The organism is Pseudarcicella hirudinis (assembly GCF_900115665.1).
GTDB classification, from domain to species: domain Bacteria; phylum Bacteroidota; class Bacteroidia; order Cytophagales; family Spirosomataceae; genus Pseudarcicella; species Pseudarcicella hirudinis.
In genome coordinates this window covers 1-57,671 of sequence record NZ_FOXH01000021.1, presented here as the reverse complement: position 1 = coordinate 57,671, position 57,671 = coordinate 1, and the positions used below count along the sequence as shown (strand labels likewise).

The window sequence follows — 57,671 nt, the reverse complement described above, 5'->3', positions numbered from 1 at the left end:
TGATACTGACGATCATGAACCTGATTTATTTGTAGCCAATATTAATGGGCAGTCATTTAAATTTATGTTTGACAATAATAAAAATATACAGGTTATTCCGAAAACCGATGTTAAGATTTTACCATATGTTGTATCTAGTAGAGCAGACAGCAGAATGAATCGCTTTGCGGGATTTAAGATTATTACTGCAGATGGGAGTTGTTACTTTTTCGGCTCAGAGGATGGATTGACGAACAAAAGTAATGTTTATGAATATTCTATAACCCAACCTGTTAATAATGGCACATTGAATAGGGATAATTTAAGCCAGGATGATAAAAATAAAACTTTGGTTAATGCCTGGTATTTAATAAAAATTGCAACGTCTAATGGCCAAAAAGTTACATTTAATTATAAGTATAATTATTATGCATTTGGATATATGAGTAGCTACGAAGAAAATAGTGATAGAAGTCTTATTAATAATTTATCTCCTTTTACTACCAATTTTCTTGCTACTCCTGTGCTCTATTCAATAGAGGGGAATAATACAAAAATTGAATTTTTTAAACAAAATTATTACTCGTGCAATTATCTTGACTATGAAACGGGTGAGACTGTCATAGCTATGTGCCCTGGAGATGATGCCAATTCTTATACAGAAAGAAAGGATTTAAGAAATTGGGATAACTATCAGAATAGCAAAGGAAAGATTCTTAAAGACATAATTGTGTCAAGTATGGAGGCTGGTAACTGGCAAAATAAGCTTTTCTATACATTTAATTATGATTATTTTACAGCGGATAATCCATGGGCAAATATAAATCTTGATAATACTACAGAAGGGTATTTCAGATATAGATTAAAACTTAACGGAATTGTTTTTCCGGATGGTTCAACTACCAGCTTCGAATATTATGCTCCAACCGACGGGCGATCCTATCCACCAGCGTATGCAAATACTGAAGATCATTGGGGTTTTTATAAAGGTGGGAATGATCTAAGAAGTTTGGTGGGTACTCAAGCGATTTGTCAGACAAATTTGACGCCTGAATATAATAAAGCATCTGACAAAACTACTGATGCTTTATTGTCTAAGACATTTAGCCTTCAGAAGATTACGAACTCTGTGGGGACTGAGACCAATTTTGAATATGAGGTTCATGATGCATGGAATTATAATTACCCGATTGGAGGGAACAGGATATCAAAAATCATTACTAAAGACCTGATTTCCAATGTGAATATTGTTAAAACATATAATTATAGGCAGTTTGCAAACGCCTCTGTTTCTTCCGGTTTTTTAATTATGGAACCAGTTTATCGTTTTAGTTATCCTTCAGGAGTTCCATCTGAATATGGCTATAATTCAGGTCTTTATCAGCAAGCCTTATTTTCATTAGGCAGACCTATTGTGAGTTATAAAAATGTGGAAGAAGTGGTTTATTCTATAAGGGGCGATGCCTCATCCGCAGTAAATGATACTTATAAATTGGGATCCACGAAATATACTTTTAACCAAAATGAAACAGCAGTAGTAGTGTGTAATGGTTCGGAAGGATATAGTTATAAACCCTGGACTTTTAAGCCATCAAATGATTATACATCCGGTAGTATGGATAAAGTGGAAGCATTTGCAAAAAATGGTTCAAGAATTTCAACTACTCAGATAGAATATTTTACGAATTTCGAAAGTGTAATTTCAGGCTATTATATTCCAAGATATAATGGACAGAGAAAAAAAGATGCTTCAACGTATTCTATGAATATCGCTCATTTTGGTGTTAGGAAAAAAACAGAAATAGGTTATGATTATTCAGGATTAAATGCTGTTCAAAATACCACAGAATATTATTATAAGAATGATGCAATAATACCACAATCGTACAGAACAACTTATCCAGGTAAGCATTATCAGGTAGTAAAAATAATTTCCAAAGATTCGAGGGACAGGCAAGTTGAGCAATGGAATAAATATGCTGCGGATTATGATTTCGGAACACATCAGACTACTGAGTATGATTGCAGATATATTTATGATTCAGATGCCAGAGATTGGGTGGCCATTTGTGATATACCTGTTACAAGGGATGTTCAGAACGTTCCGACAAATGCTGATGCCAGAGCAGTATATGATTTGAAGCAGAAAAATATTATTGTGGCACCTATCGAAAGCTTTTTAAGAAAAAATAATAAAATAATCAATGCCAATTACAATACCTATTATACAGGTACGGGTTTTTTAAAAGATTCATATTCTTTAAGGTACTTTCCCCTTAACTCATTTACGGAGGCTGCCTGGTCTGGGAATGGCTCTAATTTGGGAGCATCAATGACTACGGATGGAAATTACATTCTATCAAATTCTATTACAAGCTATAATCAGTATGGACTTCCTAAAACATCTAAAACCAATTTTGGAGTGAAAAGTGAAATCTCTTTTCAGATGAACGAGTTGTTCCCTTATCAATCAACAATAGGAAAAGATACTCCGGAAAGTCAAACCTCAACCACCGAATATGCTAATTCTGTTTTCGGTGTATCAAAAGAGACGAAGGCCAATGGATTTAGTAATTCTGTTACTTATGATGGTATTGGCAGACCCATAAGGGTAACCGATCAAAATAATAATGTTTTAAAACAAGTGGAATATAAGTTAAAGGGGCAATAAGTAATTCATTCAAATAGATTCTATCATTAAGATATAAAAAGACATTCTACCAAAGATGAAACATATTTTTCTATTGATATTCAGTTTGTTGGTTTTTGGGAAAAATGTAATAGCCCAAAGTATAAGTACCAACAACGGATTTAACAGGGTTATTACCAGAATACCAAGGGTCTCAACCTCTAATCCTTATCAGGAAGAAACGGCCGTATCAACCAGTATACAATATTCTGATGGATCCGGGCGAGTGCTACAAACCGTAAATTATAAAAATAGTCCGAATCATAATGACGTGATTTCGGGAATAATATTTGATGTTTTAGGACGTCAGGAAAGGACTTTTTTGCCATATCCTGCAAATGCAGCCAACGGTTCTTTTCAATCGAATCCTGAAGCAGATGTGAAATTTGCATATGGAGATCAGGCTCCCTTTACAAAGATCGAATTTGATGCTGCCGGTCGACAATCAGCATTATATGGATCCGGGAATGTCTGGCAGAGTAATGGGAAGAAGGTATCTGAAAATATAGAAGTAATAGGTTCGTTAGACTTTTATTATACCGATGAAGAAACAAATGCCAATGTGATTTCCAAGTCAACCTATGGTGGTGGTATCATTACCAAGAAAACCACTACAAATGAAGACGGAAAACAAGTAATTGAGTATATCAACAAAGAAGGCCTGTCAATTCGTAAAGAAACGATGGGACTGGTAACGCATTTTGTTTATGATCCTTTAGACAGACTTGTTTGTATAATTCCGCCTAAAATGAATCCGGGGAATGGATTCAATATTGATGCTCAGACAGAATTGGTTTTTGCCTCCCGGTATGATAATCAGGGGAGAGTAGTAGCCTCTCTGACCCCAGGAGGTGGTTGGACGGAAATGGTTTATAACAGGCTGGGGCATTTGGTAATGAGCAGAAACCCCCGGCATGCTGCCAATACACAATGGTTAGTCATTAAAAAGGATGTATTAGGCAGAGATGTCTTAAAAGCTGTACTCGGTAATAATGAAACCAGACAAACCTGGCAGGATCGATTGGATAATGAATCAGGAGAAATTTATGAGACCAGAGGAGGTAGTCTGGAAGGTTTTACGAATCGGACCTTACCTCTGCTGAACAGCAGCGATTTAATGCTAATTAATTATTATGATGATTACAATTGGGGTGTTCCTGCTGGTTATGATTGTTCAATAGGGGGGCAATATCTGAACGATTACGGTCAGAAGAAACTTATAGGAATGCTTACGGGGTCTAAGACTAGGCTTCTGGATGGTGGTACGAAGCCCTGGCTTGAGGCTGCTCTTTATTATAATAACCTAGGACAACTTATCCAAACTAATAGTAAAAATCGCTTTGGTCAGATGAATACTACTAACAATGAGTATTTATTCTCCGGAGAAATTACTAAGGAAACTACGACTTATAGAAAGTCTGGTCAGTCAGACTTGACGGTTATTAATAGCTATGAATACGATCATGCCGGACGTAAAACCAAATATAAGCAACAGGTAACGGGAAATCAGGAAATTACTCTTGCGGAATACGTCTATGATAACCTAAATAGGCTAGTTACAAAGAAAATTCAACCAGGAATTTATAATGGAGGATCTTCTACTAATTATCCGGCTAATTTAACCCGTACCAGCTCCTTTCAGAATCAGACAGACATTGCTACCACAGAGGTTTTATTGCAGGCTAATTTTGATGGATTTGCAAATTATGATGCTTATATAGGAACTAATCAAAACGGTGGAGGACAAACCAATGCGCTTCAGACAGTTGACTATACCTATGATATCAGGGGTAATGTCAGAACTATTAATGGAGGAGCCAGTTCATTAGACGCCTCTCAGAATGACCTATTTGGTATGCAGTATACCCGTCACGAAGATGGGGTATATTATGCTGGAAATCTTCGTAAGCAAGAATGGATTTCGAAAAGCCGTAATAATAACAGAAGTTTTACTTATAATTATGATGGGCAGAATCGTCTGTCAAATGCTTCTTATTCAGGTGTTTTCCCTGAAAATTATACACTTGAAAATGTCAGCTATGACTTAAATGGGAATATTACTGCTCTAAAACGTTATGGAATGAACAGTGGTACCCCGACTGCACCCGGAGGTTTTGGAGTCATTGACAATCTTAATTATCAGTATAATAATGGAGGGAATAAACTTCAGTATGTATCAGATGCAGAAGCTAATAATAAACCTGTAGAAGTCCAGGATTTTAAGGATAGAAATACAGGAGCCAATGATTATGATTATAATGCAGATGGTAGTATTAGTGCAGATCGTAACAGAGAGATTACTTCTATTACTTATAACTACCTTGGTTTGGCTGAGCGGTTGGTTCTCACGGGTGGCAGAGAGATTCAAAATGTATATGATGCATCGGGAGTAAGACTATATAAAATTGTTAAAAATAATGGCGTCGAAAAACGATTTGATTATGTAGGAGATGTAATTTACGTGAATCAATCGCCTTATAGTATAGCGACTGATGAAGGTAGATTATTAAAGGATCAAAGCGGTCAATTTGGTGTTTATGAATATCAATATCATGATTTACAAGGAAATTTACGGATAGCTTATCGTCAACAGGGACAGACCATAAGCAGTTTCAGTAGTTTTGAGCCAAAAGAACAGGCTGATCAGACAAGCCTTAAAGTTGAAAACGCAGAACCTTATCTATCAACACAGACTGCTTATTCAGGACAATATTCAGCTAAAGTATGGGGAGGAGACGGCCCTTCTAAAACAGTAGCTTTGCAGGCAGGTGAAACAATTAATATAAAAGTTTTTGCCCGTTATGAACTGGAAAAACAAAAAAAGAAACGTAAATTGTGGTTACCTGTATTGTGGTTTGGGAAGGAGAAAATAAATGATAAAGGAAAGGAGCTGAACCAGGCCGGAAATGGAGGAGAAGAGCAATGGATGGTTAAAGGTGGTTTGGCAGTACCAGTTAATCTTGGAACAAAGACTGTCGAAAAAGGAGAAAGGCCGGCAGGATATTTGCGTTTGCAGATACTGGATAGTGCCGGAAGAGTGACTGAAACAAGGAATGTGCCAGTAACAGCAGAAGCAAAAGATGACTGGCAGGAATTGAACCTGAATTTTAAGGCTGCAAGTAATGTTAATGTTAAAATACTATTGGGTAATGGAAATGATGTTCCGGTTCATTTTGATAACCTGACCATTACTCAGGAACCTGCAATCATAGTACAGGAAAACCATTATGATCCCTGGGGGATAGAGTTGGTGGGCATTGAAACAGTAAATGCCAGTAATTCTGCTGATAACTTTCTGTTCCAGGGCAAAGAGCGTGAGTATAATTTTGGATTATATTCAGATTCTTTTGGTTGGCGTGATTATGATCCTTCCCTTGGTATTTGGCATACTCAGGATCCTGCGGGGCAGTTTAGTTCGCCCTATGTTGGAATGGGGAATATGCCAAATATGGGAACAGATCCAGACGGACGTATTTTTGGAATAGATGATGTGCTTGTCAGCAGTATTATTATCGGTGCACTAATCAGTGCAGCAACTTATACAGCTAGCGTAGCTTTAAGTAACGGAGGCTTTAATAATTGGAATTGGGGGAGTTTCTTATTGAGTACTACTGCCGGAGCATTAGGTGGCGCAACAAGTTTTGGTATAGGTGAAGCTTTTAATGGACTAACAGGCTTGGGTAATGGTTTGTTGCAGACAGGTGCTCACGCACTTACAGGTGGAGTACAAAGTGGTATTTTGGGTGGTAATGTTTGGGATGGAGCTATTGGTGGTGCTTTTGGGTCAAGTGCTGGTTTTGGTATGAAGACATTGGGACTAAATGGTTCATTAGGTGGAGGATTATTTATAGGAGGTCTCACAGGTGGAGTTGGGGCTTCACTATCTGGAGGAGATTTTTGGCAAGGAGCTGCTTATGGAGCCTTTGCAGCTGGATTGAATCATGGATTACATACTTTACAGGATAGACCTTCATTTGCGAAGCTAATGAAGAATTGGCCCCAAAATGGGAATGGAGGAGAAATGTCAGCTCATGACGTGTTTGAAATGATAGGAGGGGATGTGTTAGAGGCGACAGGTGGTGAAGGTAATGCTTGTGCTACTAGATTTAGTTATGCCATGAATAAATCGGGATATAAAATACCAAAATTAACACCTAGCAAAGATGATCCAGATTATTATAGAACCTTAAAAGGAAAAAATGGAGACAATTACATAGTTAATGCAGAATTTGCAGATGTCTATGTGCGCAGAATTTGGAATGCTCCAGATAAAACCCCTAACCATTTAGGAGAATTAGTTGATGATACAGGATTGTATATAATGAGACCTGTAAATACAAAAGATTTTGGCGCAAGCGGTCATGTTACTCTTTTAAATAATGGAATCCCTTTCGGAGGAATAAGCCATAGCTATTCTAGATATGCAGCCTTTATACATTTTTGGAAATTAAAATAGTAATTAATAATGAAAAAGAAAATAATGTGGATAGTACTCTTGACTTTACCGATGTCATCATTGATTGCTCAAAGCGGTGAAATTAGTAAAATGAAAGAAGATTCTATTGTTAATTTTAAAGAAGAAAGTAATCTATTATTAAAGGATTATTTTTTATATCATTGCCTTAATTATGGGCTTAAAAATAATGGAGATCATATTTTAGATAAAGACCAATCTATTAAATTTTATCAGTCTTGGTTAAAAATAATAGTTTTTGAAAATGATTTTCCAGACCTTAAAGAATATGCTTTAAAAACAGGAGGAGATGTTAAATTTTCTCTTAAATCATCTAAATATCATGTAAAAACAAGCCTTTTAGGACATTGTTTGAATGCCTACCGAGGGGAAACACTAGATTCAGCTGTTATTAAAATTACAGATCGACTTTTCAAGAAGGCTTATAAACAGTCTTATGAGAATGATAGAAAGAAGAAAAAATAACTAACTATCCCCCCTCTGTCCGTAGTCTTTTTGACTACGGATGATTTATGGTGCGGAGTGTCTTTGACACGGTAAAAATAAGAGATGTCTTAAACTCAAACTATAGTTAAGTGTTATTAAGTTTATTAATAGAATATTATCTGCATTATTAGTTGTAGATAATAATCTTTATTTTTTGTTTGGAGATGAAAAGTTTTTAATAACAGAATATCATCGAGTATTACTTGAGGAGCAAAGTAATCTTGAAAGCAAGTTTAGTCTTATCAATAGAGATGATGTGCAGGTGAAATTTTTATGTTCAAAACTAAGCACTAAATTGAATGTTTCACCATTTGAATACATTGATGAAGATGATTTTAAATGGGATGATTTTATCTCAAAAACTGTACATTATGAAGTACGAAAAAGAAATTTTGTAAGTAACGTAATGGAATGTCGCTAAGTCTGATAGCGCACAATATTAGACAAAAAGTATTATTTGTGGATCGGAAAAGCCTGAAATTATAGAGTTTAAAAAGACAAGTCATCAATAAACCGGAAATGGGGACATTAGGAATTTCTCTGACTGGTGTTCTCTACTGCTGATTTATATGAATAAATCAATGATCTGTTTAACTTTTCAGCATAAAATGCCTTTAACGACCTCTAAAGAGATAATCTGATTTATCTATAGTATGGTTATTTTTTAATAATAACGACCATTTATTCACATGAAAAAACATTTCTATTTACTATTATTTGTCCTATTCATCATTTCTTGTAAGAAATCGGAAGAACCAGCCCCCTCAAATATCTTGACTCCTCCGGATTGGGTTCAGGGAAGTTGGACCTATCATGGTAATCAAACTCAACAAGAACTAAAAACAGTACTTACTTCGGACAATATTGTTGCAACTTTGTTTGGAGATACGGAAAATCTGAAGACTTTTCCGGGTAAAATATTAGATGGTTATGGTTACACCTTATCCGAGCCTACTAAAACTGCAACAATGTACGAAGCAAGGGTAACTTTTCTGGGACAAAAAGATCAGGATTTGCTTTTTTATAGATGGACAAAACTTGATGCTACACACGTATTGTTTTACAGAAAAGCAGGCAGGAGCTTTTTTGAAGTTACCTTAGATAAGGATTAATTCCATATTTGTCTCAATTATACCTTGAGAGAATACATGTCGGATTGTTTGTGAAAAATATTTCGCACTCATAATGTTGTAGCTAAACGGGTGATATTAAGATGGATTGATAATTCTGTATAATCTTATTGAAAACAATAATTATAATAAACAAATGAGAAAGCTATATTTTGTACTTGGGTTAGTATTAGTTCTATTTTCTTTAAAGACTAACGCACAAATTTGTACAACTGCGCCTAGCACATCAACCTCTGGAAATGACACAGAGGGCTATACCTACAGTTTTAATATTACACAGGCAGGTTCATATACTTTTAAGATTACCTATGCTTCCGGAGAATCAAATCCTACAGGTAAGATTATAGTAGATTCTGATGCCGCCATACAATTTACATTAAGCAATACTGCATCCTGGACTCCCTCAGTAGAGGCTACAATTAGTGGCGTTACCAAGACATTGAGTGTAGGAACTCACTCAGTTAGAATAACAGGAGCTACTGGGGTAAGTGCTTCTGCCTTTTCTCATAATAAATTATGTGCGGTTTCATCAGGTACCAGCTCGAGCCTCAGTGTAAGTCCGGGTACTATAAGCCCTCCGGCTAGCGGAGCGGGGAGTTATACGATTACTGTTAGCTCTAATGTCACCTGGACTGTAAGTACAAATAGTAACACATGGTTTTCTGTAAGTACCACAAGTGGGAGTAATAATGGAAGTTTTAATATTACCGTTCAGGATAATACATCTGCAACTTCCAGATCCGGTACTGTTACAGTTACTGGTGGGTCAGGAGCTGGTTCTCAGAATATTACTGTTTCTCAGGCCGGAGCTTCTGGTGGTGGCGGAACAGGAACTGTGAATGGGGCTAATTTAGGAGAATATGTTGGTGTTAACGCCAGTAATACGGGCCAATCACTGGCAGGTATTTCAAGTTTCAATTTAGCAGTTAATGGTAAAGTGTTGGCTAATGAAGTCAGGGTGAGAACAGGATGGGCAGATTTTGTTTTTGATAAGAATTATACCCTTAAGAATCTTTCTCAGGTTGAACAATATATTAAAGTTCATAAACATTTACCTGAAATACCGTCTGCGTCAGAAGTTGATGAAAAAGGGATTTCAGTAGGAGAAATGAATGCTAAACTTTTGCAGAAAATTGAAGAATTAACACTTTATATTATTCAACAGGAAAAGGATATAAAAGCTTTGGAGAAGAAATATCGAAATAGTAAGCAGAAATAAAAGATAAAAGCAAGATTTTAGATAAAGGATTGTCCATTTAGAAATTGTAAAGGGGTTATCTATAATAGCTCAATTATTAAGTAAAGCTAAAGAAAATGAAGAAACTACTATACCTGCTTATTTTTACTGTTTTCTATGATGTACAGGGGTTTTCTCAGGTAAATAATATAGATTATAGTCTTAGTTTAAAAGAGGCGTTGAAAAACCCTGAAGAAATCACACGCCTGAAATTAAAGCCGGATGATATTAAACTTTTCCTGAAAAAGAAGGAGCAATTTAAAAATCTGAAATCCTTAGATCTGAGCAATTGTAATCTGAACAGTATTCCAGAGGGGATAACAAATCTTCCTGTACTCAAAGAGCTGAATCTGGCTAATAACCAGATTACTGATATTACGACTCTGAATATAGGAATGTTAGATTCATTATCTTCATTAAACTTATCAAACAATAAGCTTACAACTATTCCTGGTAATTTACTGAATGCGTTTAGAGAAAAAGATTTGTATTTAAAGGATAATCAAATACCGAATCTCTCTTTCGGAGAAAAAGAATTAAGTCAGTTACCCGTTTATACGGATCTGAAAGAAGCATATAAAAATCCCGGGAAGGTATATCGGTTGGCATTGTCTAACCTTACTGAAATGCCTAAGGATTTAGATAAATTTAAGAACCTTCAGGACCTTTCTTTAAGTAATGGCTATCTGAAAGAATTACCAGCACAAATAGGCGAACTAAAATCATTACAAAAACTGAGTTTAGCTAATAATCAACTTACAGCTTTACCCGCTTCTATTGGAAAACTTTCACAATTAAAAGAACTTAATAGTAGTTTAAATCCTTTGAAACAATTGCCTTCAGAAATAGGGGATTTAAAACAGCTAAAAGTGTTGGAGTTGCATGCCTGCAATTTAAAAGAAATACCTGCAAGTATCGGGCAACTCGAAGCACTTAAGAGTCTCCGGTTAAGTGAAAATCTTATTGGGGATTTACCTGAAAGCTTCGGGAACTTATTGAATTTGAAAAGCCTTACTCTGGCAAGAAACCAACTTTCAACCTTACCTGAAAGTATTGGAGGATTAAAAAAATTAGAAAATTTTACTCTTGGTAATAATCAGCTAAAAGAGCTTGGTAAAGGATTTGGTGATTTAAAAAATTTAAGAGGCTTAGATTTATCTTCAAATCAGCTTAGTAAATTGCCGGTAGAGTTTGGAAATCTAACTGAATTAAAGAATCTGGAATTACCGGACAACAAGCTTCAAAAATTACCAGAATCCCTAGGGAATTTAAAGAATCTTCAAAACCTTAATCTTCAGGCCAATAGTTTAACAAAATTACCTGAGAGTTTAGGAAGGATGGAGTCCTTGAAGGATTTAAAACTTTGGAATAATAAACTAGATGTTTTACCCGAGAGTATTGGAAAGTTGAAAAATCTTCACTCTTTAGAATTGCTTGAAAATCCAATCAAAGGCTTACCTGACAGTTTTTCCAATTTACAAAACCTTCGAAGTTTTCAGTTCGACACTAAGTTTCTGGATAAAATAGGAATAGCGAAATTGCAGGATAATTTAAAAGGAACACTATTGCCTTCAGGCCAGACAAGAGCACTTATTAAATCATTTGGATTGTAACAGATCATGAGGTTGTATTCTTATAACTTTATATTATTTTTTTTATTATTCTTTTCTCAGGTGTGTAATGCTAAACACATTATGGGGGGAGATATTACAATGAAGCATTTAGGAGCGAAAGGAACCTATGAGTTTACGCTAACTGCATTTATTGATAATACTGAAGCACAGAACAGTGAATTTGAATCTCTCATTTATTTAAGAGTTTATCGAAAATCTGACGGGACTTTTTTATTGAGTGTGCCTCTTGATTTAAAGGTTATTAAAGGATTGACTTATGCTAATGAAGCTTGTCAGCGAATGTATAATTTTAATGCTTCCGAATTCAGATATATTGGTCAGGGTGTAATGCCAGACAGTTTTAATGAAGATGGAGGTTATGTGTTTATGTGGGAGCGTTGTTGCAGAAATAATGCAACCAATAACATAAAGATTACAAGTAGTTTATTCGTGGGAATGTTGTTCTATTTAGAAACTAAACCTTTTTTTGATAAAGATGGTAATGAATTTATAAATAGTACACCTGACTTTAAAACACCCAACGGAGATTTTATCTGTATCGGAGATTCTTTTAAAATGAATATGGGTGCCATTGATCCTGATGGAGATGAATTACGTTATTCTCTGGTAACACCGTATCGTGGATTTTCATCCGAACAAATGCCATATGGAAGTATTTATACTTTGATCGACTTTGATAATATTCCTCTTATTGACTGGCAACCAGGATTCTCTGCTTCCACTGCAATTCCAGGTCCGCAACCTTTAAACATAAATATCAGTACAGGAGAAATAAAAGTAACTACTAATCAAAGAGGCTTTTTTGTATTCTCTGTTTTGGTAGAAGAATATCGGAAAGGAGAAAAAATCAGTTCAGCCCGACGGGACTTTCAACTGGCTGTAATAGATTGCCTGAATGAGAAACCTCAAAACCCTGAAATTACCTATCTTAATCAACCTTTACACGATTTGGCCGGATGCCCGGGTACAACTTATGATTTAGGAATTACTCCTCCTGATCCAACACTTAATTATCAGTGGCGTTTAAATGGTGATAATATTTCCGGAGCTAATACTTCGAGTTTCAGAGCAGAAAATACTGGGATCTATACAGTTGTAGCCACATTTAAAAATAAATGTGCCAAAAGGGCATTGTCCGCAGAAAGTAAAATATCAGATGCTATTTTACCTGTTATCAAAATATCTCCCAAACCTCTTGCCTTTTGTGAGGGGAAAAATATTCAGATTTCAGTAAAAGATAGTATAGGAAATACTTATGAATGGCTACATAACAATCAATTGCTTGTTAACCAAACAAGTTCAAATCTTGTAGTAAGTACTCCGGGAGATTATGAAGTCCATGTACATGATGCAAGATATAATTGTTTGAGAAAGGATGTTTCGCAGGTAATAATGTATGAGAATCCCCGGCTTTCTATTACCTCATCTTCGCTGGAAGTCTGTAAAGAAGATGAGGTAATTCTCGGATCTGCCTTATTGAGTCCACCGACGAAATCCGATACTTATCAGTGGTATCTTAATAATCAGGTACTTGCCAATGAAAGAAGTGAGAAAATTACATATCAAAAGAAGGGGCGATTTGGAGTAGAAGTAACAGATGTCAATGGGTGTAAATCTACCCGACAGGAGATAGATATTGCTGAAAGGCCAAGTCCAACTGTTGACTTTGATCAGCCTGAGGTTATTTGTGGTATAAATGCTGATCGGGTTAAATTAAATGGAAATCCTCAGGGTGGAACTTTTATAGGAGCTGGTGTTTTCAACGATTATTTTGTTCCATCAATAGCTGGCGCAGGTAGTCATCCTGTAACTTATAAAGTAAAAGGTAATAATGGGTGTTTTGGTACAAAGGATAGAGAAATTGTTGTAGATAAGGAGATCGTGCTTGATTTACCAAAAAGATTTTTAGCCACTAAGGATAGGCCTTTTAAATTAAGTAACAAAGCGAATAGGGGTGATTTATCTTTTTATTGGTATCCAGGTACAGGTCTTGATAATGATAAAATACAGATTCCGGAAGCTACCCTAAGTATCGGACAAATCTATTTATTAAAAGTAACCTCGCCTTTAGGATGTATTATAAATGATACTACGAAAGTTTATGTTTCGACTGTACTTTATCTGCCGGATGCGTTTACTCCCAATGATGATCATATTAATGATTCATGGGAAATAACCAATATCGACATATTTCCGGATGCTGAGATAACGATCTTTGATCGTTGGGGTGAAACCATATTCTATTCCCATGGTTATGCAAAGGCATGGGATGGAACTTATAACGGCTTAAGAGTACCAGTTGGAGCCTATGTATATCAGATTATAACTTCCGATAATATTTATCGCGGGAATCTTTCTGTGATTTATTGAAGACGTTAATTCTCTTTTGTTACTTTGCCTTATACTCGGAAAATCAAGCTTGTGTAGAAACTATATTTGTTCCTAAAGTTCGATAATTGAGCAATTTGAATTTTTAATGATATATCTATCCTAGCTAAGCTAACTTTTTGCAACTATATTTTCCTTCTAAAATAATCACTTTTTCATTTTCTCTATAATCTCATTCAAGAAAAGCTAAGAATATAAAACTTTACTTAGGAGTACATTTTATTCTGTTCATAAAGGTTACTTTAATACGATAGACATGTGAGTAAGAAGGACTTAAAGAGTGATGATATGGCTTTTTGTATATCAGATTGTTGGTTAGAGTATTGTCGGTAGTTAGAGAATCATAAATTTATCTCATTTCCTTTTCTGCTCTCAAAAAGCAAAAACAGAAATGCCTGAACTAGGATGAAAGACATCCTAACCAAGCTTGTCCAATTCCTCCTGAATTCCTTGTTTTTCAGTTTGTGTTTTGGCTAAAGAATGAGCTTTATGCAAATAGCGTTTTACTTTTTCATAGTCAACGTTTTTGTAAAGCTCCGCCAGTAATATGAAGTAGAAATGATTGTTTTCTAATTTTAACTTTTCTGCTTCGATCACAGCGACTTCTCTTCCATTGGCTTTGTACAGGGCAAAAGTTCTGTTAAGAGCCACAACCGGAGAATAGTTTATCAGTAATAACTGATTATACAATTGCAGTATTTCTTCCCACTTAGCCGGAGTATCTTCTTTCTGGCAATGTCCGTAAGCAATTTTTGCTTCGAGATGATACGAACTGATTTCATTTCCTTGAGCAGAAAGGTTGAGAAAATATAAACCTTGATTAATGAGAGCTTTATCCCATAATTCAGTATTTTGATGTTCATACAGAATTACCGTATTTTCCACTGTTTGTCTGGCACTGAAACGGGAAGCATGGAAACACATAAGTGCCATTAATGCATTCGTTTTAGGAAGGTTTGTTCTTCCATATTCTGTCAGCATCAAAGCCAGTCTCATGGCTTCTATACATAAATCTTTTCGCAGAATCTGATTTTGAGTTTTAGAATAATATCCTTCACTGAAAAGCAGATAAATAACATGCAGTACATTGTCGAGCCGATTCGCTATCTCATTTTCTGAGGGAAGTTCCAGTTGTACTTTTTCTGTTCTCAGCTTTTCTTTAGCCCTGAAAAGTCTCTTGTTAATAGTCTCTTTGTTTGACAAAAATGCTTCGGCTATTTCATCAATTCCGAAACCACAAAGAATTCGGAGTGCTAACCCGATCTGGGCCTCACTGGCAATTGCGGGTGTACATATCGCAAAAAGCATTTGCAATTGGCTATCCTTAATATTTTCATCGGAAAAATTCAGTATTTGTGCCTCCTGGTCTTTTTCCTGCATTATTGTTAATTCCGGGATTATTTTGGTTTCCAGAATTTTGTTTCTTCTGAAATAATACAGCGTTTTCTGTCTGGCAACGGCATAGAGCCATGCCGTAGGATGCTGAGGAAGCCCCTTTGTTTCCCAGGTTTCAGTTGCCTGTAAAAAGGTCTCACTGACAATGTCTTCAGCTATTTCAATGTGCTGTAGTCCAAATGATTTGCTGATAACAGCAACCATTTTAGAAAACTCCTGCTGGAATAAATGTTTTAGAGATTCTTTTTCCATAAGTTATAGTAGAACCCACCCTTACAATAGAGTGGGTTTTATGCTGTGATATCATTTTATCCGAAAAGCGGACGGATTTCAACACTGCCATCCGCATCTATTGCCGGACAACCATGCGCTAAGGTAGTAGCGTCTTCCAGACTGTCGGCTTTTACCAGAATAAAACTGCCTAACATTTCTCTGATTTCCACGAAAGGACCGTCTGTAATTACACCGCCGGCTTTTAATACTTTGCCTTCCAATGCCAGACGAGGACCATGGCTGACTAATTTACCTTGTGCTGCGATACCTCCGACCCAGTCCTGCCATTTTTTACCGATTGCCTGCATTTCTTCACGTGAGGTGTTGGTATAATCATAATTTGGTTGTCTGAATAATAACATGAAATCTTTCATTGTATGTTTGTTTAATGATGGTTGAATGTAAAAATTACCTTATTTTTTTCCTAAAGTTTTATGCAAATTTCCTTAAACAGCATACTCGCCTGCTTTGTAGGAGCCAGCTGTTGTCCGGAATGCAATATTGATTCTATTGTAACTATTGATGGTAATAACAGCAAGTGTCAGATCAATTAATTCTTCTTCGGAAAATTGATTGATGGCTTCTCTGTATATTTCGTCCGGGACGTTACCTTCTTTGATGCTGGTAACAGCTTCGGCCCATGCCAGAGCAGCACGTTCACGCCCGGTGTAAAACGACGCTTCACGCCAGGCATTCAAAACATGCAGACGTTGTTCTGTTTCTCCTTTCGCACGCAAATCTTTTGAGTGCATATCAAGGCAATAAGCACATCCGTTAATTTGGGAGACCCTGAAATAAATCAGGTTTAAAAGGGGCTGTTCAATAGACGATTTTGCCAGATATATTCCTAAACCGTACATTGCTTTTAAGGCTCCCTGGCCTTTTTCGAAAGCATTAATTCTTTGTCTCATTTTGTTTAATTGTTTTACTTAATGATTGAATTACACCTCAATAATGATCGAAGAAAGAGAAATTGGACAGCACCGGAATTTTTTTTTCAGAAAATTTATAATTCTCACAGGAAATGGTCTGATAAAAGTGATAATGGATTAATCAGAGGTGAAAAATTATGGAGGTGTCAGAATGTATTTCGGGTAATAATGTGCTTATTTGCAGGTAAAATGTTTAATTAGCTGAACCAAACACTTGTTATAACACACCCTTATACCTTCGGTAAAATGAAAAAAATAATCTTACTGCTTTCTTTCTCTGTATATTTTCTCTTTTCATGCAAAACCTCTCAGACTACCTCTGTTAAAAAAGCTGAAAATACGGTCAATATTACTTTGTTACAGCTAAATGATGTCTATGAAATTGCTCCGCTGGAAGGGGGGAAAACAGGAGGTATGGCCAGGGTTGCAACGATTAAGAAGGAACTGCTTCAGGAAAACCCGAATACGCTTACGGTTCTTTCAGGAGATTTTCTGAATCCTTCGCTTATAGGAACTTTTAAATATGAAGGAAAGGGCATTAAAGGCAGGCAAATGGTAGAAGTTATGAATGCCATTGGTTTTGACTGGGTAGGACTGGGAAATCATGAATTTGATATAGACGAAGCCGATTTACAGAAAAGAATTAACGAGTCTCAGTTCAACTGGCTGGCTTCTAATGTTTTGCATAATAAGAATGGTACTTTGTCACCTTTTGCTAAAAACCTCAGCGGTGAAGAGAAACCTTTTCCTAAAACCACTCTTCTTACCTTCAGAAATGCTACCGGAAAGGAAGTGAAAATGGGAATGTTTTCGATCGTATTGCCTTCAAACAAGAAAGATTTCGTGTGGTATGATGACTTTTTCGAATCCTCAAAAAAGGCTTATGAAATGCTGAAACCTCAGTGCGATTTTGTGATAGCCATAACACATATCAATAAGGCAGATGATGCCAGGTTAGCTGAGATGTTACCGGAAGTAAAATTGCTTTTGGGCGGGCACGACCACGATCATATGATTCAGAAAGTAGGGAATACTATTATCGCAAAGGCAGATGCCAATGCCAAAACGGTATATATTCATCGCCTTTCCTTTAATACACAAACCAAAGAACTTGAAATTAACAGTGAACTCCGTAAAGTTACCGCCGGGATCAAAGAAGATGAAACTGTTGCGGTGGTGGTTAAGAAATGGGAAGATATTCTGGATAATGCTTTAAAACAGGCCGGAATGGATAAAGATGACGTGGTGACAGAAATTGAAACGCCTTTAGACGGGCGTGAAAGTACGATGAGAAACGGACATACAAACCTGGGTGACCTCATTGCCAGGGCAATGACTGCGGCAGCAGTTAAACCTGTTGACTGCAGCATTTTTAATAGCGGTTCGGTTCGGATTGATGACCAGCTTGTCGGAAAAATAACTCAGCTGGATATTATGCGCATATTGCCTTTTGGCGGAAAAATTGTTGAAGTTGGCATGAAAGGCAGGTTATTGGAAAGAATTCTTGAGACAGGATTACAAAATAAAGGAAACGGCGGATTTCTGCAATGGGATAAAATCTCCTATAAAGAAGCAGGTAAGCAATGGTTTATTGACGGAAAACTGCTGGACGTAAATCAGGATTATAAGGTAATGATGCCTAAGTTTTTGATTGAAGGTAAGGAAACTAATTTCGGCTACCTCACTGCTCAGAATCCGGATGTACAGGGACTGGTTGAGTCGGAAGAAAAAGATTCCGGCGATTTAAGAAATGACATCAGAAAAGTTTTGATAGCCTATCTTAAGAAAAAATAAATTTGAAATACAAAAAAATGTCCTTGCCCGGATTTATAAATTCAGGCAGGGACATTTTGTGAAATCTCCTCTCAAACCCCGTATCGTTCTTTTAGTAAATTCATCATATGTACATTAATGTCCCATTGATTCGCTACAGGCATTTGGGTATAGGGCAATTTAGGCATATAATCAGCCGGACCGAATTCTGTGGTAATGGTAAGAACTGTGTCATTTTTCTGATGAATCCGAACAATTTGATCCCACCAGTTAAGGTGCGTCTGCAAAACTTCCGCCCATTCCGGTGCACGGGGATCATTAACCTGGGGACCTTCAGGATGCCCTATTCTGCTATGAATATGATCAGTATGGCTGATTGCCAGACCCACTGCTGCCTGCTGGTCGGCGAGCAGTGACTCATGAACATTACACCAATGAGAGATATCTAAGGTAATGCGCAAGTCCGGTATATTATGCAGATAATTTTGCGTAATATGTGCAGCAAAAAGGCTTTTCCCTCTATGAGTTTCATGGATAATCTTAATGCCTGATTCCTCTGAAAGTTGGGCCGCAAGGTCAAAAAGCTTTTTGTTTTGTTCAAAACTAAAGTAATCTTTCCCCGTTTGACAATTGATAAAAACCGGTTTGGCCTCTATCAGGTTTCTGAGGTATTTTTCATAATTTCCGGCATGCTCTTCCAGGTCGGACTCAAACGACTGCCAATACTGACCGATCAGTTCGAGGTCATGTTTTTGCAAAGTTTCGAGAATGGCCTGTTTTTCTGAGGATTCAAAAGGTAAGTCCATTTCAACCCCATTATAGCCGGCCGATTTTACATTCTGACAGAAACTATCGAAAGACAGCGTATTCCCCCAATGAGGAGCATAAAATTTAATATTCATGCGCTAAAATTATAGGAAACCGATCATTTTTCCATTACTCAGAATGAATTTAATTTCTTTCCGGAGCAGGGGGAAATCCCGGAAATATACCCCCGGTGAATTTCATCGGGGGTATCAGACCTTTACTTAAAAAAGCGGATAGTCTAAAGGTTCCGGAGCCAGTTTCTGGTTCAATAGCGCTTCAATTTCAGGAATAATAGCTAACTCAACTTCTCCGTCAGCCTTTTTCAGACTGTTTAAGGCTTCCTGTTTTTGTTTGATCCATTCCGGGGAAAGCGTTTCGTTTGTTTTGAGTTTAGCAAGTATTTCCAGTCCGATTTGGGCTGCTTCATATAAGTTTTTAGCATGTACTGCCACTTCATTACCCATAGCATGGCGATTAATTAAGGCTTCAAGATGCGGATAATTTTCCTTCCATTGTGCGAGTTGCTCCTGAAGGATTTGCAAAGCGTTTGCCTCTTTATGGTTAAGATAATTACCTATCGTTCTCCGGAAAGATCTTTTTATTTCAGAATCTACAAAAACAATGTCAGAAACCCTTGTTAGGGGAGCTGTTTGATAGGTATGACTCAATGGAGCCGTCATTTTCGCAAATAATTTCTTGTAGCCTTTAATAGGAGTCAACACATCTGTAAGAGTTTTAAGCGGAATAATATCTTCCCCACCGGTCAGACGACGTAGACCTCTTTCATAATTACTCCGATGCTGTAAACCGATTTCATCCAATTGGTTGCTTACTGAAAATAATCTCAGATAAAGATCTTCAGAATCTTTGACAGAAGATGGTGACCAGAGTCTTTCTGCAATGGCAGCAGTTCTTGGCCAGGCACGGGTTTCCATATTGTCTTTATCTACTGCTTCTGCCCACAAAGCTGCTTCTCCGCCAAGAATATTTGAAGGAGCTGAAGATGGTATTAAACCATTATTGTAATGTACTGATGCCGGCATGAAAAGATCAAGATAAAAACCTTTTGAAATAATGACAGGATTGCCTTGTTTAATCGCTTTTCTCAGATAAGAGGAATCGCTCCAAACCTGTACAATTACGTTTTTCGATAAATCTTTGGATAATAATTCTTCCCAGCCAGCAGTTTGTTTATGGTGTTTTTGTAAAATCTGACTGACTCTTTTTACAAAATATGCCTGGAGCGCATGTGTATCTTCCAATTTATTTTTCTTCATGAAAGCAACGATTTCCGGGTTATTTTTCCAGGAAACACCATTGTTTTCATCCGCACCAATATGAAGGTACGGTGCAGGGAACAGATTGGCCATTTCCCCGATAAATTTATCAAGGAAAGTATAAGTAGATTCTTTTGAAGGATCAAACGCCGGTGTCGGAGTGGTTTGGATTAATGTCATAATATCCATTAATCCCAGTTTTTTTCCGGATCTTTTAAAACGCGGCCCCGGTTCATAAGGCCCCGGAGCACTGGCAAGCTGAGGATAAGCTGCCAGAAAGCCTGTGGTATGTCCGGGCATATCAAACTCCGGTACAACAATGATACCTCTTTGTCTGGCATAAGCCACTAGTTCCCTGATCTGAGCTTGCGTATAATACTCACCGTATGATCCTTTTTTATGCAGTTCCGGAAATATTTTGGATTCGACCCTGAAACCTTCATCATCTGAAAGATGCAAATGCAGGATATTCATTTTTACAGCTGCCATGGCATCAATATTTCTTTTGACAACATCCAGTGGAATAAAATGTCTGGCTACATCAATCATTAAGCCACGCCAGACAAAACGCGGAGCATCTTCAATAGTAAGCTGCGGTAAAGAGAATCCTGAAGCATTGCTTTGCAGCAATTGCAAAAAGGTTTCCAGACCTCTCAATGCTCCGGTTGTCGTAACAGCATTCAGACTGATGTCTTTTCCGGTAATTTTCAGCTGATAGGATTCATCCTGATTAAGTGTCACAGAAGCTTTCTGCTTAACCCGAATGATAAATGTGCTGTTGTCACTACTGTCTTTATACGTAATCCGCTGTTGTTCGAAATAAAGATTTGTGCGACGGTTTAAGGTTTGAAAAGCCCTGTTAACTGCCTGGTATAAAATACTGTCTGTCTGATTCGCTTTCACCGATACTTTGAAGTCTGATTTCAACGTGAAAGTTCCTCCTTGCAGGGAAATGCTTTTAGGAACAGGCAAAAGGGTAATTTCAGGATTAGTCTGGGCATGCAGCGTAACAGCACTGCTTAGCACAAACAGCGTGAATATGATTTTTTTCATAGGAAGAAATTATGTTTTGTTTTCGTTAAATGTCGTTAAGTTTTTATGGTTATTTATTTCAATCAGACCCTTTTCTGTGCAGATACCTCTCAGGTATACACCAAGCGTGTTTTCAGCTAACTCAAATACTGAGACATTAAATTTATCAAAAGTGTTTGTCCTGGTTAAAGAACGATATAAAAGTCCGAGTGTTTCCAGTATTACAGTTGTTGAAATCTCTGAACGGATATAATGCTGATTCTTTCCCTTCTCAATGATATTAACCATAAAATGCTGAGCTTCCTGTGCACCGCTACGCATTACGTTATCCTGTAAATCCGGATAATAGTGATTGAGGTCGTAGTAAAACACAGGATTTACTTTGAAATCGAGTTCTATGCCTTTGATATGGAGTTGAAAAAGGAGGAGGAGCGGACTGGAATAATTCATCTCAAGGTCTTTCATTTTCAGAAACATGCCGCTGTAATGAAGTATCAGGCATTCTTCCAATAAGGCTTCTTTATTGGCAAAATGTTTATAGACGGTCTTTGTAGAAAGTCCTAAAGGGTGGATAATCTGCTGAATTGTCATTTTTCTGATTCCATGAATCAGAAATTGCTGCAATGAACTACTGACAATATTCTCTCTCATAAAATAAAGCATGGAAAATATTTTCACATTTAAATTTTCCATGCCTCAAAGGTAGTGGAAAATATTTCATCTCAAAAATTTTCCATATTTATTTTATCAGCTAAAAGTCAATTGCTTAGCTTTAGGTGATTGGGTTAAACTAAGTTTTGCAAACAGATTTTTAATCGTACAAAAGAAAATCTCTGACACGGTCATTCCAGTCAGAAACATCAGTAAACTTTTTAATCTCTTGCCTGAACTGTTCCGGATTTTGTTCAAATACCTTCCTGACATAATCCTGACCCATTAATAAATCGAAATGACCACTCCCTGTTTTATTGACATTGGTGGGGTATGCTGCCCATTGGAAATTTTCAGGATACATTTCCCGGATCACTGCCATGATTGTCAGACCGGTTTCAACAGGCCTGAAGGTTTGATAATCAGTAATGAACAATTCGACTCCTTCACAGCGCTGATTTTCATATTCTCCTTCTGCCGGAATAAATGTTACGGGCTGAACGGCAAGACCGTTGAGAGATAATGTTTTAATTGCTTCTGCCAGCTTTCCGGCCTGCATCCAGGGTGCTCCGATACATTTGAAGGGTGAATTTGTACCTCTTCCTTCCGAAATGTTAATGCCTTCAAACAGACAGGTTCCGGGATAGATTAAAGCAGTTTCAGCATTTGAAATAGCAGGAGAGGTTGGAACAAAAGTAACATTTAATTCATGGTAAAACTGCGCTCTTTTCCAGCCTTTTACTGGAATAATGGTCAGATCTGCATCGATGAATTTAGTTGCTTTCCAGAACAAGGCCAGTTCTCCGACGGTCAGACTATGTCTTATCGGAATATTCCATCTGCCTATAAATGAACTGAATCGTTCTTCATCGAGCATCGGACCCTCGCTTAGAGTCAGATTACCGCTAATGGGATTCGGGCGATCAAGGATGATTAAGGGAAGATTGGCCTCGGCACAACTTTCCATGACATATGAGAGTGTCCAGATATAAGTATAAAAGCGGCTTCCGATATCGGGCAGGTCAAAGAGTAATACGTCGAGGGTTTGGAGAAGGCCAATATCCGGTTTTATCTGTTGCCCGTAAATACTTATAACAGGCAGATTTGTTAAAGGATCAGTACTGTCTGGCATGGAGGCTCCGTCTTTTCCCGTAGCCTCCAAACCATGTTCGGGAGAAAACAATAAAACCAATCCTATTCCTGCTTCTGCCAAAGCTTTTCGACCAGGTTGTAAATTACTGGTTTTTGCGGCATCATTGGTGATTAACCCCACTTTTTTTCCCGCTAACTTTTCCGGGGACGCTATTAACTGATCAATTCCGAATTGTAAAATCATGCTGCAATAAAATATAATGAGGGCAAAATTGCAATTTAGAAAGTTTGTGAGAAGAACAATACTATTAATTCCTCAGAATTTTATCGTATAACCACCCTTTTCGGACAATCGGGAAATTTGTGTTTTAGAATTAAACCAAAATGATATAAAGATCATCTAAATTTTTTAGAATCTGGAAGTGTCTGATTCTGAGGTTTCAACAGGAAAAATATTGTATTTTAACCTGAAATTTTCTAACTAGTCTTTATATTAACAGGGCTTTATTTAGCCTTGAGAATCACCTTATTTTACTACATTATTTAAATTTACTACATATGAAAAGCTCAAAAACCTTTATGCTCGGTTCTTTATTGTTTATTTCAATGACAGGCCTGGCTCAATTTCCTAAATCTATTGCTGTACCCGCAACTGATCAAAAGGCAGAAAGTACTGCAGACTCAACCTCGATGCTGCTGGACAAGGCCATCAGCGCAAATACTTCAGGTGATAAGGCCGCCACTGTTCAGGCATTGTCAAAAAGTGTAGAATCTCTTGACAAAACTGCTTCAGGCGGAACCGGAGATTTTAAATCCAAGCTACTCGGGCAAGTCAGCAATCTGAAAAGTCTGATTCCGCTTGCGCAAAGCGGGGCCTTATCAGGAGGCGTTTTGCAAAAAGCAGTCGGATTAGTGAAAATGGCTTTGGGTGCTAATCAAATCAGTTCTCTGCTGGGAGGAAATAGCTTATTAGGCAAGGCTGCTGCATTAACCGGGAACCTTAATTTGATTAAAGGAGGCTTATCATTAATCGGAGATAACAGTGCTTCTGCCGGAGCAGGTTCGTTAATCAGTACAGCTTTAAGTAATGTGAGCCTTCTGAATACAGGAGGTGCCACTGCAGAACCAGCGGTAAGGAGTTCATTAGGAGGGGTGTTGAATATGGCAAAAGGGCTTTTATAAGATTTGCGGAAATGGAGTAAGAGCAAATGTGAAGGTTCAGACAGGTCAGGGGAGAATTGAGTTTTCAGATTTTGTGATAATATTGCGTCAGGTCAAATTATACCTGATTGTCGTAAATCATTTTTATAATAACTCCGCTCAGATATGCACTGTTTAAAATCTGTTTCCTTATTATGCTTGCAGATATTTCTGTTTGTAAGTTTAGATATTTTTGCCCAGGAAGCTCCATTTCCGGTTTTAAAGCATTATGATAAAGATCATCTTCTCAATGTAGCTTTGCCGCTCGGAGGAATAGGTACAGGAACGGTATCTCTCGGAGGACGCGGAGAACTGCGTGACTGGGAAATCATGAATAAACCTGCAATTGGTTTTAGCGGGATAACCAAAGGAAATGATGCACCGTTTTTTGCAATTTATGTAAAGGAAAACCATAAAAAACCGGTAACGAAAGCTCTCATGGGGCCTGCATACCCTACTGAATATAACCATTATGAAGGAAGACCTGTCAATCATCATGGATTTCCCCGGTTTGCAGAAGCCAGTTTTGATGCGGCTTATCCTTTTGGAATGGTAAATCTTTCAGATGCTAATTTGCCTGTGAAAGTAAAAATCAAAGGCTTTAATCCATTTATACCTGGTAATGAAGATAAGAGCAGTCTTCCGGTTGCAGTATTGTACTATGAAGTGACAAATACCTCCAATCAGGCTGTTTCGGTTTCTGTTTGCGGAAATATGAGGAATTTTGTAGGGCAGAACGGAAGCAGAAATCATAAAGACTGGAAAGGAGATATTCTGTTTGATGGTGCGAAAAATAACCAGAACGTTTACCGTGAAAATGATGGAATAAAAGGCATTTTCATGTACTCAGACAGTATTAAAAAAAGTGATGAAGCATATGGTTCAATTGCTTTGGCTACCACAGAGAAGTCAGGAGTGAGTTTTAGACGCTCCTCCTTAGATAACAGCTGGTCGAAAGCCACTTTAGATTTGTGGGATGATTTTAGTGAAGATGGTGAACTTACCGACAAAGCCCGACTTTACGATAATGATCCGCTTGCGTCATTGGCGGTGAAAAAAACAATTGCTCCTCATTCAACACAGGTTTTCAGGTTCTTCATTACCTGGAACTTCCCGAATCGATACGCCTGGTCGAAAGAAGTTGTCGGCAATTATTACAGTAATCATTATACTGATGCCTGGGAAGCGGCACAGAAAATTATTCCGGAGATTCCTCAGCTTGAAAAACAAACCAGAACTTTTGTGAAGACTTTTCTGCAATCGAGTCTTCCGGTAGCGGTTAAAGAAGCTGCTTTATTTAATTTAAGCACCCTTCGCTCCCAAACTGTTTTTAGGGTGAAAAGTGGCCATTTGATGGCTTGGGAAGGTATTATGGACGAAATTGGCTCTTGTGAGGGATCGTGTACCCACGTTTGGAATTATGAGCAGGCCATTCCGTTCCTGTTTGGTAATTTGTCCAGAACTATGCGTGATGTAGAGTTTAATTATTCTACTGACAGTACCGGTTTAATGAGTTTCAGAACCAGGTTACCCTTAGGAAAAGCCAGGCCGACAGGTATGGCTGCTGCTGATGGGCAAATGGGCTGTATTATGAAGTTTTACCGGGATTGGAAGCTTTCCGGAGATGAAAAATTTCTGCAAAAGAACTGGACTCAGGTAAAAAAGGCATTGGCATTTGCCTGGATAAAAGGCGGATGGGATGCTGATGGGGATGGCGTAATGGATGGTTGTCAGCATAATACCATGGACGTTGAATACTATGGACCAAATCCTCAAATGGAATTCTGGTATTTGGGCGCACTTCGTGCAGGTCAGGAAATGGCCAGGTATTTACAGGATAAGACTTTTGAAGAAAAATGCGGAAGTTTGTTTAAATCAGGAAGTGAATGGACCGATCAGAACCTCTTTAATAAGGAATATTATATTCAGAAGATAATTCCACCTGCAGCAGATACTTATATTGCGAAAGGACTTATTGTAGGTATGGGCTCAGCCAATCTTTCTGAACCCATGTATCAGCTGGGAGAGGGCTGTCTGGTTGACCAGCTGGTCGGTCAGTATATGGCACATATTTGCGGACTGGGATATCTGGCAAAAAAAGAGAATATTCAGACTGCCCTTAAAACAATTATGAAATATAATTATGTGAGCGATTTTTCCCCGTTATTCAATAATATGCGGTCGTATGTAATGGGAAATGAATCCGGTTTAATTATGGCGAGCTGGCCAAAAGGACGTTTAAAGGTTCCTTTTCCATATTTTGCAGAAGTAATGACCGGATTTGAATATGTGGCTGCAACGGGAATGTTGTATGAAGGTCAGACAAAAAACGGATTAAAATGTATTGAATCGATACGTGACAGATTTGACGGACTTAAAAGGAATCCTTTTGATGAGCCGGAATGCGGAAGACATTACGGAAGAGCAATGGCAAGTTGGGCGGCTGTTTTGGCATTATCCGGATTTGAATATTCCGGCATCGATAATAGTATGACCTTCGATAACAAAGAAGGGACTTATTTCTGGAGTAATGGATACGCCTGGGGAAAATGCGATATTAAAGGAAAAGATATAACCTTGTCAGTTCTTTCCGGAGAACTGAAACTGAGCTCTTTTTCAATCAGGGGTCTTGGAACCAGAAAGCTGAATCCTCAGACTTTGTCTGCAAACAGTACTTTGAAAGTAAGATTTTAAAAAGCTGAAAACAGGGTCGTTCCGGGAAAATATTGGAGTTGCTATTTAAGTATGTATATTTGTATTTTGCAAATCAGCTTATGCATATAACAACACTTGAGGAGTTTTATAAGGATACCTCCGCGCTTCTTCCGGAAGGAATTAACAAAGAAATCGGCCATTTTAATGTATTTAAACTGGACGAGTTAATTGCTCAGGTTAAGAAAAAGCCTGCGATGCCTTATAATCGCAGGGCATATTATAAAATCAGCCTCGTCAGCGGAAGAAATAAAGCGGAGTATGCTGATAAAGTGATTGACATTGAAAAAAATGCCCTATTGTTTGCTACACCCAAAATACCTTATCATTGGTTGCCTCAGGATGATAAGCAGTTCGGATACTTCTGCATTTTCACGGATGACTTTTTAATCCAGCATAAAAGTGGTGCAATTCTGGGAGATCTTCCCATTTTCCAGCCTGGAGGACATCCTATCTTTCAGCTTTCAGATGAAGAAGCGGAAGAAATTACTGTCATTTTCAGGAAGATGTACAAGGAAATGAGTTCTGATTATGTGTTCAAATATGACCTTTTACGTTATTATGTGATGGAATTGATTCATTACGGACAAAAATTACAGCCCGCAACTGCCTTGTATCCTGCACATCATGCTGCCGCCAGGGTTTCTTCTTTGTTTATCGAGCTGTTGGAGAGGCAGTTCCCGATTGAGTCTCCGCATCAGAAATTATCTCTTCGCACAGCCAAAGATTATGCTGATCGTTTGTCTGTACATGTTAACCATCTTAACAAAGTACTGAAAGAAAATACAGGTAAAACGACAACCGATCTGATCAGCAGCAGGATTATTCAGGAAGCGAAAATTCTTTTAAAACAAACCGATTGGAACATTTCTGAGATTGCCTATTGTCTGGGTTTTGAACAGGTTGCCCATTTCTCTAATTTTTTCAGAAAACAGACGGGTTTTGCTCCCATCGTTTTTCGATCATAAAACAGTATATTTGAATTTTGCAAACAATGGATTGATGTTTGCAAACAGCCTTTCTTTATTCTGCCATACCTTTACAACATCAAAATCAGGGGGAAATGATGATTGTAAAAAGGTATGAATTGCCAGCCTTTCGTTACCTTCTTTTACGTCATTACCGCTAAGATTTGAAACGGAAAACTCCTTTTAAGATAATTCCGGATTTTAAGGTATTTATTCAACAATTCTAACAAAGAAAATAACAAGATGGCAGCTAACAGTAAAATAGCTTTGGTAACAGGAGGAAGTCGAGGACTAGGTAAAAATATGGCATTGAGCCTTGCAAAAAAAGGTATAGATGTAATTCTGACTTATAACAGCCAGCAGGAAGAGGCATTGGCAGTAGTGAAAGAGATAGAGGCAGCTGGACAAAAAGCAGTTGCTTTGCAGTTAAATACAGGAGAAATTAATAGTTTTGATGCGTTTTTTAATCAGGTGACATCTGCATTGAACAGTACATTTGATACAGATCGTTTTGACTTTCTGATAAACAATGCAGGAATCGGACATAATGCTCCGTTTGCAGAAACAAGTGAAGAACAGTTTGATCTTTTGATGAATATTCACTTTAAAGGAGTGTATTTCATGACCCAGAAAGCGTTGTCCCTCATTAATGATGGTGGCCGTATCATTAATCTTTCTACGGGATTAGCCCGTTTTGCTGCTCCCGGATATTCGGCTTATGCTTCAATGAAAGGTGCCATAGAAGTATTATCCCGATATCAGGCAAAAGAGCTTGGTGCAAGAGGAATTGCTGTAAATGTAATTGCTCCCGGAGCAATTGAAACAGATTTTGGCGGAGGAGTCGTTCGGGATAATCCGCATTACAATAAATATGTATCAGATGTCACTGCGTTAGGTCGTGTTGGCCTTCCGGATGATATCGGAGGAGTTGTTGCCTTTTTGTGTACTGAGGATGCAAAATGGATCAATGCTCAGCGTATAGAGGTATCAGGTGGTATGAACCTGTAAATTACAGCTTTTTTTCAGGGCAGGGATAGAATAAAATTCTAACTTGCCCTTTTTAAATTAAACGTATTCAACATGAAAATAATAAGCGCAATTCTGATTTTACTGACAGTCTTTTTTAGCTTAAAACATGGCTGGGAAATTTTGACAATAAAACCCGGAGAAACTAATATGTTTATCCAGTGGAATTTCAGTAAAATAATTCAGATTGTTATTGGTGTGCTGACGATTGCCAGCGGATTATTTATTTTGTTTCCTCAGACATTTTTCTCAGGTAATTTAATCAATTGTACTATTATATTGCTGATAATGGGTTTTCATTTAAAAGACAGGAACCTTAAAGAAGCTTTGATAGAAGTCCCTTTTCTGCTGATTCCTTTAATTATGATTTATCTCAGGCATCCGCTGGAGAAATAGCACTATAAATTACAGATAAAATGCTGAAAGAGGGTCTGTCCTGATTAATTATCAGAATCAATTCTGATAATGAGTAAATTGTTATATTTAATGGGTTTAAGAGATATTATCTTAATCATAATATACGCTGGAATCATTGAAATTTTGTCTTTCAGGACATCGTGTTGAAAGGATGAATTTTGATGAGGAAATTAACTTATTAAATATGAAAAAAATAAAACTTTACTCATTCCTTTTTACTTATCTGTTCTGCTGTGCGGTTTTAAATGCGCAGTCACAGCAGTCTTTGTATTGGCAGTCCGGTACTTTACTTAACCCGCTCAGGTTATTTCCTGTTAAAATCGGGGATAAAGCGGAATTTATTGACCTTGACAAAGATGGTGATCCCGATCTGATGCGTTATAAGACTTCAAACGGCTATTCTGTTCAGTGGATTGATGATGACGATGATATGAAGATAACGGATATTGAAGGAGATATTGATAATGATTGCCTGATGGTTGACCGGAACAATGACGGGAAATATGGCAGTTATGATGATTTAATTGTAGATTGGAATGATACCGACAATGACGGAAAAGGAGACATGCAGATTCTTACAGAATATGCCAGAGAGGAAGACAAAAATAAACCCTGGGGGCCGGGTCATGTGATGATTTCACTGGATTTAGATCATGATAATGTACTTAATTATATAGATTGGAGCAATTTTACTCTGAGAGGATGGATTCACGACGGAGCTTCTGATTTTTATGAGGATTACCACGGGAAGACTTTGTTCCTGAAAATTCATACTTCTCCGGAAAAAATGAATGATGCCAGACTAAACTGGGAAAATCCTTTCTTGTTTTATGATCCCGATAAAGATGGTTTGTCTGAGCATGCCATCCGCTTTTTGGATACACCCAGAGCAAATAAAGCTGATGATGCTTTCAAAACCAATCTTACAGGAAAAATCAGTTATGCTGCGGTAACTTTTGATGCAGATAATGATAGCAGACCCGGAAATGAATTTGATTACGATTGGACCCTGAATTTTCGGGGTGAAGGATTTGATTATACCAAACAGAAGCATACTTTTAAAAACTTAAGGGGTTTACCCGCTGCGGATACTTTATTTATGGATCCTCGTTACAGACAGCTTTCTGAATTGTTGTATCCGGATCATGAATCTGCCTGGGATTTGATTTTTAAAGAGGGTAAATGGGCACAGGTCTGGTTTACTTATGATGAAGACGATGATTGTCAGCGGTGGGAGCGGGTGGAATTATATGAACCTAAAGATCCGTATCTGATGGGAGCTAAGAAAGGTGGACTGGATGATAATAATCAGGCTGATCCGGCCGGAGACAGAGGCGAATGGGATCTTGATAATTCAGGCGGGGGAAAATTATACATTAGCCCGCTGGATGGAAAATTACATCTTTACGGTGCGGAAAAAGGCTATTGGAGAATTGACCAGAATGCAAAATCATTTCAGGCAATGGGTGGAATTTATGACGGTTACGGACCAGGTCGCCAGACAAACAGTCCGGAAACTGCTCCGTTAATCGGCTATTTCGATACGGACAATAATGGCTTTTTCGATCAGATTACCTATGATCTCAACGGAGATAAAGTGGTTGACAAAACAATTTCAATTTCCGAATTGGGTCTTTCAGATCAGGCTCCGATTATTCAAAGCGCTGATTTGAATTACAATATGGTCAAAACGATTGAAGAAAAGATTGCGAATAATCTTTGGGAAAGATCTCAGCAAGCCCTGAAGGTAGCAAAAAGCTATGGAATTAACAGCCAATGGTATGCCTTGCTGATGAGCCCGAAGTCAACCCGTCAAAAATACCATGATGGCTACTGGCTGCAGTTTTATCTGTACAATGATTTGCTAGACATTGCTAAACGTCAGGGAAATCAAAGTCTGATACAGCGTATCGAAAAAGCGTATTACAGTGGCAACTGGCAAAAAGAATTTGCCTCAAATTAAGTCCTGAGAAAATATGACCTGAAGTTGAAAAGATAGGCAGGAAATCCATAATTTAGTATAAACAGATAAAATTTATGCTGACAGATCCTTTAAATGATGGAGAACTTGCCTCTTTTCTGCACGGAAAAACAGAGCATACTTTGCTATTGTTCAGGCATTTTGTGCAAGAGTACTGTAAAGTCGGAAAAATTACCCTGCATCCCGCTAAAACCATGATCGGCGTGGTTAACGAACATAAACGTATTGCATGGATTACCCAATTAGGAAAGAATTTTATTCATGTGGTATTTCCATTTAAACAAGCTTATGAAGATAATCTTTGTTTTCTGAAAATTGCACAGGTTCCCGGAGATGATAAGCAATTCAACCATCATTTCCGGATGTATTATCCTGAAGATATCAATGCAGAAGTGATTGATTTTATGAGACTTGCTTATGAAGAGGAAAAAACGGGTTAGATGAGTGAAATTGTATAAATCGAAGTTTAATACTTGTTTGGCTGAGAAATAATCAAAATTTAAAATTATATAAAACCAATTTTGCTAAAAAAAGAAAGTCTTCGGGAATCCCCGAAGACTTTTGATTGTAATGCTGGTTTATACTTCTTCTTTTGTCATTCGGAACACCTTCCTTTTTCTTCGGGAAATACTGAGATGCAAACCGTTAGTTAGCTCAACGCAATGATTGTAAGTATTTAAATGCTTAATATATTGAGGATTAATAACCAGTGAACGGTGGATTCTCAGAAAGCCGTGATCTAACAGCTGAGCATAGAAATGCTTTAATGTTTTAGCAGATACCTTACGACTTCCATCCTGGAGATACAATCTGGTATAATTGGAATCTGCCTGTAAGTAAACCAGATTCTCGAGATCTACATTAAGATTATTTCTATAATTAAGCGTAATGGTTAAAGGGTTTTCAGAAGTTTTCATTTAGGATTATTTCATTATGAGTTAGAATAGTTAGACGGACTAAATACAAAGAGTCACCATTTTTAAGCATTACAAATTTGAAAGCAGACGATGAGGGTGGTTAGGAAGGAAAGTGCAATGTCTGATTGATAAATGTTAACCCTTTGACTGAAAGGAAGTTGAATGGATTAATCAGGGAAGATTATTTTGTTGAAATTTAACAGATTCAATGGAATTTAGTTGATAAAATATTTTGGTTTTACCCAAAGAAAAAACCCTTCGCCTTAATAACCAGGCGAAGGGTTTTAAAATTTAAATATGGAAATGGATATGGTCTCAATTTTTAGGAAATCTTTAAAATAACCCTTTGATAGCGAATAAGTGATGGTGTTCCATTATCTTTTCCTTCCACAATAACATGAATAGTTTGTCCCTTTTGAGCATTAGCCGGAACCTGAATCAGGGCTTTCTCATTAGTCTTTTGCTCAATAATTACATTTTCCGGGCAAGTCCCGGCCTCCTTATATTGCCAGAAATTAAAATTCACCTGATTCTTGTCCGGATCTGATGCCATGGCATTAATTTCAATCTGTTTTCCTGGTTTTACTGAAAGTGCAGTTCCTTCCTTTACAGATATTTCAGGCGCATGATTTGCCTGGTTATATGGTTTAACACACCATGCTGCTCTGGCGGCAAAATCCAGCTGAAGAGCTTCTATCCAGCGAGTCTGAGGATAAGAAGCATCTTGTTTTTTGGTGTATGGATTATAATCAGTGATATTTTTTCCATCTTCCCAACGCTTAGGGTTTACTTTGGACTGTACCATTCTGCCACCCCAGCCTCCGTATTCCGGATTGTTCTTACTCCTTAAACCCACATCCAATAATTGAAAATATGCAGGAGAGTCTCCTTCAGAAATAAAATCATATGGAGTCATATTGTATTTTTTCATTTCTTCCGGATTCCCATGTGTGTGTTCCTCATCATTTGCTATTTTTTGTCCGTCTCCCCACGAATAATATTTAGACAATAAAGGCCCATGATTCTGAATAATATTTTTTGCCATAAAATCGCCTCTTAAGTACGATTGAAGTTCTGCCGGTACCACCCGGCTCCATGGATACGCAAGACACCAGAACTGGTCTGAATTATAGAAAATCCTGATATCAGGCCAATTAGGCTCGATATATTTTTTGTAAGTAGCATCCTGATCCAGAACAGTGTAGATAATGGCTTTTTTTGAGACTTTCTTATAAATTTCAGACCAGTTACCTTTGTTTCTGTACGTTTCCTCAATTGATTTCAGGGCTCTTGCTACGGTATTGGTTCCTCCCCAGATTTGAAGGTATACAGGTTCCGGGTTTTTATCCAGCAGGATATTTTTTATCCATTCTGAGCCATCGGTATTTTTTGCCATTTCTCCTTCGAAGTCAATATTCCCTACTTTTACCAGTTTTCTTAAATCATTGGCAGAAGGATAACCTTTATCATGTTTTAACAAACTAGGCTGAACTTTTTGATATTCATCAAGCAATTCCTGAATCCAGGTTGTACCAGGCCATCTCAGTTCAGTTCTGCTTCCGTACCTTTTTGCAGTACTTTCCATTTCGGAGGTGAATTTGGTTCCTTTACCATCTCCTTTGTAATGCCATTGGGAACTGCTGTACACGAGACCTTCTAATTTGAATTCGTTGGCATAAAGTAACATTCTTATGAATGAATCTACATCATCTAATTCTCCGTCTGTAGTAACAATCGTCCGGCTTTTAGACGTAGGAATAACCCGTTGCGCCTGACAATACTGATAGCTTTTTAGAACAGAAAGTGCACAAATGAAAAGAGTAATAAGTATCTTTTTCTTCATTTTTTATGATTCGTTGGGTAAAAGATGTATTAAAGAAAGAATGAGTTGGTTTTATTTATGATTCGGAGCTGAATATAGAAGATTTCTTTCGAAGATTTTCGATTTATTTTTATTATTATGAGTATTTGATTAGGCAATATTCTATGCCGGACAGTGCATAAAAAGCACAAAAAAAGGGCCGTGTATCACACAGGCCCTGATGAATCAAAATCATTTTGCAAAACTAGAAAGGTACTTTCACCCGCAGGCCGGTTTTTTGGTATTTACCATCGAGAAATGAGCCTATGACTTCAATTCCGGCAATTTTACCTATTCCTGACACCCCGTAACCAATTTCCAGATACTGAACTTTCAGGTTTTCTGTATAAAGATAGTTCGCAAACAGACTTTCTTTAATTCCATATAATTTCAAAACCGGAATTTGAGATAACAGTAATTTTCTGAACGTATTATCGGCATGTACTTCCGCATAAGTTCCCCTGGTGCTGAACGCATAATAATCTAACAGTCTGAAAGTATTGTTATCACCACTTGATAAGATTGTCTGATTACCATTAAAGTGTTTGAAATCCATCAGATAGTTTGGTGCTTTGAAAAAACCACCGACTTTGGCATTAAAATGCAGATCCCCCAGTTTACGCAATTCAAGTACCTGATCGTAACCCAGCTGCCATTGATTGAAAGCGTTGGTTTCTCCTAAGCCGTTGACACTTTTCAAAGAAAAGGTAGGTCTGTTTCTGTTGATGGTATAACTTCTTCCGTTAAACCTGCCTTCTTCGGCAAAAGGTCTGAATTGCAGATTTACACTGAGAACAGCAGAGTTATGATTCTGAAATGCAACTTGTCCGATTTCATTATTGACCGGATCATTGGATGTATATTGCTTGTCTTTATTGTCTATCCAGGGAGTAAAATGATTGTTTTCTACATGAGAGTTCAGGTTATATTCAAAAGTACCGGAAACAGTGAATTTTTCAGAAAACCATTTCAGATACTCTGTTTTTACAAAACTCTTTTCATAAAGTTTGAGGTAATTTTCTTCAAAAAATAATGAATAAATGGCATTGATTCCCGGAGAAATCGGATTCTGATCGTTGAATTGCTGTACAAAACGTCCTGCCGAAAGACTCAGGCGATTATGAATTTTGTTGAATGAATAATCCCAGTTAATAATTCCGTTCAGGCGTTTTCTGCTGAAAGAATACCTGAATTTTGCTCCGTAATTGCTGATCGTTTCAAGCGCATTTCTTTTCTGGTAACTGAGTCCGGCATTCAGATAATATCCTTCGACAGAATTATAAAAATCAAGGATAGGGACACTTTCCAGTGGGCCGTTATAAGTCAGATGGCTCGGATATCCGTAAAGCTCATTTCTTTTTCCGTAATTATAAGTATGACCTCCCAGCAATTGCCCGAATTTGAATTTAGGCAGGTTTTTCAGGGAATCTTTTTTGATTTTCGCTGCTTCGGCTACATTCAGACTATCTGCCTGTGCATAGCCTTTTACTTCAGTTTCGGTAAGAGGAACCTGTCGCTCGTTATTCCAGAAAGATTCGTTTCTTTCCCTGGCAAGGGTATCTACTTCCAGAGAGTAATCACGGGCTATTATTTCTTTTTTGGCTTCTTTCTGCTCTTTTGTATCCTCTTTCTCCATGTCTTTCAGGAGCTTTTTCAGCTGTTTCCGGGTAACCTCTTTCTGTGCTAAAGCTGTTTTTGCATTGATTTTATGATCTTTGACAGCTTTCGCCTCAGCCTTATCGATTTTTTCATCAATTACGAGTGGTTGCTGGTGGTATTTAGGATTAACCTTTAGATTATAATTCCGGATGTTATAAATATATCGGGAATCTAGCTGCATTCCGAAAGCATCGAAATTTATCGTAAAATCAAAACTGACAGGCATCCAGATTTCATTAAACGGTGCGGCGATTTGTTTCAGGCTGTATTCTGCATTTTCATCAATAAATTGAAAATTTAAGCTGTGAATAGCCCATGTATCTTCAATAATATAGATAATACCGCTTAAAACATCGTCTCCTTTTGATTTCGGCGTAACCTGAATCTTATTGACAGTCTGGCCACGGTCTTCAAAGCTTCCAAGATAGGAAAATTTATAATACGCAAAAGCAGAAGGGGAGAGTGGTGAAATCAGATTGCCAAAGACTTTCGGACTATAGAAGTTTCCCCTGGCTACCGTAATATTCGGATTGGCCTTATTGCGAAGTTGCCCGGGAAGATTGTTCCTGCTTGAGATAACCTTTTCTTTGACGGTATTGGGCTGACTGAAAGTAATATCGTTGATGGATTCCAGGACATAGGTAGTTCCTATTTTCACCCCGAATTCCTTTTCAATTTTCTTTCCAACCAGCATTTTCAGCATACCCGATACTTCTTTTACCTGAAAAGTACCTTTTACATAGGTTCTGGCGGTATAGGAATCAATTTCAAGCTGATGAAAACGTGCCATGGAAATAGCTTTCCGCATAATAGTATACGCAGGGTCTTCCTTCCCGGCTTGTACTTTTACTTCATTAAGGCTAACGCTCTGGTCTTCCAGCCGGGCATCAAGCACTACAAAATCACGGGAGACTTCTACTTTCTGAATAAGCGTTTTATGACTTAAATACTGAAAGATGACTTCATAACTCCCCGGATCAAGTGTCAGTTCGTACTTTCCGTCTTCATTGGCCATTGTGCCTTTTGAAGTTCCTTTGACAAGTACAGAGGCAAAAGAAAGAGCTTCGCCCTTCATATTCTTTACAGTTCCTTTAATACCTCCGGCAAAAAGAGATGCAGAAGCCGACAAACATAGGATCAATAAAACAGATTTAGTCAGTAATTGTTTTAAATACATAATTAAAAGAGATTTCGGTTTTCAGACAAGATGAAAAAAAAACGTCAAAGGTTGTTTTATGGTATAGCGGTTTTTCATAAAAAGTGTTAAAAATGGTCTTATTGCCTGATAAATGGAAAATCCCGGAAAATTAGTTTCCCGGGATTTTCAGAAAAAAGGAAAGAATAGGCCTTATTTTAAAGCCTCATCATAGAATTTATCAGCGTCTTTTTTCAATTTTATGAGAGATTCTTTGTGAATATACATCATATGACCAGCCTCAAAATAGGTGAAATTCACATTCTTACGTTGTTCAGGTTTAAGTCCCATATGTGCAACGGTATATTCCGCAGCGAAATATGGTGTTGCCAGGTCATAATATCCTGCACCTACCCATACTTTCAGGTAAGGGTTTTTAGCCATCGCCTGGCGAAGTGTTTCTGCCACATTCAGATATTGATTCTGAACATTGTTATAACTCCAGGGTTGTACACGTCCTGTAAGCACAAGGTAAGGAAGGTCATTTTCGTATTTAAGTTCCTGTCTTAAATAATGATTGATAGAAGCAGAATAAGGACCAGAGATAGTTGCATCAAGACTTGGGTCAAATTCATTTCTTTCTCCGGCATTGTCGAAATCGGTTCCTGTAAATCTGCCATCCAGACGGCCAGCTGTTTTTCCCTCCGTTCTTAGCAATTCTTTGACAAAACGGCTGATTTCAATCCTCATATCCGTATTTCTGATATAGGCCTGAGATAATCCTGTAAATTTGCTTAATTTCTCAATAATTCTGTTTTTTTCCATTTCAGGAAGCATATCTCCTTTGGTAAGCGCCAAAGTATAATCATTCAGGGCAAAGTTCTCCACTTCTCTCAGAGTTTTCAGAAGATCTCCCTGATATTCAGGTGCTACCTTTTTATGATACCATGCCATCGCTGTGTAAGTAGGGAGGAAAAGCGGATAAGGAAGATCATTCCCTTTTTCGAACCTTGCAGTCTGGAAATTCAGGATAGAAGAAATTAAAGCTACCCCGTTGATGTACATGTTAAACTTATCCTGTAAATAACCGGAAAGTCCTGCTGCCCGGGTTGTACCGTAACTTTCTCCGGCTAAAAATTTCGGAGAAGCCCAGCGGCCATATTTTACTGTATATAGTCTGATAAATTCTCCGACAGACTCAATGTCGCCGGTATAACCTAAAAATTGTTTTTCATCTTCACCCTGAGCTGCTCTGCTGTAACCAGTATTGACAGGGTCAATAAAAACAAGATCCGTTTTGTCCAGCCAGCTGTACTCGCTGTTTACATATTTGTACGGGGGAGCCAGTGATTCACCCTTGTCAGACATAAGAATTCTTTTAGGTCCGATACATCCCATATGAAGCCAGACAGAAGCAGAACCGGGGCCTCCGTTAAAAGTATAAGTGACAGGTCGTTTGCTGATATCGCTTACTCCGTCTTTTGTATAGGCAATGTAAAAAATATTAGCCTTTGCTTTACCGCTTTCATCCTTTAATGTCATATAGCCTGTTGTAGCAGTATAGGAGAAAGTCTGTCCGTTTATGGTAGTCTGGTGTTTGGTAATTACCGGATTTACTGACTGAGATGCAGCGATAACCGGTTTGGGTTCTTCTTTCTTGGCAGGTTCCTGTGCCTGGAGGGAATGAGTGAGTAAAACTAAGAGCGGTAAAAGGTATTTCTTCATGGTTTATAGTTTGTTTGAATTTGTTTATGAAACAATGCTTAATTTTACGAAAAAATCAAATAACATCAAATTTAATTACCTTGCTTACACAGAGACAAATCTTTCTTCAGCATATTGCTCAAACTTCAGATTTCCCTTTAGCCCTTGAAATTGAACAGGCAGAAGGCATTTATCTGTATGGAACCAATGGCCGTAAATACATAGATCTTATTTCAGGAATAGGGGTTTCCAATGTGGGGCACCGTCATCCCAATGTTGTGAATGCCATAAAAGACCAGGTTGATAAATACATGCACCTGATGGTTTACGGAGAATATGTTCAGACGCCGCAGGTGGCATTAGCTGCTGCGCTGGTTGAAAGTCTGGTTCCTTCCGCTGATTTGGAAACAAGCGTTCAAAAACCACTTGATAATGTATATTTTACAAATTCAGGTACAGAAGCTGTGGAAGGGGCGATGAAGCTCGCAAAGCGATTTACAGGAAGACAGGAGATTATTTCCTGTTTTAATGCTTATCATGGAGCTACACAGGGAGCGTTGTCACTTTCCGGAAGTGAAAATTTTAAACGAAATTTCAGACCACTTTTACCTCAGATTACCCAGATCAGGCATGGAAATTTTGAAGATATATCACTTATTTCAGAAAAGACTGCTGCTGTAATTATTGAAGTAATTGCCGGAGAAGCGGGGGTGAGGGTTCCGGATAAAAATTATTTCAGGGCTTTGAGAAAGCAATGCGATCTTACGGGTACTTTATTGATTATTGATGAAATTCAGACAGGTTTTGGGAGAACAGGAACTTTCTGGGCTTTTGAACAATTCGGTTTTTATCCTGATGTTCTGCTATGCGCCAAAGGAATGGGAGGAGGAATGCCAATCGGGGCATTTATTGCCAATCAAACCGTAATGTCTGTTTTCAAAGATAATCCGATTCTGGGGCATATTACAACATTTGGAGGACATCCGGTAAGCTGTGCAGCCTCTTTGGCCACTTTTAAAACAATTTTCAGTGAAAATCTTTTGGAGGCTGTAGAAGAAAAAGCAAAATTATTCAGGGATTTGCTGATTCATCCAAAGATAAAGGAGATCAGAAATCAGGGTTTGATGATGGCTGTTGAATTTGAAGATTTCGGAGAACTGAAACCGATAATTGATGATGCAATAGAGCAGGGAGTTATTACCGACTGGTTCCTGTTCTGCGATAATTCTATGAGAATTGCTCCGCCACTGGTAATCTCAAAAGAAGAAATCAGGTTCGCCTGCGAGGTAATTCTCAGGGCAATTGATCAAAAGAAAGGCTAAAAATAATAAATAGTGAATGAGAAATCATTAACTGAAATTCCCATTCACTATTTATCATATTTATTAAGCATGTTTCAAAACGTTTTGTGACAAAACAGCTTTAGGAATATTTCCTCCAACCATTCTTTCTACCAATTCACCGTTTTTGAAAATCATAAGAGTCGGGATTGAACGGATACCTAATGTAGAAGGAACTACTGAGTTTGCATCCACATCCATTTTAGCTACAACAGCCTGTCCTTCTAAATCTCCTGCTAATTCTTCAACAACAGGTCCGATCATTTTACAAGGTCCACACCATTCTGCCCAAAAATCTACCAATACTGGTTTATCTGAATTAATTAGCTCCTGAAAATTAGCGTCAGTTGCTACTACGTAATTAGCCATTTTATGAAATATTAATGTTAAATAATGAAATTCAAAGTTAGAACAATTTAGGATATAATCTTAGTTCCTGTTTCTAAAAAAAATACAATTATCACCTTATTGTTGCTGATTTTCAATGATTTACGAAAGTGTTTTTTTAATAATTTTCATAAAACTTTCTGATCTTTCTGGTAAACTGATCATAAATCGGCTTGCTGAACTCTACAAATAATTGCTGAGGAGGCGGTGGAAGCTGCTCTCTTACATTGCATAAATTGAGCTGATCACGGGTGAGTGCTCTCTCATCTCCGTTAAATCTTGCCCATTCATTAGTCCAGACAAATTCTCCGGGAATTTTATCTCTGTAAAGAACATTTTTAGTCCTGAAATCAATAATCTGCATATCCAAAAGACCTTTGGAACTAACCGTTTTACGGGTTCTGGTAAGTCTTGCCGTAACTTTATTATAGACCGGAATGGTTTTGCCATTAACCTTTGTTTCTCCGACTTTCACACTATCACGACTGGTTACCAGATCTGTATTGCTATTTACATAAGTCTGCCCGACTACAAAATCATCAAACTCCAGATGCACAATCTGGTCTGGTTTAAGGCGATTATTGCTGGCTTCCTGCGGAGAATAGAAAAGAACAAATTGATTTAATCTTGGATTTGTTTTTAAAAATTCATTAATTCTGTCCTGAAAATATTCGTTACTTAACTGATAAAGTCTTGAGGTAACAGTTACTTGCTCAACCACTATTTTTACGCTGGCTAATTCAAAAGCCTGCCCGATTTTGTCAGCCACATCCTTATAATTCGGGACGAAATACTCAGCTCTTTTGAAATGCCCGAAGGCGTCTTTAGCTGCCTGGCGATTATTCTGTGCAAATCCTAAAGCATGCTGACCGGCATCATATCTTTCATCGGCTGATAAGTTTTTAGCAGATTGCAACGATTGAAAATTTCTTTGAGGCGTTCCTACAGCATTCTGGCAGACCGGGCAATTCTGGATCTGATCGGCCATCTGGTTAAGCTGCTGATATTCTTCTACTACTTTTTCCCAATGAAAAGGCTCCTTCGATTGTTCCCATTGATTTATACGATCTGTATGTTTACTGACCGCCAGAGGGTATGCTTCCTTGAGTACCTGTAAAGCTGAGCTGTTATTCGGGCTTTTTTGAAGACGGCCGACAGCGGTTAAAACGGCTTCATCATAGTTACCGTTTTGCAGGGCTTTTTTCCCGGAGCTGCAGGCAAAAATGACAGACATGAAGAGGAGGCTCACTAAAATTCGCTTGAACATATTTATAAAATAGATTTGAGTACTTGAATTTTTAAGGTTCAAATTAGTTTTTAAAGAGATTTATGAATTAAAACAGTACAAAATTAGTTTTTATTCTGATTGAAAACCTTATGTTCTACCGGACTGGATAGTACAATAGAAGTTGTTGATTCTCCGAAATCAGAAAACAGGTTAATGATATTTTCCAGTTCATTCGGTTTCTGAACAATCAACTTCATGATCAGGCAATGTTCTCCGGTTACCCGGTTACATTCATAAACTTCATGCATTTCGGAAATAAATTTCAGAAAAGACTGCATTTTGCCGGTATAAACTTTGAAAGATATAATGGCTTTAAAAGAATACCCCAGTTTTTCGAAGTCGAGATCAACCGAAAATCGTTTAATAATTCCGCTTTCTTCTAATTTCAGAACCCTTTCTGCGACGGCAGGAGCTGATAAACCAACATTTCTGCCGATTTCTGCAAAACTTAGTCTGGCATTTTCCTGCAATAAAGTAAGAATTGACCAATTGATTTTATCTAATTCCATTTTTTTAGTAAAAGGATGACAGTTTAACGTATTTAAACCCTCATGCAAGATGATATTCAGGTTTATTCCGCAAGTTCCGGGTCGCTAATTTAAACTATTTGCAGGAGATTTGTATTTTGAATCAAAGGTATATTTTAAAAATAAACATCGAATCAATGGTAGTTAAGGTATTATTCAATTGAATCAAAAGAGATTATTCTGTTTTGATAAATTATTTTTGTAACACGAACAAAGAGACAAAACCTGCCGGAAATTTATGGAAAATCAACTAATAATTGAACAGAAAACCCAAAGAATTGAGTCAATCGATTTGCTAAGAGGCATTGTCATTATCATTATGACCCTCGATCATGTACGTGATTATTTTCATGCAGAGGCTTTTTTATTCGATCCGACGGATATGAAGCAAACCACAGTACCTGTTTTCTTAACAAGGTGGATTACACATTTCTGCGCACCGGTTTTTGTATTTCTTGCCGGAACTTCTGCTTTTCAGTTTGGCAATACTAAGGGAAGGCAGGCGCTTTCATCTTTTTTGCTTAAGCGGGGAATCTGGCTTATTTTACTGGAATTAACGGTTATCAATTTCGGATGGTTTTCCAATATTGAATTTGCCTTTTTTGCCCTTACTGTTATCTGGGCCTTAGCAATTGGTATGATCTTTCTTTCTTTTCTGATATATCTTCCTTTAAACTGGATTTTTGTCTTTGGAATTTTGCTGATTTTCGGACATAATTCACTGGATTCCATACATTTGGGACAACCGGGAAGTTCAGAAGCTACCTGGTGGTCGCTTATCCATGAGCAATCGCTTGTCAGACTTGGCTCAGAACATCTTGTTTTTATAGGATATCCGATTATTCCCTGGATTGGTGTCATGGCACTTGGATACTATTTGGGAAGTTTGTATACCGCAAAATACAGCCCACTCAAAAGAAAACAGGTATTGATGTACAGCGGGATCATATTGACAACGCTTTTTATATTGATTCGCTTCACTAATTTGTACGGAGATCCTTCTCAGTGGAGTGTTCAGACAGCGTTTTCACATACGATGCTATCTTTTCTGAATACGACCAAATATCCGCCTTCATTACTTTATTTATTAATGACGCTGGGACCTGCTTTACTGGTGTTGGCATTTACCGAAAATCTTACCGGGAAATTAGCTCAGGAAGTGCTTATTTTTGGCCGTGTGCCTATGTTTTATTACATCGTTCATATTTATACCATTCATATACTTGCTTTTATGGCAGCGGCTTTGACGGGGAGAAAGATTTCTGATTTTGTTCTGTCCGGTTGGGTGACAGGCGTTCCCGAATTGAAAGGATATGGCTTCTCTTTGCTTATTACTTACCTGGTATTTGCTTTGGTGGTAATCGTTTTATTTCCGGTTTGTAAATGGTATGATTCTTATAAAAGGAACAATCGGGATAAATGGTGGCTTAGTTATCTTTAACAGTAAATTAGATAATCAAAAGGTGAAGAATCTGAAATTCTTCACCTTTTGATTATAAATACCGGAAACTGAAACTTAGTTGAGTTTATAACTGAGTCCGGTAATTTTGTCGAGGGCCTGAATTAGGTCATTATTCGGTGAGATTTTGTTTTTCCGGGAAAGCATGGTTACTTCTACTTTTTCTTCCGGATCATATACCATTACAGAAAGACTGCAATTTCCCTGGTTCTGACCGATCAGGCTGTTCAGATGCGTAATAAATTCTGCGTTTACCTGTTGGAGGCCTATAGTGATTTTAAGTTCTTTTGAAAACTGGTCACGCACTTCTGAAAGCAGGCGCATATTCATAGGTTTAAATTCCCAGTTGTCCTGCTGATTCCATCTCGTTTTAATCTGACCTCTGATGTAAAGGAATCTGTCTAAAGCCACATATTTGGACAGGTTTACAAAATCCTCCCCGAAGAGGGCAAATTCATAACTTCCGTTATAATCTTCCAGGGTAAATAACATGAAAGGATTACCATTTTTCGAATACCTTTCTATGGCTTTTGTTACAATCCCGCCAACGGCTACTTCCTTACCTTTAAATTCCATTACCCTGTCAAGCGTGCAGGTACAGAAATTTTCTAATTCCAGCCGGTATTCATCCAAAGGGTGTCCGGAAATGTAAATCCCTACCACATCTTTTTCGAATTTAAGTTTTTCCATCTGAGACCACTTCTCAACAACCGGGATTTTTGGAGTAGCAATGGCTCCGCCGCCATCTCCCAGCATACCAAAGAGAGAAGATTGTGCGGAAGAACGGTCTTCTACAGATTTGTTGGCGTAACGAATTATTTTCTCAATGAAAGTAGAACCTTCTCCTTCATCAAAATAAACAGCCCGGTGAATGTCTGTAAAACAGTCGAAAGCACCTGCATAGGCTAAACTTTCGAGTGTTTTCTTATTAACAGTACGAAGGTTAACCCTGGTAACAAAGTCAAAAATGTCTTTATAAGGCCCGTTTTTGTCTCTTTCTTCAATAATACTCTCTACAGCAGCGTCACCTGTTCCTTTAATTGCTCCTAAACCAAAACGGATTTCCCCTTTTTTATTTACTGCAAAGGAGCGATAGGATTCATTAATATCCGGCCCCAATACCGGTAAGCCCATTCTTTTACATTCTTCCATGAAGAATGTGATTTTTTCAATCTGTCCAAGTGAGTTAGACATTACCCCCGCCATATATTCCGAAGGGTAATGAGCCTTGAGATAACCAGTTTGATAGGCTACAAATGCATAACAGGTGGAATGGGATTTGTTGAAGGCATATTGCGCAAAGGCTTCCCAGTCAGTCCAGATTTTATTCAGTTTATTTTCAGGATGCCCTTTTTCTTTTGCTCCATCAATAAACTTACCTTTCATCTTATCCAGGGTATAACGGTCTTTCTTACCCATTGCCTTTCTCAGAACATCGGCATCTCCTTTTGAGAAGCCTGCCAGTTTCTGAGACAGAAGCATAACCTGTTCCTGATAAACGGTAATGCCATAAGTATCAGCAAGATATTCTTCCATATCAGGCACGTCATACACAATTTCTTCACGGCCGTGTTTACGGGCAATGAAGTTGGGAATGTATTCCAACGGGCCGGGGCGATACAAGGCGTTCATTGCAATCAGATCCGAGAACTGATCGGGCTTAAGTTCTCTGAGGTATTTCTGCATTCCGGCAGATTCAAACTGGAATGTAGCATTGGTTTCTGCTCTCTGATAAAGCTCATAAGTTTTGATATCATTCAAAGGAATTTCATCCAGGTTGATATCAATCCCATGATTCTGCTTGATAAGTCTTAAAGCTTCTTTCAGAATTGAAAGGGTTTTCAATCCCAAAAAGTCCATTTTAATTACCCCCGCATCTTCAATGATTTTACCTTCGTACTGTGTAATTAATAAGTTTACATCTTTAGAAGCTGCAACTGGCAGAATATTTGTCAGATCATGAGGAGCGATGATAATTCCTGCGGCATGAATGCCGGTCCCTCGTACTGATCCTTCCAGTACCAGTGCCTCTTCAATAACTTTAGATTTAAGAGATCCTTCTCTGCGGAGCTCTCTCAATCTTTTGACGTTTTCAAGGTCATCTCCCTGAAGCTGTTCTTTTTCCGCAAGCGACTTATCTCCGGTAATCGGCGCATTCATAACCCTGTCGAGCGAAGTACCAGGCTTATCCGGTACCAGTTTCGCCAGTTCATTGGACTCATTTAAGGGTAAATCCAGTACTCTTGCTACGTCTTTGATAGACATTTTAGCGGCCATCGTACCGTAGGTAACAATATGGGCAACCTGATTTTTACCGTATTTATCAACCACATAATCAATTACTTTCTGACGACCTTCATCATCAAAATCCGTATCAATATCGGGCATTGATTTTCTGTCAGGATTCAGGAAACGCTCAAAAAGTAAATTGTACTTTATCGGGTCAATGTTAGTAATACCAATGCAATAGGCCACTACTGATCCGGCAGCGGAACCCCTTCCCGGGCCTACGAAAACCCCCAGGTCTCTACCAGCGTTAATGAAGTCCTGAACAATCAGAAAGTACCCAGCAAATCCCATCGTCCGGATTGTGTGCAACTCAAATTTAATCCTTTCTTCAACTTCCTGGTCGATATCACCATACCGTTTTTTGGCACCCTCCCAGGTAAGGTGTTCCAGATAATCATCCTGAGATACAAATCCGGCCGGAATCTGATAGTTTGGCAGGAGAATATCCTGTTTTAGTTTCAGGGTTTCAACCTTACTTACAATTTCATTGGTATTGTCTATGGCCTCCGGGAGATGTTTCCATAGATTTGACATCTCCTGCGTGGATTTGAAGTAAAACTGGTCGTTGTAGAAGGCAAATCTTTTCCCTTTGGTAGAGGTGGAAGCATCATCATCAATGTCCTTATAAGTGGGAGTAGCCTGTTTTTCTCCGGTGTTTATACATAATAAAATGTCATGGGCATTGGCATCTTTCTGATCGAGGTAATGCGAGTCGTTGGAAGCAATGATCTTAACATTATATTTTTTGGCAAGTTTTATCAGAAATTCATTACACTTTAACTGATCAGGTATGTCATGATTCTGTACTTCTACATAATAATCTTCTCCAAAGATATCGAGCCACCACTTAAATTCCTTTTCGGCCTCTTCTTCTCCATGACGCAGTATGGCCTGAGGAACTGAAGCTCCTATACAGCAGGTGGTAGCAATTAATCCTTCATGATATTTCAGAATCAATTCTTTATCAATTCTCGGATATTTACCGTAAAGTCCTTCGATAAAACCCAGTGAGCAGAGTTTTACAAGATTTTCGTAACCTTTTTTATTTTTGGCAAGCATTAACTGATGATAACGCTTGTCTTTTTGTTCTTTGGAAAACTGTCTTTTGTGGCGGTCGTCCACTACATAAAATTCACAGCCCACGATAGGTTTTACCCCTTCGTGTTTACCTGCTTCCGCCACGAACTGAAATACCCCGAACATATTTCCGTGATCGGTAATGGCTACCGCCGGCATTCCGTCTTCCTTTGCTTTTTTAAACAAAGATGAAATTTTGGATGCCCCGTCAAGCAGGGAATATTGGGTATGACAGTGTAAATGAGAAAATTGCATTTTTTATTGATTTATGAAGAAGGAAGGGTTTTTAAGAAAAACGATTATTCAGGAATAATTCATTTGTTTTTATATCCTTATTTTAAAAAAGCCTTTCTTCTGAAAGAATATTTAAAGCTTTACTTCCGGTTCATTTTCATCGAAGAAAATGTAATTGAGAAAATCGAGGAAAGGTTTTAGCTCGCGACAGCAATTTGTTACATTTTCAACAAAATCGGCAGCAATAATTTCTTCATCAGTGAATTTATGCCAGAAGAAAAGCTGGGTTTTTCTTAAAAGCTCAATTTCAGGATGGTCTTTTGCATAACCTTTCGGCGTTGTTTTAAGAGAAGCGCCTTCTGCTTCACCGAAAATGTTTGTAAAAGAAGGTTTATAAATGATTCCTTTCAATTCCGCGGCATTATAATCAATTTCCTGACGAAGTTTTGCTAATTGCTCTCCGGTGGCATTATACATTCCTCCTCCGATAAAAGAACCACCGCCTGGCTGAATATGTAAATAGTAATCCATTCGGTTTGCTTTTCTGCCTCCCTGAGAAAAACTGGCGGAAAACCAGCTTTTATAGGGAGATTTATCCGAGGAAAAGCGTACATCTCTCGCTATCCGGTAATTACAGTGTTTAACTTCTACACCTGATAAGTCTTCAAATTCGCCAATAGAATGAATTAAATCCTGAATGGTCAATTCAAAGTCCTTTTTAATGCTTTCGTATCTTTTTTTATTAGCATTAAACCACTCCCTGGTATTATGCTCTTTGAGTTGTTTTAAAAATTCGAGGGTGGCGTTTGTTATTGGCATAATTAGACAATAATATCTGGTTTTCTGATGACTGATTCGTGAAATTACTCAAAATGTATCAATCTTGATTTGAAGGATTGAAGGATTTTGTGGATTTTTGTAAAATCAAATAATAAAATAGTCATTCATACAGTAATCTAATTCTATAGAAATGCGAATTTTAACAGGCATTCAGGCAAGCGGCAGGCCACATCTGGGAAATATTTTAGGCGCGATCCGTCCGGCTGTTGCTTTATCTAAACAACCGGAAAACGAATCTTTTTTGTTCATTGCAGACCTTCATACTTTGGTAAGTTTGAAAGACGGAGAACAATTAAAGCAAAATACATATGCAATTGCAGCAGCCTGGTTAGCCTGTGGTTTCGATTCTGATAAAAATTATTTTTACCGTCAGTCAAAACTGGCTGGTTATCATACGGAATTAATGTGGTATCTGAGCTGTTTTGCGCCTTTCCCTATGCTAGCGAATGCTACCAGTTTTAAAGAGAAATCTGAAAAATTAGGGAGTGTTAATGCAGGCCTTTTTACTTATCCGGTTTTACAGGCGGCAGATATTATGCTGTATGATGCACACCTTGTTCCGGTTGGAAAAGACCAGCGTCAGCATCTTGAAATGACCAGAGATTTGGGAGGAGCTTTTAATCGCCAGTACGGAGAAGAAATTTTAGTGTTACCTGAAGCCAGAATTGATGAAGCGGTGATGACAATTCCGGGAATTGACGGACAGAAAATGAGTAAATCGTACGGGAACTATATCGACATATTTTTAGATGAAAAAGAGCTTTTGAAAGTAGTGAAGAAAATAGTTACTGATGCTACGCCACTTGAAGAGCCTAAAAATCCGGATACCTGTAATGTATTTAAGTTATATGAATTAGTTGCTGATAAGGAAGAAATTGCAGCAATGAGAGCTAAATATCTTGCCGGAGGTTTTGGTTATGGTCATGCCAAACAGGAACTTCATGCTGTACTGGTGAGAGTTTTTGCGAAAGAAAGAGAGCTTTTTAACTATTACATGAATAATATTGATGAGCTGGATGCAAAATTAAAGCTTGGAGAGGAAAAAGCGGAGGAAATTGCCAAAGTAACTATGGAAAGAGTAAGAAAGGCTCTTCATTTCTAACCAGATATTCTGATGGATTTTATCAAACAGCTTGATATTCAGTTATTTTTAGTATTAAACGGGCTTCACAATGATGCAATAGATCCTATAATGGCCCTGATTTCAGGAAGAAATACCTGGATTCCATTGTATGCTTTAATCATTGGCTGGATGATCTGGAAACATAAAAAGCAGTCAATCTGGATGTTACTGATGATTATTGCTGCCATTGCTATTTCAGACCAGGCTGCTTCAGGATTATTAAAGCCACTTGTAGCGCGTTTACGGCCGTGTCATGAACCAACTATTCAGCATCTTGTACATTTGGTCGGAAATTGTGGCGGACAATATGGATTCTGTTCTTCACATGCAGCAAATACTTTTTCGCTGGCGATGAGTTTGTTTCTTTTATTCGGACAAAAGATTAAAGCTGTAGTCTGGTTTTTCGTTTGGGCTGCGGTAGTTTCTTATAGCCGGATTTATCTCGGAGTTCATTATCCGATTGATGTTCTGGTTGGGGCTTTATTAGGAATACTGGCCTCATGGATATGCTATAAAGTATATCTTCGTTTTACAGATTAAAGATTGATTACCTCCTTTATTAATTCATGAGAATATTATTTTTAGGAATTTTATGTCTTTTTTATTCGGATTTGACCTTTGCGCAGGATAGTAACGGCATACTCGGAACCTGGTTTAATCAGGAAAAAGACTCAAAAATTCAGATTTATAAATCCGGGGAAAGTTATTTTGGAAAAATAGTATGGATTAAAAACCATCCGGCAGATGGAAATCCGGCACTTGACTCGAAAAACCCTGACGAGGAAGACAGAAAGAAGCCTGTAATGGGATTGAACATTCTGAAAAACTTCCGGTTTGCAGGAAAAAACAGCTGGATTGAAGGGAAAATTTATAATCCCAGAGATGGGAATTCCTATGCCGGAAAGATGACACTCAAAAATAAGAATACCCTCGACTTGAGAGGTTACATAGGGAGTCCGATATTTGGCAAAACGGTAACATTTACAAGAGTAACTGATTAAACAGGCCGGCTATTAAAGCCGGCCTTTCGTTTTGCATTAAAAATATTACGGCGTACAGAACATAAAAACTGACTTGAAGAGCCCGGAGATTGATAGATGGAAAATAGCTTTATTTAACAAAAACACATTTTTAATGATGATATCTGAACAATATGATTCTTTGAGTCCTGTTCTCCGTATGCGTAAGCATTTGAAAGAAATAATATTTGTGGCACAGTTATTGCCAGATGAAGTAAGAAAAAAGGATTTTAATGATGATTTAATTGGAGAAGCGCATGAGCTTTTGACTTTGAGTTATCAAAACGGAGAGGGTAATGTCGCTTCATTGGAAGATTGGTGGAATACTTTACGTTTGGATGAAGAGTTTGATCCGGCACTTTGTTTTGTACTTTATGATGATGAGGGCATAGTTGGTTTTGCACAATGCTGGACGAGTTCTTTTATCAAGGATATAGTGATTCACCCGCGTAGAAGAAGGGAAGGGCTTGCTGAAGTTTTGCTTTGGACTGTTTTTTCCGAATTTCAGAAAAGGGGTGCTCAATATGTAGATTTAAAGGTTTTACATAATAATTATCCAGCAATACAGCTTTACAGGAAGGCAGGTATGGAAGTAATTGGCATAGTTCCTGATAATGATATATTGTGAAAATCCTGAAAGAAAAGGGATCAAGGTTCAATTAAGTTATATTATTGTTGATTTACGATATATTAAATCAATAAAGGTTTATTAAATAAAGCGGAAACATTAACTGAAGTACAATGAAAGACATTCGGACAAGTCTTAAGCAGTATAAATTACTTCCGTCTTTTAATTTTATTTTTTGGTTAATCACATTTTTATAATGCCCATGTAATTAAAACACTTTTAGAGTCATATCATACCCCCCCCGCAATTAAAATACTTTAGAGTTATTTCATAATATCCCCGCAATTGAAATACTTTAAATTTAACCCCCGGCATTAAATTACTTTAGCGTCACGCACGTATAATCCTGAGTCATCTTATAGCACACCCACCATCAAAATACTTTCAGGACTTTGTGAACAAAGCAAAATCCTGAAAATGGACCGTAATTCACTGTGTCCTGATATTATTTTGAACCTGAAAACATCTGATCTGAGTGGCAAATAACGGACTGTTTATTGTCTTGTTGTTTCGCCTATGGACTTCTATTCAATTAATAGAGGTGGTTTTTGTTGTGCCCTTTGAGAGCAGTATATGGAATTTATGTGATTAGTATATGAATGATAAAATTTAAATGCCATGCAAAAATATTGAATAACGCTTGCAATCATTCCGTATTGTAAAGTAATGCAAAGTCAGCTATGAGTATCCTTATAAAATAAAAGTACCATAATCCCATGAATTTAACCGCTACAAAAAATCACATTTTTTTACTGAAACGTTTTACGTTAATAGTAAGTTTATTGATATTCAGCCATGTTTTGCATGCCCAAATAGTTATTAATTATCCTGCAGCACCTCAGGGCCTGACACGAGGCATGGGTGCTGGTAATTTAACTGTAAAAATAGGTTTTGGTGCAATTTGTACTAATACTACTGTAACAATTGTCTTACCTGAATCTGTTACATATGTGGCAGGTTCAGTAAACAAAACGGGCGGGAGTTTGTTAAGTGGTGCTATTACTGAAAACAACATCAGTAATTTAAACGCCCCGGAATTTATAGTAAACGGGATAACGGCGGCCGGGGATATTACTTTTACAATCAGCAGGCAGGCCATTTGCGGAGCAGCTGCCAGTGGCAAAGATACCGTAAAAGTAGCTTCAGGCTGTGGAGTCATATCTGCACCCGTCAAAGCGGTATCAGCCAGTAATTCTTATAATTTACTGGCACCGGCGCTTAGTATGAGTCCGCCTGTGGCAGTTACGGGGGCATTCTTAAACAATACTTACACCCGCACCACTACAGTTACTAACGGCGGAAACGGCTGCTTAGATACCTTACGTTATTATGTAGTGTATGCCAACGGAGGTATTGTTAATACGACAAATAATGCCATTATAGCCAACGGTACAAGTTTTAGTCCGTATCGAACAAATGGAGATACCCTTTTTTATAAAATATCCGGAGCTACACTTTTTGGAGGTAATAATTTACTTTGTAATGGTGAAACTGTGGTAATCAGTGAACCTATCAAAATAATAAAGTGCAATGCCAATACCAGTTATTGGGCAGGCTGGGGGAGAACAGATAAATCTATATGTCAGTCCGCCACAGGTACGAGTATAATAACCATGGCTAATGGTGTACCAAATATCAGTGTAGTATCTTCAGATGTAACCCCGGAAGGGGCATGTACACCGGGAGTTTCTAAAGTAGTATATACAAACAATGGAACAGGTGGAAATGCCGGAGCAGCTTATAATATTACGACAACTGTGGGCATGACGAATAATAATACATCACCTTCTTATAAAGGATTGGATAATGGACAGAAATTAGGAAATTTTAGTATCAATGGTGAACCAGGAGTTGGTATTACAATGAATATAGCTACAGCAGGAACAACATCAGCGCCTTTTGGTTTAAATGTAAATCAATTTACCAGTGACCCCGATGGCGTTGGAACCGGTTTGGATGATCTTGATGGTGACGGGCAATATGACGATCTGGCACCAGGTAAAAGCTTCACAATTTACCTTAATCGTATTTATATTCCTGATACTGTTTCTTGTCCAAGAAAGACTTATGGTCAAGACCAATTAGCTTCTACATTAAGTTATACTAGTATGTGTAGCAGTACCGTCACTAGCACTCAGATGTTAAATGGTAGAGGTGGTAGTACATATTCTTTTTGTTGCCAAACTTCGAGTCAAACGATTCCCGGCCAGATTTATGGTAACACACCCTTTAATGTTAATGTTTCTATTTCTCAAACCTATATTCCTTTAGGTCTTAGGCCAACAGATAGTATAGAAGTAGTATTGACTTTACCAAGCGGGGTTACTTATGCTGGTAATGCTACCTATCGTGGAGATACAACAACTACAATTAGTGTTGTAGGAAATAAACTACATATAAAAGCGAAGGGGCCAGGGGCTTCTATAGCAGCGCTTGATAAACTGGCAATGGATTTTGGTTTGGATCTGATTTATGATTGTTCTAGAGGCGCTCAAGTTTTACCCATTCCTTATACGATTACATATATAGCTGATAGGGCTTGTGGGGCCATTGATAAATTGTTTTGTGGAACTCTTAGTACAAAAGCCATTTGTGAAACTCCCTGCCCGGATGGAATGTCTAATAAAAGAGTAACTGTAGAAAGATTGTCATTAGGTTGGACAGATGATAAAATGACCACTAAAGTTTCACCTTCAAGTTTACCTGCTCTAAGCCTACAAACCGTTACAGTATACGATACCGTAAAAATCACTTCTTCCGCAATTGAGGGTGCAGTTGTACATAGGGATTTGTTTTACAGTATACAATTTGATAAAGCAGGTTCCGCAGATGTAATGAAGTTTATCAATGGAACAGGAACCTTTCACTTTAAAGCAGTAGCTAGTAATATAGTTATTGATGTGCCTATTTCGATGGTGCCAACAAGATCTGATAACAGTACTTTGAGTATATGGACTTGGGATTTAACCCCTTTGTTGGGTACGAATGGCATTCCTTCCACGATTAATCCAGGGGATAGTGTTTGGGTAAATATGTCATATCAAGTTACCAATGCAAACAATAATTTATTATATGGAGCAACAGCACTTCCAGCTCCTAATGGTTTATCGTATTTTTATAATATCACAGCAGGCAATATTGTACATTGCCTACGGCTTGTTCCACCTATATATTTTCTTGGAATTATTAGGAATCCACAAGGATTAGGATCTTATTCGAATAATGGAGTATTGTCGGGTTGTAATAACGCTGGTTTGTATACATCGTATGAATTTAGACATAACTCTGCATTACAACCATTTCCCAATGAATATAGACCTAAAATGTCTATTGATTCAATCATCATTACTTTACCGTTAGGTGTATCATATGACAATTCAGTTACGTCTATGTATTCTTATTCATATTATCCTAATAAGTATGGTATTTTAAGAGGTTTTGCAGGGGGAATAACGCCAATCATTCGTGGAAATCAACTTATATTTATAAATCCCGGTACATGGAAACCAAGTAATTTTACAAATGTTGCTGATGATATGAGACTTATTTTCTATGTAAAATCAGACTGTCAGGCAGGTAGTGTTTCCAAATCTTTAAGTGTAGGATATCAGTATTTTGGGAAAGATTTTCTCTATGATTCTCCTAATCCTATTGTACCCACAATTTCAACACAACTTACGAATACAACTGCTTTGAGTGTTGTTGGAACCGCACGTCCGGCAATAGCGGTGCAGAATAATACCGGAGTTGTTCAGGGGGTATTATCACAGCAATACTGGGATGTGCAGATCAATAACCCGAGTACGGTTATCGCTCCATATGTATGGATGGCACTTGAAAAGGCTGCAGGTACGGGAGGTGTCAGTATAGATAGTGTAGTACTAAAACCGGATAACATAAAATTAACAGCCAGCGATTATAATGTGACTGACAAATGGTATAAAATAAGTGCGACAGGTTTAGCTTCCGGAGCAGTTCAACAGGCAAGGGTATATTTTAAGTATAGCAGTTGTTTGCCGGATAGTATTTTATTCAAAGCTGGCTGGAATTGTACAGGTTATCCGGATCCGGACCCTTTGACAGGTTATTCATGCGCTGCTCCGCAAAAATATTTGAAAGTGATTCCTAATCCAAGTCAGGTACAAATGAGTATTCTGCGTCAGCCTGCTGCGGGTGGCAGTATGAACCTATGTACTGCTGATAGTGTTTTGGTAGTGGTAAATAGTGCACAGGCAGGAAACCTGATAAGCCCTTATGTAAATGTTTTTCCGCCGACAGGAATAATATTGGATACACCTATACAGGTAGAATACCCCCTGGGTAGCGGTGATTACCAAAATGCATCATTGACTCCTGTTTCGGGAGGTGGATATAAAATAGATCTGACTGCTCATACAAGTATCGGTAGTAAGGGGATAGCGGGAACTGTTATAAATCCCGGTACAGCAGGTCGTCAAGCCAAAATAAAAATACGGTTTCAGGCAGTTTGCGGAATAAGCTCAGGGTCGGTATTAAGTTTTAACACCTATGGGAAACAACCCTGTGGTTCCCCGGCCATAGGAGATGGCAGCAGAGTATCTACCGCAGGAATTGATGTGACAGGGGCATCTACTACAGGCGGGGCCGGTATGGTGTTAGATTTTAGTTCGCCAAACATAGTCTGTGGACAAACATCTATATTAAATATTTCTAATACACCCATTGAGGTTGCAACACAACCCGGAGATACAGCGATCTATACGCTACCTGCTTGCTTGTCCTATGTAGCTGATAGTTTTGTAGGAGGTAATAACTGCAGTAGTTGTACAGCGACAATAAGTTCGGGTGCTGGAGGAACAACCCTGGTAAAGGTAGCATTACAATCTGGAGTGGCAGCTGGTACCTCGTTAGATGCCAGCTTTAAGGTCAGAGCAAATACAGGCTCTTGCAATAATAACGTTTCTGCAATACTAGTGCGACAGGCTACAAGTGCTTTTACCTGTAATGGAGTGGCATGTCCAAATAGCGGGGTGGAAATTGCGAGAGCATCAAAAGCCTTTACCACCGAGCAATATGTTACTTCCGTAACAACAGCAGTAATTCAACCGACTTGTGCTAAGGCTACAGGAGTGATAGAGGTAACAAGTCCTGCCGGAACAGAATTGGAATATAGTATAGATGGCATCAATTATCAAAACAGTACAAGTTTTGTCAATCTATCACCAGGTACTTATACGGTTTACGTTCGTAGTGGAACAGCGTGTTCCCCTAATACAAGCACGGTGGTTATCAACAGTCAGCCTGCCACACCTGATTCAGTAAAGGCGACCGTTATTCAACCAACCTGTAATGTGGCGACTGGCAGTATAACTGTAACTTCTCCAACAGGAACTGGCTTGACTTACAGCCTTGATGGTCGTACTTATCAGTCAAGTCCGACGTTTAGTGGTTTAGCGTCAGGAACTTATAACATAACAGTAAGTAATGGTACTTGTACCAGCTCGTCTATAAGTGTGACAATCAATAGTCAACCTGCCACACCTGATTCAGTAAAGGCAACAGTGACTCAACCCAGCTGTAATGTAGCGACCGGCAGTATAACCGTAACATCTCCGACAGGTATAGACTTGACTTACAGCTTAGATGGCCGTACTTATCAGTCGAGTCCGACGTTTAGTGGCTTAGCGTCAGGAACTTATAACATAACTGTCAGTAATGGCACTTGTACCAGTTCATCTGTAAGTGTGACGATCAACAGTCAGCCTACCACACCTGATTCAGTAAAGGCAACTGTCACTCAACCAAGCTGTACTGTAGCAACTGGCAGTATAACCGTAACATCTCCAACAGGATCAGGTTTAACCTACGGCCTAAATGGTGGTAACTATCAGTCGAGTCCGACGTTTAGTGGCTTAGCGTCAGGAACTTATAACATAACTGTCAGCAATGGTACTTGTACCAATTCATCTGTAAGTGTGACGATCAATAGTCAACCTGCCACACCTGATTCAGTAAAGGCAACAGTTACTCAACCAACCTGTAATGTAGCGACAGGCAGTATAACCGTAACTTCTCCGACAGGTATAGACTTGACTTACAGCTTAGATAGCCGTACTTATCAGTCGAGTCCGACGTTTAGTAGTTTATTGCCAGGAACTTATAACATAACTGTCAGCAATGGCACTTGTACCAGTTCATCTGTAAGTGTGACAATAAATAGTCAACCAGTAACACCTGATTCAGTAAAGGCAACAGTTACTCAACCAACCTGTAATGTAGCGACCGGCAGTATAACCGTAACTTCTCCGACAGGTATAGACTTGACTTACAGCTTAGATGGCCGTACTTATCAGTCGAGTCCGACGTTTAGTAGTTTATCCTCAGGAACTTATAACATAACTGTCAGTAATGGCACTTGTACCAGCTCGTCTGTGAGTGTGACAATCAATAGTCAACCAGTAACACCTGATTCAGTAAAGGCAACTGTTACTCAACCAAGCTGTAATATAGCCACAGGCAGTATAACCATAACATCTCCGACAGCAACAGGCTTGACTTACAGCCTAGATGGTGGTAACTATCAGTCGAGTCCGACGTTTAGTAGTTTATCCTCCGGGACTTATAACATAACTGTCAGCAATGGCACTTGTAT

At 38.1% G+C, this 57,671-nt stretch carries 38 protein-coding genes (1 of these 38 running past the window's edge); 22 read left to right on the top strand and 16 right to left on the bottom strand.

Features of this window, described 5'->3' with window-relative positions; translation table 11 throughout:
* The 7 genes from BM179_RS23850 to BM179_RS23815 all read left to right on the top strand — a co-directional run.
* Window positions 1-2,650 carry the 3' portion of a hypothetical protein gene (locus BM179_RS23850; protein WP_143095314.1) on the top strand. Its footprint begins 356 nt before the window's first position, so 2,650 of the gene's 3,006 nt are visible here — the last part of the coding sequence; the start codon falls outside the window, past its left edge; it ends in the stop codon at window positions 2,648-2,650.
* Window positions 2,651-2,705: 55 nt separating this feature from the next.
* A complete protein-coding gene (locus BM179_RS23845; RefSeq protein WP_092019691.1) occupies window positions 2,706-7,124 on the top strand; it encodes a T6SS effector amidase Tae4 family protein in 4,419 nt (1,472 codons plus the stop codon).
* 9 nt (window positions 7,125-7,133) lie between these two features.
* Window positions 7,134-7,607, top strand: a complete 474-nt coding sequence (locus BM179_RS23840) for a hypothetical protein (RefSeq protein WP_143095313.1) — start codon at window positions 7,134-7,136, stop codon at window positions 7,605-7,607.
* Between the two features lie 710 nt (window positions 7,608-8,317).
* Window positions 8,318-8,740: a hypothetical protein gene (locus tag BM179_RS23830; RefSeq protein WP_092019688.1), complete on the top strand. Its 423-nt coding sequence runs from the start codon at window positions 8,318-8,320 to the stop codon at window positions 8,738-8,740.
* A 154-nt stretch (window positions 8,741-8,894) separates the two neighbouring features.
* Complete coding sequence (locus BM179_RS23825) at window positions 8,895-9,977, top strand: BACON domain-containing protein (protein ID WP_092019687.1); 1,083 nt, start codon at window positions 8,895-8,897, stop codon at window positions 9,975-9,977.
* A gap of 95 nt (window positions 9,978-10,072) precedes the next feature.
* Window positions 10,073-11,608, top strand: coding sequence for a leucine-rich repeat domain-containing protein (locus BM179_RS23820; protein ID WP_092019686.1), 1,536 nt, complete (start codon window positions 10,073-10,075; stop codon window positions 11,606-11,608).
* 81 nt (window positions 11,609-11,689) lie between these two features.
* The gene (locus BM179_RS23815) at window positions 11,690-13,999 is read left to right on the top strand and encodes a T9SS type B sorting domain-containing protein (RefSeq protein ID WP_177219503.1); all 2,310 of its coding nucleotides are present in this window, start codon (window positions 11,690-11,692) and stop codon (window positions 13,997-13,999) included.
* A gap of 435 nt (window positions 14,000-14,434) precedes the next feature.
* Here BM179_RS23815 and BM179_RS23810 read toward each other — a convergent pair whose 3' ends face one another.
* The 3 genes from BM179_RS23810 to BM179_RS23800 form a co-directional block, all read right to left on the bottom strand.
* Entirely contained in the window at window positions 14,435-15,664 is a 1,230-nt protein-coding gene (locus BM179_RS23810) for an RNA polymerase sigma factor (protein WP_092019684.1), read from the bottom strand.
* Window positions 15,665-15,720: 56 nt separating this feature from the next.
* Window positions 15,721-16,059 carry a YciI family protein gene (locus tag BM179_RS23805; protein WP_092019683.1) on the bottom strand — a complete coding sequence of 113 codons (339 nt, stop codon included), beginning with the start codon at window positions 16,057-16,059 and terminating at the stop codon, window positions 15,721-15,723.
* 72 nt (window positions 16,060-16,131) lie between these two features.
* The gene (locus BM179_RS23800; RefSeq protein WP_092019682.1) at window positions 16,132-16,596 is read right to left on the bottom strand and encodes a carboxymuconolactone decarboxylase family protein; all 465 of its coding nucleotides are present in this window, start codon (window positions 16,594-16,596) and stop codon (window positions 16,132-16,134) included.
* A 267-nt stretch (window positions 16,597-16,863) separates the two neighbouring features.
* Between BM179_RS23800 and BM179_RS23790 the strand changes: the two genes are divergently transcribed.
* Window positions 16,864-18,411, top strand: coding sequence for a bifunctional metallophosphatase/5'-nucleotidase (locus tag BM179_RS23790; protein WP_092019680.1), 1,548 nt, complete (start codon window positions 16,864-16,866; stop codon window positions 18,409-18,411).
* 71 nt (window positions 18,412-18,482) lie between these two features.
* On the opposite strand, the gene BM179_RS23785 is transcribed toward BM179_RS23790, so the two are convergent.
* From BM179_RS23785 to BM179_RS23770, 4 genes are all read right to left on the bottom strand, one after another.
* A complete protein-coding gene (locus BM179_RS23785; protein ID WP_092019679.1) occupies window positions 18,483-19,292 on the bottom strand; it encodes a sugar phosphate isomerase/epimerase family protein in 810 nt (269 codons plus the stop codon).
* A 126-nt stretch (window positions 19,293-19,418) separates the two neighbouring features.
* Window positions 19,419-21,527 carry a beta-N-acetylhexosaminidase gene (locus BM179_RS23780; RefSeq protein WP_092019678.1) on the bottom strand — a complete coding sequence of 703 codons (2,109 nt, stop codon included), beginning with the start codon at window positions 21,525-21,527 and terminating at the stop codon, window positions 19,419-19,421.
* Between the two features lie 9 nt (window positions 21,528-21,536).
* Entirely contained in the window at window positions 21,537-22,199 is a 663-nt protein-coding gene (locus BM179_RS23775; protein ID WP_092019677.1) for a TetR/AcrR family transcriptional regulator, read from the bottom strand.
* A gap of 118 nt (window positions 22,200-22,317) precedes the next feature.
* Window positions 22,318-23,493, bottom strand: a complete 1,176-nt coding sequence (locus BM179_RS23770; RefSeq protein ID WP_092019676.1) for an exo-beta-N-acetylmuramidase NamZ family protein — start codon at window positions 23,491-23,493, stop codon at window positions 22,318-22,320.
* A gap of 314 nt (window positions 23,494-23,807) precedes the next feature.
* Here BM179_RS23770 and BM179_RS23765 point away from each other — a divergent pair, with 314 nt between their 5' ends.
* From BM179_RS23765 to BM179_RS23735, 7 genes are all read left to right on the top strand, one after another.
* Window positions 23,808-24,431, top strand: a complete 624-nt coding sequence (locus BM179_RS23765; protein WP_092019675.1) for a hypothetical protein — start codon at window positions 23,808-23,810, stop codon at window positions 24,429-24,431.
* Window positions 24,432-24,575: 144 nt separating this feature from the next.
* Window positions 24,576-27,143 (top strand): GH116 family glycosyl-hydrolase, encoded by a 2,568-nt coding sequence (locus BM179_RS23760; RefSeq protein WP_092019674.1) that lies wholly within the window; start codon window positions 24,576-24,578, stop codon window positions 27,141-27,143.
* 80 nt (window positions 27,144-27,223) lie between these two features.
* Entirely contained in the window at window positions 27,224-28,129 is a 906-nt protein-coding gene (locus BM179_RS23755; RefSeq protein WP_092019673.1) for a helix-turn-helix domain-containing protein, read from the top strand.
* Between the two features lie 243 nt (window positions 28,130-28,372).
* A complete protein-coding gene (locus BM179_RS23750; protein ID WP_092019672.1) occupies window positions 28,373-29,137 on the top strand; it encodes an SDR family oxidoreductase in 765 nt (254 codons plus the stop codon).
* A 72-nt stretch (window positions 29,138-29,209) separates the two neighbouring features.
* A complete protein-coding gene (locus BM179_RS23745; RefSeq protein WP_092019671.1) occupies window positions 29,210-29,551 on the top strand; it encodes a hypothetical protein in 342 nt (113 codons plus the stop codon).
* A gap of 205 nt (window positions 29,552-29,756) precedes the next feature.
* Window positions 29,757-31,535, top strand: coding sequence for a hypothetical protein (locus tag BM179_RS23740; RefSeq protein ID WP_092019700.1), 1,779 nt, complete (start codon window positions 29,757-29,759; stop codon window positions 31,533-31,535).
* A 74-nt stretch (window positions 31,536-31,609) separates the two neighbouring features.
* Window positions 31,610-31,993, top strand: a complete 384-nt coding sequence (locus BM179_RS23735; protein ID WP_092019670.1) for a hypothetical protein — start codon at window positions 31,610-31,612, stop codon at window positions 31,991-31,993.
* Between the two features lie 138 nt (window positions 31,994-32,131).
* Here BM179_RS23735 and BM179_RS23730 read toward each other — a convergent pair whose 3' ends face one another.
* From BM179_RS23730 to BM179_RS23715, 4 genes are all read right to left on the bottom strand, one after another.
* Window positions 32,132-32,470, bottom strand: a complete 339-nt coding sequence (locus BM179_RS23730) for a LytR/AlgR family response regulator transcription factor (RefSeq protein ID WP_092019669.1) — start codon at window positions 32,468-32,470, stop codon at window positions 32,132-32,134.
* Window positions 32,471-32,792: 322 nt separating this feature from the next.
* A complete protein-coding gene (locus BM179_RS23725) occupies window positions 32,793-34,313 on the bottom strand; it encodes a DUF1593 domain-containing protein (protein WP_092019668.1) in 1,521 nt (506 codons plus the stop codon).
* A 223-nt stretch (window positions 34,314-34,536) separates the two neighbouring features.
* Window positions 34,537-37,167 carry a DUF5686 and carboxypeptidase regulatory-like domain-containing protein gene (locus BM179_RS23720; RefSeq protein ID WP_092019667.1) on the bottom strand — a complete coding sequence of 877 codons (2,631 nt, stop codon included), beginning with the start codon at window positions 37,165-37,167 and terminating at the stop codon, window positions 34,537-34,539.
* 171 nt (window positions 37,168-37,338) lie between these two features.
* Complete coding sequence (locus BM179_RS23715; protein ID WP_092019666.1) at window positions 37,339-38,850, bottom strand: S10 family peptidase; 1,512 nt, start codon at window positions 38,848-38,850, stop codon at window positions 37,339-37,341.
* Between the two features lie 74 nt (window positions 38,851-38,924).
* On the opposite strand from BM179_RS23715, the gene BM179_RS23710 reads away from it, so the two are divergent.
* Window positions 38,925-40,151: an aspartate aminotransferase family protein gene (locus tag BM179_RS23710; protein ID WP_229633027.1), complete on the top strand. Its 1,227-nt coding sequence runs from the start codon at window positions 38,925-38,927 to the stop codon at window positions 40,149-40,151.
* Between the two features lie 63 nt (window positions 40,152-40,214).
* Here BM179_RS23710 and trxA read toward each other — a convergent pair whose 3' ends face one another.
* The 3 genes from trxA to BM179_RS23695 all read right to left on the bottom strand — a co-directional run bounded on the left by trxA (window position 40,215) and on the right by BM179_RS23695 (window position 42,353).
* The gene (gene trxA / locus BM179_RS23705; protein WP_092019664.1) at window positions 40,215-40,538 is read right to left on the bottom strand and encodes a thioredoxin; all 324 of its coding nucleotides are present in this window, start codon (window positions 40,536-40,538) and stop codon (window positions 40,215-40,217) included.
* 136 nt (window positions 40,539-40,674) lie between these two features.
* Window positions 40,675-41,823, bottom strand: coding sequence for a hypothetical protein (locus BM179_RS23700; protein WP_143095312.1), 1,149 nt, complete (start codon window positions 41,821-41,823; stop codon window positions 40,675-40,677).
* Window positions 41,824-41,906: 83 nt separating this feature from the next.
* Entirely contained in the window at window positions 41,907-42,353 is a 447-nt protein-coding gene (locus tag BM179_RS23695) for an Lrp/AsnC family transcriptional regulator (RefSeq protein WP_092019662.1), read from the bottom strand.
* Window positions 42,354-42,609: 256 nt separating this feature from the next.
* Here BM179_RS23695 and BM179_RS23690 point away from each other — a divergent pair, with 256 nt between their 5' ends.
* Complete coding sequence (locus BM179_RS23690; protein WP_092019661.1) at window positions 42,610-43,812, top strand: acetyltransferase domain-containing protein; 1,203 nt, start codon at window positions 42,610-42,612, stop codon at window positions 43,810-43,812.
* A 75-nt stretch (window positions 43,813-43,887) separates the two neighbouring features.
* Here the strand turns inward: BM179_RS23690 and dnaE are convergent, their stop codons facing one another.
* The gene (dnaE, locus tag BM179_RS23685) at window positions 43,888-47,451 is read right to left on the bottom strand and encodes a DNA polymerase III subunit alpha (protein WP_092019660.1); all 3,564 of its coding nucleotides are present in this window, start codon (window positions 47,449-47,451) and stop codon (window positions 43,888-43,890) included.
* Window positions 47,452-47,562: 111 nt separating this feature from the next.
* A complete protein-coding gene (locus BM179_RS23680; protein ID WP_229633026.1) occupies window positions 47,563-48,249 on the bottom strand; it encodes a DUF2461 domain-containing protein in 687 nt (228 codons plus the stop codon).
* A gap of 151 nt (window positions 48,250-48,400) precedes the next feature.
* Here BM179_RS23680 and trpS point away from each other — a divergent pair, with 151 nt between their 5' ends.
* From trpS to BM179_RS25855, 5 genes are all read left to right on the top strand, one after another.
* Window positions 48,401-49,372, top strand: a complete 972-nt coding sequence (trpS, locus tag BM179_RS23675; RefSeq protein WP_092019659.1) for a tryptophan--tRNA ligase — start codon at window positions 48,401-48,403, stop codon at window positions 49,370-49,372.
* A gap of 12 nt (window positions 49,373-49,384) precedes the next feature.
* Window positions 49,385-49,933: a phosphatase PAP2 family protein gene (locus tag BM179_RS23670; RefSeq protein ID WP_310586984.1), complete on the top strand. Its 549-nt coding sequence runs from the start codon at window positions 49,385-49,387 to the stop codon at window positions 49,931-49,933.
* A gap of 26 nt (window positions 49,934-49,959) precedes the next feature.
* Window positions 49,960-50,394, top strand: coding sequence for a DUF2147 domain-containing protein (locus tag BM179_RS23665; RefSeq protein WP_092019657.1), 435 nt, complete (start codon window positions 49,960-49,962; stop codon window positions 50,392-50,394).
* 133 nt (window positions 50,395-50,527) lie between these two features.
* Complete coding sequence (locus BM179_RS23660) at window positions 50,528-51,040, top strand: GNAT family N-acetyltransferase (RefSeq protein ID WP_092019656.1); 513 nt, start codon at window positions 50,528-50,530, stop codon at window positions 51,038-51,040.
* A 716-nt stretch (window positions 51,041-51,756) separates the two neighbouring features.
* The coding region (locus BM179_RS25855; protein ID WP_229633025.1) for a hypothetical protein at window positions 51,757-57,671 on the top strand (5,915 nt) is incomplete at its 3' end.

Excerpts from the sequence above, each read along its gene's own strand:
- BM179_RS23845 (WP_092019691.1), top strand. The coding sequence starts at position 2,706 with ATGAAACATATTTTTCTATTGATATTCAGTTTGTTGGTTTTTGGGAAA.
- BM179_RS23840 (WP_143095313.1), top strand. The coding sequence starts at position 7,134 with ATGAAAAAGAAAATAATGTGGATAGTACTCTTGACTTTACCGATGTCA.
- BM179_RS23830 (WP_092019688.1), top strand. The coding sequence starts at position 8,318 with ATGAAAAAACATTTCTATTTACTATTATTTGTCCTATTCATCATTTCT.
- BM179_RS23825 (WP_092019687.1), top strand. The coding sequence starts at position 8,895 with ATGAGAAAGCTATATTTTGTACTTGGGTTAGTATTAGTTCTATTTTCT.
- BM179_RS23820 (WP_092019686.1), top strand. The coding sequence starts at position 10,073 with ATGAAGAAACTACTATACCTGCTTATTTTTACTGTTTTCTATGATGTA.
- BM179_RS23815 (WP_177219503.1), top strand. The coding sequence starts at position 11,690 with ATGGGGGGAGATATTACAATGAAGCATTTAGGAGCGAAAGGAACCTAT.
- BM179_RS23810 (WP_092019684.1), bottom strand. The coding sequence starts at position 15,664 with ATGGAAAAAGAATCTCTAAAACATTTATTCCAGCAGGAGTTTTCTAAA.
- BM179_RS23805 (WP_092019683.1), bottom strand. The coding sequence starts at position 16,059 with ATGAAAGATTTCATGTTATTATTCAGACAACCAAATTATGATTATACC.
- BM179_RS23800 (WP_092019682.1), bottom strand. The coding sequence starts at position 16,596 with ATGAGACAAAGAATTAATGCTTTCGAAAAAGGCCAGGGAGCCTTAAAA.
- BM179_RS23790 (WP_092019680.1), top strand. The coding sequence starts at position 16,864 with ATGAAAAAAATAATCTTACTGCTTTCTTTCTCTGTATATTTTCTCTTT.
- BM179_RS23785 (WP_092019679.1), bottom strand. The coding sequence starts at position 19,292 with ATGAATATTAAATTTTATGCTCCTCATTGGGGGAATACGCTGTCTTTC.
- BM179_RS23780 (WP_092019678.1), bottom strand. The coding sequence starts at position 21,527 with ATGAAAAAAATCATATTCACGCTGTTTGTGCTAAGCAGTGCTGTTACG.
- BM179_RS23775 (WP_092019677.1), bottom strand. The coding sequence starts at position 22,199 with ATGGAAAATTTAAATGTGAAAATATTTTCCATGCTTTATTTTATGAGA.
- BM179_RS23770 (WP_092019676.1), bottom strand. The coding sequence starts at position 23,493 with ATGATTTTACAATTCGGAATTGATCAGTTAATAGCGTCCCCGGAAAAG.
- BM179_RS23765 (WP_092019675.1), top strand. The coding sequence starts at position 23,808 with ATGAAAAGCTCAAAAACCTTTATGCTCGGTTCTTTATTGTTTATTTCA.
- BM179_RS23760 (WP_092019674.1), top strand. The coding sequence starts at position 24,576 with ATGCACTGTTTAAAATCTGTTTCCTTATTATGCTTGCAGATATTTCTG.
- BM179_RS23755 (WP_092019673.1), top strand. The coding sequence starts at position 27,224 with ATGCATATAACAACACTTGAGGAGTTTTATAAGGATACCTCCGCGCTT.
- BM179_RS23750 (WP_092019672.1), top strand. The coding sequence starts at position 28,373 with ATGGCAGCTAACAGTAAAATAGCTTTGGTAACAGGAGGAAGTCGAGGA.
- BM179_RS23745 (WP_092019671.1), top strand. The coding sequence starts at position 29,210 with ATGAAAATAATAAGCGCAATTCTGATTTTACTGACAGTCTTTTTTAGC.
- BM179_RS23740 (WP_092019700.1), top strand. The coding sequence starts at position 29,757 with ATGAAAAAAATAAAACTTTACTCATTCCTTTTTACTTATCTGTTCTGC.
- BM179_RS23735 (WP_092019670.1), top strand. The coding sequence starts at position 31,610 with ATGCTGACAGATCCTTTAAATGATGGAGAACTTGCCTCTTTTCTGCAC.
- BM179_RS23730 (WP_092019669.1), bottom strand. The coding sequence starts at position 32,470 with ATGAAAACTTCTGAAAACCCTTTAACCATTACGCTTAATTATAGAAAT.
- BM179_RS23725 (WP_092019668.1), bottom strand. The coding sequence starts at position 34,313 with ATGAAGAAAAAGATACTTATTACTCTTTTCATTTGTGCACTTTCTGTT.
- BM179_RS23720 (WP_092019667.1), bottom strand. The coding sequence starts at position 37,167 with ATGTATTTAAAACAATTACTGACTAAATCTGTTTTATTGATCCTATGT.
- BM179_RS23715 (WP_092019666.1), bottom strand. The coding sequence starts at position 38,850 with ATGAAGAAATACCTTTTACCGCTCTTAGTTTTACTCACTCATTCCCTC.
- trxA (WP_092019664.1), bottom strand. The coding sequence starts at position 40,538 with ATGGCTAATTACGTAGTAGCAACTGACGCTAATTTTCAGGAGCTAATT.
- BM179_RS23700 (WP_143095312.1), bottom strand. The coding sequence starts at position 41,823 with ATGTTCAAGCGAATTTTAGTGAGCCTCCTCTTCATGTCTGTCATTTTT.
- BM179_RS23695 (WP_092019662.1), bottom strand. The coding sequence starts at position 42,353 with ATGGAATTAGATAAAATCAATTGGTCAATTCTTACTTTATTGCAGGAA.
- BM179_RS23690 (WP_092019661.1), top strand. The coding sequence starts at position 42,610 with ATGGAAAATCAACTAATAATTGAACAGAAAACCCAAAGAATTGAGTCA.
- dnaE (WP_092019660.1), bottom strand. The coding sequence starts at position 47,451 with ATGCAATTTTCTCATTTACACTGTCATACCCAATATTCCCTGCTTGAC.
- BM179_RS23680 (WP_229633026.1), bottom strand. The coding sequence starts at position 48,249 with ATGCCAATAACAAACGCCACCCTCGAATTTTTAAAACAACTCAAAGAG.
- trpS (WP_092019659.1), top strand. The coding sequence starts at position 48,401 with ATGCGAATTTTAACAGGCATTCAGGCAAGCGGCAGGCCACATCTGGGA.
- BM179_RS23670 (WP_310586984.1), top strand. The coding sequence starts at position 49,385 with ATGGATTTTATCAAACAGCTTGATATTCAGTTATTTTTAGTATTAAAC.
- BM179_RS23665 (WP_092019657.1), top strand. The coding sequence starts at position 49,960 with ATGAGAATATTATTTTTAGGAATTTTATGTCTTTTTTATTCGGATTTG.
- BM179_RS23660 (WP_092019656.1), top strand. The coding sequence starts at position 50,528 with ATGATGATATCTGAACAATATGATTCTTTGAGTCCTGTTCTCCGTATG.